Source organism: [Clostridium] innocuum (assembly GCA_012317185.1).
Lineage (GTDB): Bacteria > Bacillota_I > Bacilli_A > Erysipelotrichales > Erysipelotrichaceae > Clostridium_AQ > Clostridium_AQ innocuum.
Map to the genome: position 1 here is coordinate 3517963 of CP048838.1, position 57671 is coordinate 3575633.

Consider the following 57671-nt stretch of genomic DNA (forward strand, 5'->3'; position numbering starts at 1 on the left):
GATCCGGATTCCCATATAGCCTATATTGATGAGCATGCCGCATATGCACAGGCCTTTGTCAAACAGGGTCTGGAATACCTGAATCAGATGTGCACTGTATATATCAGTGATGCGCTGAAGCAGATGGAGGCACCGAAAAAGGTACATATGAATGTTGGTGTCCGTATGAAAAACCGTCTGCTGGAGCTGGATGTCACCAGTGTGGATATTCCAAGAGATGAATTATACAGTGTTTTGCGTTCTTATCGTAAAAAGAAAAAATATCACCGACTCAAAAACGGCGACCTCATTTATCTGCAATCCGAGGGTCTGCAGGAAACCGACGAGCTGCTGCAGCAGCTGCATCTGACACCGCAGGATTTAAAAAATCATACCCTGCAGGTGGATACGTTCCATGCCTTTCAGCTGGATGATTTCGCAGAGCACAGCGATCATGTCGAGGTCATGCGGGGAACTGCCTTCCATACGATGATGGAACAGCTGCGCAGTGTGGAAGCCGGAGCCTATCCATTGAACCCGCATTATGATGCCATCCTGCGCGATTACCAGAAAACAGGCTACCAGTGGCTGAAAACAATGAGCGCCTATGGATTCGGCGGTATCCTCGCTGATGATATGGGTCTGGGAAAAACACTTCAGGTCATTGCATGGCTGGAAAGCATGCATCAGGATCATGATCTTCCCTGCTCCATCGTCATCTGCCCTGCCTCTTTGATTTACAACTGGAAGGATGAGATTCAGAAATTTGCCGTTGATCTGCGTGCCCTTTGCATACAGGGAACCAATACGCAGCGCCAGCAGAAAATCAGAGAGCTGCACGGATATGATGTCATCTTCACCAGCTATGATTATCTGCGCAGAGATTATGAGCGCTATGACGGGCACACCTTTACCGCCATTCTGCTGGATGAAGCGCAGTATATCAAAAACCATACAACCAAAAATGCGATTGCAGTGAAGCAGCTGAAGGGCTCCTACCGGTTTGCATTAACCGGAACACCGATTGAAAATTCCCTTTCCGAGCTGTGGAGTATCTTTGATTTCCTAATGCCGGGTTATCTGTATAACTATCATCGCTTCCGTGAGCTGTTTGAACGTGAAATTATCAAAAACGGGAATGAGAAGGCACAGACACAGCTGAAGCGTATGGTGGATCCGTTTATTCTGCGAAGGATCAAGAAGGATGTGCTGCAGGATCTTCCGGATAAGATGGAACAGGTATATTTTCAGGAATTCAATGCAGAGGAAAAGAAAATCTATTATGCCAATCTGGTATCCATCAATCAGGATTTACAAAAGAAAATGCAGATGGAGGAGGTTGATAAATTTCAGGTACTGGCCATGATGACCAGACTCCGGGAAATCTGCTGTGATGCGCGTTTGCTGTATGAAAATGTCACGCTGCCCTCTACCAAGCTTCGCGGCTGTATGGATCTGCTGCTAAACGCCCGAAACAGCGGCCGCCGTGTATTACTGTTTTCCAGCTTCACCTCCATGCTGGAGCTGATTGAGGAACAGCTGCGTGTAGAAAATATACGGTATCTGAAGCTGACAGGGGAAACCAAAAAGGAGCTGCGGCATGCCTATGTGGAAAAATTTCAGAACGGGGAAGCTGACGTCTTCCTGATTTCATTAAAGGCAGGCGGCACCGGCTTGAATCTGACCAATGCAGAAATCGTCATTCATTATGACCCGTGGTGGAACCTTTCCGCCCAGAATCAGGCAACTGACCGTGCCTATCGCATCGGTCAGACGAAGGATGTACAGGTATATAAGCTGATTATGAAGGATACCATCGAGGAAAAGATCATGAAGCTGCAGGAGCGAAAGCATATCCTGAGCGACACCTTCATCAGCAGCAGTGAATCAAGCATTACCAGCATGAGCAAGGACGAAATCATGGATTTGTTTACGATGGAGCCCTTTGTACAGGAAGCGGATTTTGATGAAGCCTATGCCGATTAACATCCCTCCCTTCTTGCGGGTTCAGGAAAGCTTCCTTTATACAATAATACATATAGAAAATCAGACGGCTGTCAAAGCAGCCGTTTTTCTTTGCGGCATAAGCTCTGTTGAAGGCACGCCACCATAGATAATCTTATAGCGAATATAAAGCAAAGCGTATCTATCAGATGTTACAAACCGGTTATTCATGACCATGTCCCCTGATGCATCGTTAATACACACTGCAGGAACCACATCAGCCGTATTCATAGTATGCTCTGATTGGAACCACCGTTCCTTCATCCCCCGACAGGTAATTGCCGTATTCTTATCCGCTATTATGGAGTAACAAAAAGCTGTACAGATGAAGTATACAAGTGTATATCATCCATACAGCATTGACGGTATATATAGAAAGCTTATGCGTGCTTCAGGAATGCCTTATAGCCCTTAGTCGCTTCCCAGATATCAATTTTGCTGGCAATCTCCCATGGCGCGTGCATATTGTGCAGTGCGATACCGCTGTCAATGACCTCCATGTTATACTGTGCCAGAATATAGGCGATTGTTCCTCCGCCGCCCTGGTCAACCTTACCAAGCTCTGCAGTCTGGAAGGTTACATTTTCAGAATCCATGATGTTTCTCAGCTCTGCCATATATTCGGCATTGGCATCGTTGCAGCCACCCTTACCGCGGGAGCCTGTATATTTATTGAATACCAGACCATGTCCCATGAATGCAGAGTTTTTCTCTTCGTTTACTGCTGCATAATTCGGATCAAACGCAGCGGAAACATCACTGCTCAGCATCTTGGAATTTTTCAGTGCACGACGCACATTCAGCTCGCTGTACTCACCAAGACGATCCATAACCTCTGCCACGGTGTTTTCAAAGAAGCGGGAATGCTGACCGGTAGCACCGATGCTTCCGACCTCTTCCTTATCAACCAGCAGTGTCACAGCCGTGCGTTTAACGGATTCTGTTTCCAGCTGTGCCATCATAGAGGTATAGGCGCAGATGCGATCATCATGTCCGTATCCGGCCACCATACTGCGATCCAGGCCGTAATCTCTTGCCTTTCCGGCAGGTACGACCTCGATTTCCGCAGATACAAAATCATCCTCTTCAAAATCATATTTTTCCTTCAGCAGCTTCAGAATGTTTGCCTTGACAGCATCCTTTTCCTCACCATCCAGCGGCATGCTTCCGATGGTTACATTCAGGTCTTCACCCTCGATGACGTTGCTTGCCTTTTTGCTCATCTGATCCGCTGACAGGTGTACCAGCAGATCGCTGATTCCTACGATTGGATCGCTGTCATCCTCACCGATATTCAGCTCGATAACCGTTCCGTCCTTCTTCACGACTACACCATGCAGCGCCAGCGGCAGGGTTACCCACTGATACTTTTTGATACCGCCGTAATAATGCGTATCCAGCATTGCGAATTCCTTATCCTCATACAAAGGATTCTGTTTGATATCCAGACGCGGGGAATCCACATGTGCTCCCAGAATATTGCATCCGGCAGCCATCGGCTCCTCACCGATCAGAAACAGTGCAATTCCCTTGCCCATATTGTTGGCATACACCTTATCACCGCTTTTCAGCGTTTCTTTGTTTTTGATGACATCCTCCAGATTGCGATATCCGTAGGTTTCTGCAATCCGGATACTTTCACTTACACATTCACGTTCAGTCTTGCAGTCGGAAATATATTTTTTATATCCTTCACAATATTCGAATACTTCCTTCAATCCTGCTTCATCATACTTTTTCCAAGCATTTTCTCTCATAGTCTACCTCCGTTGTTCACTATCTTCTATTATAATTCGTATTCATGATAAAGACAACTCCAATACTGCCGATTTATCTTATCTTTCCAGAAGCTCGCGGGAAAGCTTCAGAATAGCCTCCTTGTTCAGGGAATTGTATATGCGTACCTCACCTACGGCAGAGGAAGGCTTTCTGCAAATGCCTCGTTCCTGCAGCAGCTCCTGCACATGACGTGCAGTACCTGCATTGCCATCCACAAGTGCGATATGATCACCAATGAGATTTCGAAGCTGGCTGCGGTAGAACACAAAATGTGTACAGCCTAGGACAATGCTGTCCATGCGTTCCATATCGTAGGGCTTTAGGTATTCACGAAGCGCACTGTTTACCGCTGCTTCATCCTCCAGTCTGCCCGCCTCAACAAGCTCCACCAGCTTTGGACACGGCTGCCGGTAAATGGTATTATCTTCATCAAAGCGGGACATCAGCTGTTCAAACTTTTTTTCCTTCAGTGTAAACTGTGTTGCGAGTACAAGAACATGCTGCTGATGTCTGCCATTTACAGCGGGCTTTAATGCCGGTTCCATTCCGACAATCGGAAGATCGGGATACAGGGTGCGAAGCTCCTTCACACAGGCACTGGTTGCCGTATTGCAGGCAATGACAACGGCCTTGACACCCTGGCTGATAAAAAACGCACAGATGCTGCGACAACGCTTCGTTATTTCCTCTTTTGTTTTTACACCATAGGGAGCAAAGCTGGAATCACCGTAATAGAGGTAATCCTCCTGCGGCATAAGAGAACGCAGTTCCTTCAACACGCTGATTCCTCCCAGACCTGAGTCAAAGACACCAATCGCCTTGTCTATGCTGGACATATGTATCAACCTCCAAAATCATATACAATAAACATTATACCCTTTTTTTGGAAAGCTTGCATCTGTTTTGAAGAAAATCAGACACGTTTGCAAAGGAGTAATGATAGTCAGGTAGAACACGCTTCTTTCGGCATAGAGCCAGTCGGCAAACAGTTCATTGTATCAGCGGTTGTATGGAAAGTAAAAAGCAGCTGTATGCGATACAGTTAGAAAGACAGCCGCAAGGTGCTCTTACAAATAGAAACATTCCCGCACATAGAAACAGAACATATGAAAAAAGAAACCGGATAGTATTTTCAAAACCATACGATCTTGGTTCCTTTATCCATAGAAATATTATGAAAGGAAAAACCAGACAGAGCGGCTGACATTTCCTTTTTACAGGAGCTTCATCAATGGAAGACAGCACCTATTCAATCTGACGATTCCTATCCTTACGCATACGCTGTACAGTGATGGGAAGGCCTCAGACGAAATGCATGACAGCAAGCTTAAATTCATGATACTTTTCTTCATAAATAAGCAGTGCTGAATATCCTCCAGCATCAGGGCACGGCAAACACCAAGTCAATACGCTTTTATATTTTTCTTCATAATTGTTTAATCTGCAGTATATCCGCTTTCTATGATTATAGGTAGAGACATGAACTAGCTATCTTTTTCACGTGTTCGCATCTCTTTCAACGTGAACTACCGCCTTCTCCACCCTCTTATCCCAGATAAGCGGAATATAGCTTGTGTAAAGATATATGAATCGGTATAATGGACATATGAGGTGAGCATAAATGCTACAAATGACAAAACGACAGAAAAAACTGGTTGCATGTCTGCACAATCATCCCAGTGAATTCCGCAGAGCGGACGATTTAGCAAAGGATCTGCAGCTATCGCAGCGTACCATTCGCAATGAAATTCGGCAGATCAATGATCTGTTCGACGAACCGTTCATACTCTCCTGGAAGGGAAAAGGCTATCAATTAAATCCAAATAATCAGCTTCCAGACGACGTGATGGATGTAGAGTCTGATAGTGGCAGCCGAAAGTTTCATATTCTGAAGCAACTGCTTTCCTGCGATCAGGTGAATTACTATGAACTGGCAGATGCATACTACATCAGCGAATCAACGCTAGATAAAACCCTGCAGGAATTGAATCACATCATACATACACGATACGAAAACATTAGCATTCAGCGAATCAACAGTCAGGTACAGATAGACTGTGATGAGAAACAGAGAAGACTTGTATATTCCTGCTTCCTCGTTCACGAGATTCAGGAATATGATTTTGATATCCGCAATTACACAGGCTTCTTCAGCTCCTGCAATATTTTAGAATTAAAAAGCTACATCGTAAGCTTTAATCGAAAGCACCATCTGGGCATGCGGGATTTTGAGATTTTTTCATTTATTCTTCATATCGCTGTTATGATGGAACGCATTGCAAAGGGCTGGGACATCAATAACCCCAAAGAACAAGCAGAAGAAAAATCACAAAAGCTGGCTGAAGAATTTTACAAAGGCTTATATGAACAGCAGCATATCATCCTGTCCTCCTCGGAATTAAATTATCTAGCCTTGCTGTTTTCAGGGAAAATATCTCGGATTACATCAGAAAAAATTCAGGATTACGAACAGTTTATTGAGGATATTATAAGGGATATCAAGCAGATTTATGATATCGACCTGTCACAGAACGAATCCTTCCGTGACAGCCTGCTTGTTCACCTACTGGGTCTTGATGCACGTATAAAAACCAATTCCTTTTTAAGCAATCCTCTCATTCAGGATACAAAACAGCATTTTCCATTTTTATATGATATGAGTGTTTATGTAGCATCCCGTATACAGCAAAAATTTCATTGTGCGCTGATTGAGGATGAAATAGGTTATCTGACACTGCACCTCATGAATGCGGTAGAAAAAATCCAGCAGAAACTGACCAGAAACATCATATTGATCACCTCTTTGGGCAGAGCACAAAATCAATATTTGATATCGAGGCTGACAAATGCTACCAGTCATTTTCTTATTGAGGTCATTCGATGTGTATCCATCTTTGAAACATCTCAGATTGACGAGCTTACAGCAGATCTAATCGTTTCAACCATGCCTATGAAGCTGCATACAGATATCCCGATATACACCTGCAGTAATTTCTTGCATGATGCGGAAATCGAACAGATTCTCATGCTGCTATCAAAGGAAGAACATCCCTCCAAGCGGTTGCAGCAGCTTGGACAGTTTTTTGATGAACAGCTCTTTTTTACAGAAATGGATTTTACCAGTGATCGGGATGTAATCCGTTTTTTATGCGACCGACTCATGGAAGCAGGCTGCTGTGATGAAGAATTCTATGACAAAGTCATAGAAAGAGAACGGATCGCCCCCACAGCATATGGGAACCTGTTCGCGATACCTCATCCCATTGAGAAATGTGCATTTCGCAATGCTATTGCCGTATGTACACTTAAGCATCCTATTGTATGGCAGAGTAAGAAGGTTCGTATCATTTTTCTATTCTCCTTATGTCCCGGGCATAATCGTGATTTCGAGGATATCTTTGAACAGCTGGTAAGTCTTCTCAATGATGTCAGCAACGTCAAGCTGCTGCTGCGTCAGACCACATTATCCGGCTTTCTGGATACCTTCAGCTCACTTTAGCTATTTGTTGTATAATAGTGAATCGTGTAACCTTCATCCAGATAACAGATGGAACTGCTGTGTAAATGTCTCATCAGCCATGGCACCATAGCCTTGCATCCCGCTATCTCACAGCCTGCGTGATTTACAACAATCATTGGAATATGCTGATCGATTGCATACTGTGCAGCATCATAATTGTTGATGCCGTCGTCACTAACGATGACCGCATCCGGATAAAATTCCAGAAGCTCATAAAGATTCGTTGCGGCGCCACATCCGATGGCAATTCGATGAATCTTTTTTTGTGGATCCCCAAACATATAAACTCCCTGTTCACCATCCTGACGTAAGACTTTAGCGACATGATGTGCCAGTGCCTCCGCAGTCATTTCAGGTATGGATGCCGCCTGATAGTAAGAGGATACAATACGCTCTTCAAATTTGAATCCAAGCCTGAAAGCCCATTGATCTGCAACGCCGTATTCCTTAATACAGTCCCACACATCATGACAGCGGTAAACGCTGATTCCATGCTCCTGCAATATCCTTTTCTTTTCTTCTGCCGCTTTGATTGCAGCTGTATGCATCTGTGTAGAGCATTGATAAAACGGATTTTCATGCGTTATGATGAAATTGACCTTTTGTTTCACTGCTGCCAGTATCGCGCCTTTGCTCGCTACCCAGCATATTCCGATTCGTCCCACTTCCTGCTGATCATCTCCAAACAGAAGATGATCTCTTGTTTTCATATTGCGGTGCACCCAGGTGCCCTCCTGTTCCAGCAGTGCTGTAACTTCACATATCTTCATAGCAATAGTCTCCTCTTCATAAATTTCAGATATCGAAAAAACACATCAGAGATGTGCTTTTCACATAGTTTTATTCTTCTGTTTCTTCCATGGCTTCCAAACGAACACACTGTTTTTCATGTGCCTTGAAGAACGGATAATACATGGCAATGTCAAGAATAATCAGAGCAATAATCAGGAACAGTGCACGAATATCCATCGTTGACAGAAATGCTCCCGGAAGGGATGGCATCTGCCACGAAAGCATGGCAAATGTTCTTCCTATGATGTTATACTTCATCAAGGTAAAAGCTATGACTGCATTCACTGTTGATGTCATAAGAAACGGTATGAGATAAAACGGATTCAGCATAATCGGCACACCGAAGATAATCGGTTCACCAATACCGAAGAAGGATGGGAGTATGCCAATACGCCCCACTGTTTTCAGCTGCTTTGATTTTGAGCGAACAAGCAGAATCGCTAATGCTAATAGAGAACCGCAGCCTCCGATAATGACGAAATATACCCAGAATGGTGTTGTAAATACATGTGGCAGAGCTTCTCCGGCAGCTTTCGCCGCTGCATTGATTGACAGATTTCCATCACGAATCGGTCCCAATACACCAGCTAAGGCAGCATCATGGATACCGAAAAACCAGAAGAAGTGTACCAGCAGGGTCATAATCACTGTAAACAGGAGACTGTCCGCTGCCTGGAAAGAAGGAGCCATCGCCCCGTATATAAACCCCGGAAAGGTTGTGTTAAACGCATGGAATACAGCATACACTGCCACATAGCATGAAATGATGATAAAGCCCGGTACCAGTGATGCAAATGTTTCAGATAATGATGCCGGTACGCTTGGCGGTAAGGTTATCCTTCCCCAATTATGGGAACGCATGAAATGGTATGCTTCTACTGTGAAAATCGCAATGATGATCGCCGGCAAGAGACCGCGCCCATCCATATAGGAAATCTCCGCAATCTTTCCATCCCAGCCTAATTGCTGCGGTGTTAGTACGAGCATTAGAAACCCACATACAGAAAGCATGGTAGGCATCAATACATCGTGCTTGAAATGCTTCGTCAGAAAATAGGTAATACCAATACATACATAAACCGCCATTCCCCCCAGTGTTAATGCGTTGATCCATGACAGCAGCGTAGCATTATCCTGTGCAAAGGATGCCCATGCCAGAAGAAAGCCGTTTGTTGTCTCCTCTGTAACCGGTGCTGCACCGATGACGGCAGCCACCCCACCCATCAGTGTAATCGGCATTAAGGAAATGAATGCATCACGTATTGCTTTTAAATGCCTTTGTGAACTTAACTTATTAGCCAGCGGCAGAATATGTTTTTCTATCTTCTCGTTAAATGTAGCGAAACTCATAACTGTTCTCCTCCTTCTATACATCAGTCTTTCAGTATTTTTTTGATTTCTTTATATACACCCTTGCCATCCATCATCCCGTAATGCTGTGGTGCAATGGCTTTAACCGGAACTGCTACCTGTGCTTCTATTGTCGGAATCTGATGACGAATCTGCGGACCCACCAGAATCAAATCCACTCCATCCATATAATTGATGAACTCTGCCTCCCCATAGGCATGAACCTCCATCGTACCTTCACTCGCCTCCTGAATACGTTTCGCCAGCATTCCTGTTGACATTCCCGCATTGCATACCAGCATAATCTTTTTCATAGTCTTTCCTCCCTGTCTCAGCTCTTTTGCTGCTCAATCATATTTTTAAACCAGTAATAGCTCTTCTTCGGTTTGCGCTGCAACCCGTTTTCAAAATCTACGGCAACCAGGCCATACCGCTTTTCACAACCATTCTTCCAGGAATACAAATCAAAGGAGCTCCATGCGAAATATCCGCGTACATCAGCACCGGCCTCCATCGCCTCATGCATTGCCTGCAAATGATCCTTCATAAAGGATATACGATAATCATCCTCCACTTGTTTCACTGTAACATCCTCATACATTCCGATTCCGTTTTCTGTAATATAGACAGGTAGATTGTATTTCTTCTTCACCTCAAGCAGACCATCCTTTAGTCCCTTTGGATAAATTTCAGTATCCCATTCCGTATAGGTACTGGCAGGATCATGCATAACCTGTTCAAACCAGCCTTTGACAATCACTTTGCTGCTTCCCTTTCCCTGCTTTCCGCTATTGTTCACAATAAAGGTGGTTTCTCCTTCTGTATACGGCTTGACCAGCGTACGCGAGTAATAATTCAATCCCAGGAAATCAACGGTGTAATCTTTGATAATCTGCAGTTGTGCGGGCTTTATCATTGAAAGATCATACGTTTTAGACAGCTCACTAAGCAAATCAACCGGAATTTCTCCTTTGGCGGCAGTATCCAGAATCCAGTTGTTGCAATAATTATCTGCATAGCGCATGGCGATCCTTGTATTTACCGTGTCATCGACCCCGTTCACCGGTGTAAAGCTGTGCACAATACCAATCGTTCCGGGATATTTTCCCTGACGGAATGCACGAACACCAAGTGCACTGGCATACATAACATGATAAGCCGCATGAATCATCGCCTGTGGATCCTGTCTGCATGGCGGATAATTACCAATTAAATAACCGCTTGCTATAAACCATTTCGGCTCATTGAACGTAACCCAATGATTTACCTTCTCATGAAAATTGTCAAAGCATACTCTGGCATAGGTTTCAAAGGCCTCACAAACTTCTTCATTCTGCCAGCCTCCGCAATCCTCCCAATACTGTGGAAGATCCCAATGATACAGTGTTACAAACGGTTCAATTCCATATGTATGACAGGCATCCAGCAGCCGGTGATAAAAAGCAATTCCCTTTTCATTTATCTCACCTGCTTTATTTTTGATGATTCTAGGCCATGATAACGAAAACCGGTATGCATTCTGCCCGCCCTCTTTCATCATACGGATATCCTCTTCAAACCGATGATAGTGATCACTTGCAATATCTCCGTTTTCCAGCCCTTCTTCATGCAGGTAATGATCCCACATAGATTCTGCTTTATCATCCAGATTCCATGCCCCCTCACATTGGTAGGAGGCACTCGCACCACCCCATAAAAATTTATCGCTCATAGTTTTCCATCCTCTCATATAACTCAATCAGCTCTCCACTCATCTCCACAGCGATGGAGGAGGAAGCAATGTGATCTTCTGCGTGAATCAGTAGAAGATTCATATCCAGCTCACCTTCCTGATTAGCCATGATGCGCAGCAGCTTCGCATGGAGCTTTTGTGCCTCCACCATTTCTTCTTTCGCTATGCTCAGCTTTTTTTCACCTTCCTTAAATGCATTGCTTTTTACAAGCTGTAATGCTTCATAGGCAGTGCTGCGCGCATTCCCGCTGTGTAATATCAGCTGAAAAGAATATTGCTCGGTATCAATCATCATAATCTCACTCCTTCTTTAACTGCCTTTATCTTACACCTTTATTTCATTCATTAAAAATTTACATTTGCCGCTGTGCAGCGGTAAATTCACAACCTATTTCAATAGCTGATTACAGATTACACGAAAGACATAAAAATACAGTTGACTTCCTTTCCAGAAAAAGGTAAAATTAAATTACAATTAAGAATCATTCTTAATTTAGTTATAGAGGAGATAAGCATATGAGTAAACATTTATCCATGGATGTACGGGTTCCAATCGAGGAAGGAAACCCGGCCATTCGCAGAATCGAAAGTCTTTGTATCAAATGCGGACAGTGCCGGGACGTATGTCAGAAACAGATTTCCGTCGGTCATCATTACGATCTTTTAAAAACCGGTGACACTGCTATCTGTATTCATTGCGGACAATGCGCCAATGTCTGCCCTACCGGTGCCATCACAGAAATTCAGGACTGGATGCAGGTACAGTCTGTCATTCAGGACAGCAGTAAAACCGTAATCGCCATCACGTCACCAAGTGTCCGCGTTTCTCTGGGAGAGGAATTCGGTATGCAGCCGGGAAGCTATGTAGAGGAGCAGATGGTAGGCAGTCTTCGTGCACTTGGATTCGATTATGTGTTTGATACCACCTTTGCCGCAGATTTAACAATCATGGAGGAGGCAAGTGAGTTAATTGAGCGTATACAGACGAAACAGCCGCTGCCGCAGTTTACCAGCTGCTGCCCTGCCTGGGTGAAATTTGCAGAAACCTATTACCCGGAGCTGCTGCCCAACATATCCACCAGCAAGTCCCCGATTTCCATGTTTGCGCCAACCATCAAAACATGGTTTGCGGAGAAGGAAAGTCTGGATGCAGATGATATTTACGTTGTAGCCATCACGCCATGTACAGCGAAAAAGTTTGAAATCATGAGAGAGGAATTGAGTGATGCCGCAAATTATCTGGACCGCAAGCCAGCGCAGGACTGCGACCGTGTCGTCACTACAAGGGAACTGGCGAGCTGGATGCGAGCGTGCAATCTGGATTTGGAAAGCGTAGAAGAAAGCGATTATGATTCTTTAATGCCAAGAGGAAGCGGTGCGGGCATTATCTTTGGAAACACCGGCGGTGTTATGGAAGCGGCGATTCGCAGTGCATATTATTTTCTGACAAAAAAGCAGCCGCAGGAAGATCTTCTCCAGCTGCAGGCTGTGCGTGGTTTAGAGGGTGTTAAAACGGCTGAACTGACGATTCAGGAGCTGCCTTTGAAGGTGGCGGTTGTTCATGGAACCGATAATGCCAGAAAATTTCTGCATCATATAAAAGAGAGCGGTGAGCATTTTGATTTTGTCGAGGTTATGACTTGTCCGGGCGGCTGTATTTCAGGCGGCGGACAGACAAAGCATATCGGCGAGGATATGGATACTGTTCGGAAGGCAAGAATTCAGTCCCTGTATGATAAGGACAGCACCATTACACTGCGCAACTCCCATGATAATCCGCATATACAACAGGTATATGAAGAGTTCTATGGAAAGCCGCTCAGTGACCTTGCTGAGGCTCTGCTGCATACAAATTATGAAGCAAGAAATGATTTACAGGAGGATCCATCCCGCTATGAAGCCATGTTTCAGGAGGATGTTCCGACACAAAATCCGGTTGAGGAGCCAACTGTGAACATACGCTACCGCTGTACCATCTGCGGTTATATGTATGAGGGCGATATCACAAAGGAAAGCGATGATTACAAATGTCCGATCTGTACAGTTCCTAAGGATATGTTTGTTAAGGTGGAGGACACACCTGTACAGGAGCCTGTTATTGAACAGAAAAGCATACGCTACCGCTGTACCATCTGCGGTTATATTTACGAGGGCGATATCTCAAAGGAAAGCGATGATTACAAATGTCCGATCTGTACGGTTCCTAAGGATATGTTTGTTAAGGTGGAGGACACACCTGTACAGGAGCCTGTTATCGAACAGGCAAGCATACGCTACCGCTGTACCATCTGCGGTTATATCTACGAGGGCGATATCACAAAGGAAAGCGATGATTATAAATGTCCGATCTGTACGGTTCCTAAGGATATGTTTGAAAAGCTTTAAACAATACTGTAATACCGGTGCAACAAGCAGACTATGCCAGTATCGCATGAAAGAAAAGAATAAAGCAGTCATTTTCTTGTAGGGCATTCCCCTGCTTACAGATACTGTGTAAATAACGAAAAGAAGAAATAATTTCTAAAAAGTCAGAACTTATTTCTTCTTTCAATTTTTTACAGCTTCAGCTATTCTTCATTATCTGGAAAGGTCTATTGGTAGTCTTTGCACTTTTGCTGTGCAGGTGAAACAAGGCTTGCTTATAACCCTCATATCATACAGCGATTCGCTTCCTTGCCTATCCACAGGCAGCATGTAACAGAGTCATTTCGAGCTGGCTCTGTTTTTTTATACGAGATCAGAATAACGCTTTCTCTGTTTTTTATCCGCATACATCGCCTGATCTGCCTGACGTATCAAAGCGTTTAATGTAAGAGGTGCCTGCCCCCATGCGGAACCGACTGCTGCTGTCACAGCTATATTTCTTTGCTTTGCAAGGACCTCCATTTGTTTGTTGCAGGCTTCAATCAAGGCAGCAAGCTCAAGCTCATCTCCATCGCAGACAACAACAAGGAATTCATCACCGCCATAGCGGTAACCGTGAATCCGTTCACTCGTAATGGAACGAATACCATTTGCCACAAGCTTCAGCAGAGTATCCCCCATATCATGTCCCTGCGCATCATTTACCTGCTTGAGATGATTCACATCAAAGAATAGGATACCGCAGGCGGTCAGCTTCTGATATTCTTTGTTTTTCATACGGGCAAGCTTGGTCCGGTTGAACAGATTCGTAAGCTCATCATGCTCCGCAAGCTCTCGTTCCTCCAGTGCAAGCTGTTCGGTGAGATCGGTATAATAGCCGTTGAGATAAAGAACATCCTCCCCATCATCGGTTACACGGTAAAACACCTGCATCGGTATATACGTTCCATCACTTCGGAAATGACGCACCTTCAGCGTACGCGTATCCCGTTTGGCTATCATTTCTCTCAGCTCGTTCCCCAGCCGGCTTCGATCCTCAGGATGTACACCGGCATAGGCATTGCTGCCGTAAAAGGTCATGCATTCATCATGATCCATACCGCTCATACGGCAAAACTCCTGATTTATAAATTCCGGTACAATTCTTCCATCCGCGCAGATTTTCATCTGAATGAATCCTCCGGGCATATCGTTCATTAAATCATGCAGTACCATATTATCTCTTAAAATGCGTGCCTCATTATTTCTACGCAAAATAATCATTGCCATATAATCGCCTAATGCGGCCAGATGATCCACATGCGTTGCATTCCGCCCCGGATTATCAACTCCCATAAAGCCGCTTAAGCTATCGGCAATCCATAAAGGAACAAGCAAGAGACTGTGAACACTTGGATTCATTAAAATTTTCTTTTCCGCCGCATGATCAACATGCAGCAGATCAAAATTTTCTATACATACATTTTCCTTCCTTCTCAGAAGCTGTAATGAGTATTCCTGATGGGCATACGGTACACATTGCCAGCTGTCTTTTCTTGACGCAACACCTTCGGCATACAGCTCATACGTATTTTTGGCTATCTGTTTTTCATCATCCAGTTCAAAGATATATACCCTGTCCCCGTTAAAATACTCCATTGTTTTCTCCAGAGTTTTGTTAATCGCCTCATCCGGATCGCCGCTAATCAAAAGAAACGTGCTGCATCGTTTAAGAAACGTAGCTGCTCATTGCTTTCCGAAGCAAGCTTTTCCGCTCTGTGCTAATCCGCAAGCGCTGTGCTGAGTAGTCGTGTTTCCTCACTGATCTGTGTATAGGTAGCATAGATAACGGTATTTTGATCCTTGCGGGAAACAATTCGCCCCACAAGATGAAATGCGATATAACCTCCTCCGCCTTTTTTTACGCGAATATCACATTCCAGCTCATGATCCCCTTGAATCGCCTCTGTGATACTGCGCATCATACCATCACGGTCATCTTCATGGACAGCCTGTATATAATCATAAATCTGCAATTTCATCCTCATGTCTGTTTACAAGCTCTGCATAACGCTTATTGATATGTGGAGAATTGATAATCCCATCTGCCGTCACTTCAAATATGATTGCCCCGCAAGGCAGATTATCCAGCAGCTCCTTCCTGCGCTCCTCCAATTCCACCTGCATTGTCATATCTGCATAGTAAGCATTTATAAACTTGACTCCATCCGGCTCCGTTGCCGTTCTGTAGAAAGCCTGAAAATGCATATATCCGTTTTTTGTATGAAATAAACGGATACGTGCGGAAAAGATGGAATCCTCCGCAATTGCCTTTTCGACCTTGTGCTGCAGTTCTTCAATATCATCAGGGTGTACCCCGGCATAGGCATTTCCCGCATAAATTTCCATAACCTGTTTATGACTCATTCCCATCATCTGACAGAAGCCGTCGTTAACAAAGATCGGTACCGGTCTTTCCCCTGATAAAATCTTCATTCGGACGAAGCCTCCCGGTGTGTCGTTCATCAAGCGCTGCATGCGTTCATTGTCGTTTTCCATCTTCCTTACATGATCACGGCGAATCAGCATAGTTGCCATATAATCTCCGATTGCCACAAGCTGATCAGTATGCTTCATATTTTTCTGCGGGTCATCAACTCCCGTATATCCAATCAGCCTGCCTTCGCTTTTGATTGGCACCAGGAACACCTTACGAATGCCCTGTCGGGTCAGCACATCCTGTTCCTCCTTGCAGAATACCGGCATATCTGCCACATTTTCAATACAGATGTTTTTTCCCTGGCGAAACTCGCTTAGCACATAGCGCTGTGAGGTATAAGGAAGTGCCTGCAGGTTTTCCTTTTCTGATTGAACGCCCTTTGCGCATATTTCATAGGTGTTGGTAGTTATCTGCCGCTTATCATCCAGCTCAAAGATATAAGACCTGCTTCCGTCAAAATGTTCGAGAACCTTTTGTAACGCTTTATGAATGGCTTTATCCGGATCCTTATCAATCAGAAGATACCTTGATATATCATTCAGGAATCGCAGCTGCTCGTTCGCCTCCTCGGCCAGTGTCTCCGCCTTTTGCTGATCGGCAAGTGCCCTGCTGATGGACAGCTGCTCTTCTGAAATCGGAGTAAATGTAACATAAAGCAGCATGCTGTTATCGTCCTGCCTCTGCGTCCTTCCAATAACATGCATCGGAAGATATTCCCCATTTCCCTGCAGGATACGGAAGTCATATTCCAATCCCTCCTTGTCCTTTGAATTTTTTATAAACTGCAGTACCTGCTCCTGATCATCCGGACATATCGCCGATATTGCATCATCCATATGAATCTGGTCTTCATTGCGTGATACCAGCTTTAAAAACTGCTTGTTGACATGCCGCACACACAGGATACCATCCTTCATTTCATATACTGCTGCACCGCATGGCAGATTATCCAACAGCTCCCGGCGCCGTTCCTCTTGCTCGTTTTCTTCCGTTATATCCGCATAATAGCCATTCATATACTGTGCACCATGAATATCCGTTGTCGTCCGGTAATACACCTGAAACTGCATATATCCCTTTTCTTTATGGTAAAAGCGTACACGTGCAGAAAAGATAATATCCGCATCCATGGCTTTTATGAGCGTTTCACGCAATCCGGCGCGATCCTCGGGATGTACACCGGCATACGCATCATTTGCATATAACTCCATTACCTCATCATGGCTCATCCCCATCATTCGACAGAATCCGTCATTGACAAACACGGGAACTGCGCCTCCCTCAGGAAGCATTTTCATTCGTACAAATCCACCAGGTGTGTCATTCATCAGGCGCTGCATATTAACATTGTCATTTTCAATTTTTGTCAGCAGATCACGGCGATTGATCAATACAGCCACATAATCACCGAGTACCGCAAGATGCTCGATGTGATTCATCGCACGCCGCACCTGTTCTACACAAAGCACGCCAATCAACAAATTGTTTCTTACCAGAGCAACAGCAATCAGTGAGCTGACACCGCGGTTCAGCAGCTGCTGCCGTTCGAAAGAGACGTTGTCCTTCAGCTTGTGAACATCCTCAACTACGATATGGCCTTCACACTTCAGTACTTCAGCCCAGTGTGACATTTCCGTAAATCGAATCTGCTGCCCTGTAACATCAGAAGAGCTTGCACCATCAGCGCAAACCATATAGGAGATGGTTCCCGCTTCCTGTTTCCTGTCCAGTTCAAACACCAGAGCCCGCTCAGCGTCGAAGTATGTAAGCTGCCGCTTCAGCAGATTCTTCATCGCTTCTTCTGTATTGGATTTGCTCAGCACGCTTTTAGATATCTCATTGAGAAACTGCAGCTGTTCGGTCATCTCTGCAGCCTTGCTCTGTATCTGTTTCTGTTCTGTGATATTTTCCAGCAGCAGATAAATAACATCACAGGTACTGCTTTGCGCGATCACCCTGCCGGAATAGCGAAGATATTCTTCATGGCTGTGCGAATCCTGCATCAAAACCCTCATTTCTCCACGCATTTCCGAGCTCTTCTGCTTGCTGTTGTACACTTCGTTTTGGAACCGGTAGATTTCCGCATCTGACATAAGAGAAAAAAGATCGATCTTAAGCAGCTCATGCACGGAGTGCTTCGTGTTTAGCTCTTTCTGAAATTTTTCATTCGCACGAATGATCTCACAGTGCTTTTCTGTGAGCTCTACGACACAGGCACCGCCTACATAGCTGTTGAAAATCAGACTTTCTATGGATTCAGCATTCCAAAAGGCGTTTCCATCCAATGCATTGATCATTTCAAAGGTATTCTTTTTATGTATTCCGCTGTTCTGTTCCAGCAGGCATTCATAATCCTGTACGGCATCGGTTTCGCATACAGATATCCCTGAATAAATGGACAGCCGATCGAGCAGAGAAAATCAGCCTGCTCCTGTGTTTCTACGCCCTCGGCAATGACCTGCATACCAATCCATTTGGACATCCGAACGATGAATTCAATGATATTGCCATCCCTGCCGGTACTGTCTTCTCCGGAAAGAAAACGCATATCCAGCTTCAATACATCCGCAGTAACATCCTTTAATACATTCAGGGAAGAATATGCGCTGCCGAAATCATCTATTTCGATTGTGAAGCCATATGTCCGCAGTCTTTCCACAACATCTATGATGCGTACAACATCGAAGGAAAACGCAGATTCCGTAATTTCAAGCTGCAACAGGTGAGCCGGTATTTCATGCTTTTCCACAAGTCCTGTGAGCACTTCATACACATCACTTTGTAAGATATCCATACGGGATACATTTATTGAAATCGGCAGAGTGCACGTTCCCTCATCCAGCCATTTCCGAAGCATTTTGCATACTTCATTCCATACATACTTATCCAATTCATAAATAAAGCCGTTGCGTTCAAAAACAGGTATGAATACATTCGGGGGAATCATCACATGATGCTCACTGCTGTTCCAGCGTACAAGCGCTTCTGCACCAATCATCGCCCCTGTTTCATGATTGTATTTCGGCTGCAGCCAAACTTCAAACTGATGGCTGCTGAGTACAAAATCCATTCTGCTGATAATATGCTGCTCCTCCTGAATCTGTTTCTGCATCTTCCCGTTGTAATAGGCAAGAGAAACATTATAACGTCCTTTCACCGTTCTTCTAGCCAGTAGTGCCTTATTCATTATATCGCTGAATGAAAGCTGCTTATCCTTTATGATGTAACGGCCGATGCTTAATTGAAGTCTGATATGGATCCCGCGATCTCTGAAATCATCTTCCAGAGACATCATATTTTTCTGCAGGTGCTCCGGTGTACCGCTTGGAAGAAGCATGGCAAAATTATCAGCGGATACATGACATGCGATACCGTGATACATAGATGTAAATTCCATAACGATTCCAGCTATTTTCTTAAGTACATAATCCCCGGTTTTCTGTCCGTATTGTGCATTGACCGCCTTATTGTGCATTGACCGCCTTAAAATTATCAATATCAAAGCAGGAAATAAGATAGGTGGAGGAGGGATGATTCGCTATCAGCTCTGTCGCTGCACGCTGAAACAGCTCACTTGTGTATCCTGTAAGAGAATCAATCTGGCGGCTACTGTTCAACAGGGCGGCTTTCACACGCACAAGTGCGATCTGAGGGCGTACAGGCTTTGTTATCACATCGGCTGCTCCACAATCCAGCGCATAAACATAGCCCTCCTCATCCCTGCTGTCTATAACAGCAATCACAGGAATTTCCGGCATCATTCCATCATGCATGGAGGTTATCAGCTCTGCGGTATTCTCTACAGAGGAATCACACAGTACGGCACTGATCACGATTTGCTTCATCAGATGAAGTGCCTGCTTCATATCCTTTGCTTCGACAACATTATATACCGGCTGAAATATCTCACATAATTCAGAACAATCTCCACCCTGCTCTGTCGCAAGTATCAGGACAGCTTTTTTCATATCATTCGATGAACTCATTCGGATGACACTCCCTTCTCGTATTCAAACACTTTCCAAGGCTGATACAGCAATAACATTTTCTTTAGATTCCCTAAGCCTCATACCATATAAATTAAAATATCATATGAAATATTTTATGAAATTTGCATATCAGAATCCTTTCGATATCATGTTATAGATTACAGAATATACCGGCTTTCTTTTTTAAATATATAGGATAATTTTAAATTATCCCATCTAAATGCATTATATTTGCTGTTACCAAGAATATCAAGACATATTCGAATGAATTACAAAAAGCGGATGCTTCACAGCCAGTTCCATGCACTCATATGATACATTATGACAAATATATTCCCTGAATTCAATATTTTGTTTCCTCTGTGCTGTTTCAACCGATGCTTCAAATATAGGATGCTTTATTTCCGGATATGATGCAGCAGAAGAAAACAGAGAATCCACTGTGTTCTCTGTTTGTTTAATTATTCAAAATTTTATGTACACTTTGCCAAGGTATGCGGATTATTTTTTTAAGCGTTTCTTTCTTTCATTTCACACAGAAGAAGATGTAGTTTATCCTCCATGGAAGCATCATCAAACTGACAGGTGCCGACAACACGGTGACCGCCACCGCCATATTTCAGCATCAATGCCCCGACATCAATCGTACAGGTTCTGTTCAGTATACTGTAGCCAACAGCTGCAGAACAGCCCTTCCCCCCTTTACCGTTCACAATCCACACAGAGATATTGGCATCCGGATACAGACTGTAAATCAGAAATCGATTTCCGGTATATATAGGATTTACACCGCGCAGATCTGAGATGATAATCCTGTTTTCGACGGTTGTATGTGCCTTCACCATGTCGATAAATTTATCGTTCTGGTCCCAATACAGTTCAATTCTCTCTCTGACATCTGCTTCTGCCATAATTTCATGGATATCCTTTGTCCTGCACCAGTCAATCATTTCTTCCATTAAAGCATAATTGCTGATTCTGAAATCATGAAACCGTCCCAAACCGGTGCGGGGATCCATGATAAAACCGAGCAGAATCCAGTCATTGGGATGCAGCACCTCCTCTATGCTTAGATTGGCGCTGTCCACCTTATCCACTGCTTCCAGTAAATCATCATATCCTGGAAACCGTTCTCTGCCGCCATAATAATCATATATGATATGCGCACAGCTTGGAGATGTTCGACTCTCTCCCCTGTATTTTCCTTTGTATGCATTTCGCTCCTCTTCACTGGAATGGTGATCAAACCACAGACCGCAGCCTTCCACAAACGGTACGTTCGCAAGACAGTCCTCCCTCGTAACCTCAACCAGACCATCCTGCAAGTCCTTTGGATGTACAAATTTCCAATGATCGATAACGCCTGCTTCCTTCAGAAACACGGCACACGCCAATCCATCGAAATCCGACCTTGTTAATAACCTCATGTGAGCTCCTCCTTTGATATATACCATCAGTTTACCATTTAAGATAGGCACAAACAAGAGAAACCCCTTTCAACAAGGTTTTCTTTTCTGGAAACAAATCTTTTTCAGGAGATATGCTATCCTGATAGCATCTACATCGATTTCTGAAAGCGGGAACGATAAAAAAGCAGCAGGAGCATATCCTATAAATCCATGGATAAGCGGTTATTCTATCCCCCACAGACTACCATGAGAATCTGCCTGTTAAGCTGTTTTCTTTTCCCCAGCATCAAAAGACAGCATCCGCACTGTACTGTCTTTTTGTGACATGAAATAATAAAGTTCTTATCTATATGAAGTCTTTATCAATCTCTTTCGTATATTCAATTTTTGTTTACCGGAAATGCTCCAGCAGCATCTTCTCTGCCTCTGCACTCCACAATCCCCTGTTTTTCTTGCATACAGCATCCAGCTCCTTAAAGAACGGATCCTGTTCTCCCAGCTTACTGAAATCATCGATAGCCGTCATTGGCATATTGATGTGTGTGTAAACAAGCTTTTTACCACCGGGAACATCCGGCAGATTCTTTGTTGTTTCCACTACGGAATCCAAGCCTCCGACATGAGTGATCATGACCGCAGATTTGATCAGCCCCTGTGCCTCTTTTTCAATCGCTTCCTTCATATCATCAATCGTTCCTCCGGTGGAGCCGATAATTTTACTTCTGGAGTAATGGCAGTCATACAGATTGATCATGGATGAGAATTTCATATCCGTCGGTCCGGCAAACAGATTCATACAGCCGTCATATGCCATGATACTGTTTCCCATTTCACAAACCGCACGGTTTGGGATATACACAAAGACATCATCATAGCCTTTTCCATCAGTCAGTGCCATGAGCTCCTTTACCTGATCCTGCATAGTGGCAGTATTTACATATATAAGCTCCACTCCATGCGCTGCCGCTTCTTCCTCGCTAATGACTTCTCTTGCACGATTGATACGCTCATCATTGATTTCTGTAACAACGATACGCTTTGGTTTATTCTCAAAGGTAAGTCCATAGCTGATTGCCCCCAGTCCCATCGGTCCGCAGCCGCCAAGGATAATGATATTACCGCCTTTTTTTGTTCCCATCACATGCTGATAGGTGCCTGGTACCGTATGGTAATTGGTATGGTAGCCACCGATTACACAGCTGACAGGCTCTGCCACACTGCTTGCGAAATAGCCGTCCCCTTCAAATGTCCAAAGACATCCTGCTTCAATGATATCATTCGGGAAGATACAGTACTGCGTATCGCCACCGCACCACGCATAGGAATATCCCGGACTTTCCATCTGTCCCGGAATAGCCGGCTGCTGTGCAAATTTCTGCCCGGGCTGAAATGTATCCTGCCATTTCTTTCCGACCTGCACGATATCCCCCGCAAACTCATGTCCGATGATGATCGGATGATCGGCTACATCGTTGGGAACACGCTTATGATTGGCTCCCTGCTTTACTGTTTTCCATGTAGACATACAGATGCTGTCACTGACAACCTTTACCAGAATCTCATCATCCTTTATTTCCGGTAATTCAAATTCATCCAGACGGATATCATCAACGCCATACAGGCGTACTGCTTTTGTTTTCATATCAATTTTCCTCCAGTTTCTTGATTGTGACCTGCTTCATCAGCTGTTCGACAACTGCCTTTTCCGCAGGCTGTGTTCCCTTCGTCATAACAGCTCCCGCACTGCAGGCAACTGCCAGAGCGATCAGCTGTTCCATTGGAGTATCCTGTTCCAGCGCATAGGCGATGGCAGCCACCATGGCATCCCCTGCACCGACACTGGAATGTGCCTGAATGTGCAAAGCCTCTGCCTGATAGATTCCCTCATGACTCAGAAAGATACTGCCTTGCTTTCCCATGGATACGACAACAAGACGGCATTCCTCATTCAGCAATGTTTTCGCGAGTGAAATCATTTCCTCATTCGAACAGTCCTGTGAAACACCAAAGTAGGTCGCAAGCTCGTATTTATTCGGTTTGATCACATACGGCTTTGCCTGTATCCCCTGGGCAAACAGCTCCCCATCCGCATCCAGTATCACACGGGCTCCCTGCTGCTTTACAAGTTCAATCAGCTCACGATAAATATCCTTACGAACCTGTGCAGATACATTTCCACTCAAAACCACGAAATCATTCGGATGCAGGAGCGACAGAATTTTATCCTTCAGCTGCTTGATTTCCGTTTCCGTGATAACAGGTCCTGCTTCATTTAATTCGGTAAGCTCCATTTCATGATCCAGTACCTTCAGATTGGTACGTGTCATACCTTCCACCCATACAAAATCATTATCAATAGCAAGCCCGTTTAAAACCTTCCGGATATATTCACCGGCTGAGCCTGCCAGAAATCCTGTCGCAACACTTTTTCCCTGCAAAGCATGTATGGTTTTGGATACATTGATGCCCTTTCCCCCCGCATCCTGCATAACATTGCGCAGTCGATTCAGTCCACCGGGAATCAGTTCATCCACCTCTGCTGTTTTATCAATTGCCGGATTAAAGGTTACCGTAAGTATCATGCCGCATCACCTGCCAGAATCTCATACACGGTATCAACATCGCCAGCGACAACCTTTTCGACCATTTCCATTTCTCCAAGCTTCTCTGCAATATTGGCAAGGATCGCCATATGATCATCATTTTTAGCGGCTATGCCAATCACAATCCGTGCTCTGCCATCCGCCCACTTGATGCCATCCGGATAAATCATCACAGCAATCCCTGTCTTTTTAACACAGTCCTTTACCTCATATTCCCCATGGGGAATCGCAATGTCGTTTCCGATATAGGTTGTCAGTGAGTGATCGCGGTTCAGCATGCCCTGAATATAGCCTTCATCGATATATCCCGCACCCTGTAACAGTTTTCCCATCGCCACGATGGCTTCATCACTGTTATCTGCACGGCAGTTAAGTAGAATGTTGCTCTTTTCCAGTATGTTGTTTTTCTTCTCTTCCTTTTTCTTTCTGAATATCATAATATCCTCCACTATGTTTTCGTATTCTTCATCGTTCATAAACCCCTGTACACTGTAGTAACGTACAGTAGGAAACTGCTTCTGTATCCGCTGTGCAAAGTTTTGATGGGATATCAGAATTTCTGCATCCGGTGCCACTTCATCAATCGCACAGTTTTTCACACGGCAGCTGATGCCATGTGCCTTCAGCTTTTTCTGCAGCTGACCTGCGGCCATTGCGCTGCTTCCCATGCCTGCATCACATACAAAACAGATATGCAGGTCCTCCAGAGCCGCGCGTTCTTTATGTTTATGAAATAAGCCCATCACAGTCTCCTTTCTACCATGCAACCGCTGTATCCATATACTCCATGATCAGCTGACTCAGTGCCTCTTCTATTCGTTCAATATCCTGTGTACAGACGGCTTCCAGCAGCGTTTCAGATTCCACAAGACCTCTGGAGAACAGGGACAACAGCTCCTTCCGAACCCTGCCGGCCTGTGTATTCACAAGCATAACTACGGCAAATTTCAGATTCTTCGCCTCTGCGCTCCATGCATGCCTGGGATATTGAAGAAGAATTTCCATCGTATCCACTGCACTGGTTGCGGTATGCAGCAGGGCAAATTGCAAATCCTGCATAATCACCGGCCCCATGCTCTCACGCTTTTGTAGATCGGCACGTATCTGCTCAACTGCGGCTGCATCCTTTCCGATATATTCTGCACTTTCAATCAGGAGCTGGGACAGTGTGTCACTGTCGCTAATATGCAGCCGGATGTGGTCCAACAGTAGCAGACTTTCCTCACTGATGGTATGCAGCAGGCGCAGCTGTTCGCGAAATTCACTGACAGGCTGCACTGCTTTTTGAATCGGCTCACTCAGCTCCTGACGGCAGGTAAGTGCCGTTCGTATATTGTGAATATCCTGCTGATTCAGCAGCGGTGTTACGACAATCACTTCCCGGTCCGCAACATCCAGCGAGAAGGTGGAAACCAGCAGCTCTGCATCGTCATATGCATGGCGCTGGACATCCTCCATGGAAAATATCTGCAGCCTTACATCCGGATGAAAGCTTTTCTGAATACGCGCGGACAGCATGGCGCTGACACCGATTCCACTCGCACACACAACACCGATGGGAATCACACGGCGATGAATTGCGGTATGCTGCATACGCTCCAGTGATGCCCCGATATGCATGGTGATAAAGCCTGTTTCATCCGCACTGATTGACACGCCGCAGTAATTTTCAAGAACACGGCATGCCTGCTTCGTCTGTTCATATAATTCCCGGTATTCCGTTTGTATCTGCGAAAGCAGTGGATTATAGATGGGCAGATCATGCTGCAGACGGGTGATCGTCGGTGACAGATGTGTCAACAGCCCCTGAAAGAGCTCCTCATCCTCCATAAGAAGATAGCGTTTTTCCTCATCATAGGTCTGCAGCATGGCATACAGAACATCGCGGAGCTGCCGCGCCGGTTCATCCTGCAGACTGTCGTATTCGACCCTGCTGATTTTAGCTCCCCGGATATGCAGTGCGATAAATGCAATTTCCACATCGGGTATATCAATATCAAATTCCAGCTCCAGAACATGTGCCATCTGCTGTGCCTGCTGATAGCTGGCATCCTCCTGCACCATGGCTACAACATCACCGCCATCCTTCAGCTCCTCGTTTTTCAGGATGCGTTCGATAGCAATCACCAGATGCATAATCAGACCGATATAGGATGCCTGTGCATAGCGGTCCAGATTCAGCTCATGCTGATTTGTTTGAAACACGTCCAGAATCCGCTTCAGAATATCCTGATTCAGCATATTCAGAATACCTGCGTCCTGATGGAGAAATATCTCGGTAAGCAGTGTCTGGGAATCCAGAAAATTCACACTTTCATAGCTTTCCTTGCTCTGTAAATCCTCCTGCAGAAGCTGTGTCATCGCTTTTCGCAGCACAGCCTCCTCCCCCTGAACACCCACACCGACGCCCGGCTTGCGAATCAGAGACAGATCATGCTGTCGAAACCACGGCTCTATACTGTCCAGATCATTGGATATGGTAGCTTCACTCACCTGAAACAATGCGCCGTAATGCAAAAGCTTTTGAACCTCATCACTTCGCAGCAGCTCGAATATCAAAAGGTGCTGGCGTTCCTCCTTATTCAGATACTGAATCTGCTCGGTATTCAGCTCCTGACGAAGCGCCTCCTTATCCTCATACGAGCCCTCCATATGAATCCCCATACCGGCCTTCGATACCAGACGGACATGATATTCCTTTAATTCATCATCGATATGCCGAAGCTCCCGAAAGATGGTTCTTGAGCTTGTTTTCAGCCGTTTGGCAAGCTCCTCCACCTTGACATACCCGTCTGTTTCTATGATTATTTGTAATATTTTCTTTAACCGTGACGAATAGATCATGCCCTTCGGATAGCTCATAGCAATCAATTCCTTTCTTATAACGGATATACTTGTCAGTGATATACCGGTGTTATATTATTTTGTAAGCTGTGCTACGATTTCATCATACTCCTTCCCGCCCATGAAATTGGTGATTGGGAAGATCAAAGCGTTGGGACAACGGGTTTCAGCCCGCTCCACCAGGGATTTATGCGTAACAATAACCTGGGTATCCTTTGGAACATCATCCAGCGCGAAATGCTCAACCGTTACCTTCATTCCCGCCGCATTGAGCTTCTTTGTCAGGGTTGTTGCCCCCATGGCACTGCTTCCCATTCCGGCATCACATGCAAATACGATTTTGCTTACAGTCCCCGCAGGCTTTGCACCCTTGGCTTCACTTTTCATGGAGCTGACGGCGGCACTTGCTTCTTCCAGGGCATTGTCGTCTGTGTTTTTATTGCTGAATTTCAGGATGAAGGCTGCAATTACAAAGGATACGGCAGCTGCAACGATTACACTCAGAATCACACCGATATAGCTGTCCTTCGCACACATTCCCAAAATTGCGATGATGCTTCCCGGAGATGCGGCAGATACCAGACCGGAGTTGAAGATACTGTTGATAAAGACACCGGACATACCGCCTGCCATCACCGCCAGAACAGTCAGCGGATTCATCAGTACATAGGGGAAGTAAATTTCATGTATACCGCCAAGGAAATGAATGATGACTGCACTTGGCGCACTGCTTCTGGCAGCTCCCTTTCCAAAGAAGCTATAAGCAAGCAGTAGTCCCAAACCAGGACCCGGGTTAGCTTCAATCAGGAAGAAAATCGATTTTCCTGCTTCCGCAACCTGGTCCATTCCCAGTGGTGTGAAGACACCGTGATTGATCGCATTGTTGAGTAATAAAATCTTCGCAGGCTCCACAAACAGAGACGTCAGCGGCAGAAGACTGCGTTTCACCAGGAAGTCAACACAGATTACCAGAACATCCTTGATACCGACACAAAGCGGTTCGATTGCAAGGCATCCGAAGACAGCAAGCAGTGCACCAAGAATTCCTGCCGAGAAGTTATTGACCAGCATTTCAAAGCCTGCCGGTATTTTCCCCGCGAACAGACCATCCACCTTCTTCATGAGCCAGCCGCCCAATGGACCGGCAATCATGGCACCGATAAACATCGGATCCTCTGTTCCCGCCAGAATACCGATGGCAGCGGCAGCTCCTACCACACCGCCCCGCACATCATAAACCATTTTACCTCCGGTATAGGCAATCAGTGTCGGCAGCAGGAAGCGCTGCATTGGCGCAACCATCTGTGCCAGTGTTTCATTCGGCATCCAGCCGGTTGGAATAAACAAAGCAGTGATAAATCCCCAGGCGATGAATACTGCGATGTTCGGCATGACCATTCCACTCAGGAAGCGGCCAAACCTCTGTACGTTTTCTTTCATAAATAGTTCCCTTCTTTCTGTAAACCTTTCCTCTTTACACTTACAGTATAAAAGGGGGAGAGGGGAAAAACAACGAAATGAAATTCATGTTTGGCACACCCTTGTATGACAATTTTTAACATTTTAAAATAAGCCTGTATTTACCGTGTTTTCATGAATTTTATTATAGTTATTATACTATGAAAACGCTATCCTGAATAGTATTGACAAGATAAACATGTTCCAACTTTATCACTTATTTAGTACTGTCTGCAGTTCTTATATATACTAAAAAAATGCATTACATGTAAAAAAGGAAGTCTCTTCATCGAAACTTCCATGTAGTATTGAAAAACATTCACTGCACCTTTGTGAACTACCGCCAGCTAAAGAGCAAGCGGCTTCTAATGAATGTCTGCGCATTCATCAAAACTTTTTGTTCGTGTTCAGATACACGTAACTGGTACGTTCACGGTACCTCTACTCCATCGCTCTCGCTCTGGCATACATGGATATACTTTCCGTATGATATTGCTTGCTCCATTGATATTGGCATTCATGAGAATGCCATTTTTGCTTCTGTACAATCCTCGCTTAATTCTTTTACCTGAGAAAGCGTGTGTTACATCATTTCCATAGACTGGTATTTGATCCTCGTCTATGGAACTAGCCTTCGATTGTATTGCTTCTTCACAGACCACGACTCTGATTCCTGCCGCTTCTCCTTTGTATTTGATCATTTCGATCAGCGTACGAAACGGTATCTGAACAAATGTCTGATTGTTCTTCTTCCCCATATGGATACGCTTCTTCCAACCCGCATGATTTCCTACACGATAACTTCGATTCCTTCCTCCACACATAGATCTATTATTTTTCTTGATGCTTTGTGCAGGATATCCTTTACACGTCGATTACGCTTTTCGCTGATACGTTTCATTCGTTTTGTTTGATGGATGCCTTTGCTATCCTTCTTTCCAGTTCTTAGCAATGAGCGGTAATGTGCGATCTGTTTGTTATAGTATTGATTGACTGCCTTTATTTCATTTCCTTTTATCAGCACAGGGCGGTGTCCACTCGTAAACGCAATCGCTGTCAGATTATCGACACCAATATCAATGCCGGCTACTCTGGTTGCCTCATGGATTGTAATCGTCGGTTCCTTGATTTCTATCTCGCATACGATTTCAAGCTTGATAGTATCTCCATTGGGAATCAGACGTACTTCCTTCAGTTTCTGTTCATGCAGGTCCATCTTACCTAGATCATATCGATCACGTACACACCCTGCCTGCAGCACTGCCTTGGGAAACTTTACATACCAACCATGTTTGTCTTTTCTCAGTTTGCATATCTGATTGGTAAAGATCAAGGGTTTATAACCGTTTTTATCTGCATATCGAGGGATATAGGGAATTGCTTCATATTTGTCAGGATGTGCTTTGTAATCAGCTAAAGCAGCAAAAAAGCTTTTCCAGTCACGATACAGCATATGCAAAACATTCTGATTTGCCTGCGCAGGAAGAGCACGGTAATCGATCTAGTCACGCAATTTAAAAAAACCATCCAGATGCTGCATGGAAACAAGGCGATGTTCATGATCAATGATGTGGAATGGTGTGCTATGATGCTTTTGACGTATGACATTCCATTCATCAACGACACCTTTGAGTTCTTCCAGGACCTGTATCTCATGTGGAAAGCGATCCTCATTTGATTTGATGGAAGCACTGTACGCATTTCTTATATAGAACGAAGCAATGTTGTACAGATTTTTAGCACGATGTGTAAGAGCAGAAAAGCCGGGGGTTTTGCGGGTGATTAGCAGATAGGATACTAGAATATGTACGATATGATTTCATGTTGTAAAACCTCCTTTTGTTGATATCATTATGCCATGAACGCGAGAGAAACTTAAGGAAAGATTCGTGAAAAACAGAAAGAAAACAAGGATGAAAAAAAATGGCTGCATTCATCCCCCACCTGTTCATCGACCACTGAGGTGGGGGAATTCTGCCTGCTTTTTAGATAAAAAATAACTAGATTTCTCCTAGATTGTTAAAAAAGACGCATTCCGCGTCTTTTCCAGATATGTAAGTTATCTTATATCATGCAATCGGTTCACTGTATACCCCAAGCTCTTCTCCGCTCTCCTGTGCTATCTGCACATCCAGCTTCTTCATTTCATGATGAATAAAGAAGAAAATGATGACAGCACTCGTGATATCCGCAATCGGTCCGGCATACAGGATACCGTCCAGCCCGAAATGCAGCGGCAGAAGGAGAATCAGCGGTATCAGCAGTACGAGCTGTCGCAGAGAAGACAGTATGCTTGCCTTCATCGGCTGTCCGGTCGCCTGGAAATAGGAGGTGGAGGTTACCTGAAAGCCTGCGCAGAAAACTCCCAGATCAAAGATACGCATCGCCTTGATTGCGAATTCTGTAAAATTGGCATCTGCACTACCAAACAGCATCAGAATGATATGCGGAATCAGCATAAACATCGCCCAGCCTACCGTTGTGACAGCTGTTGCGATATTGCTTGCGAGCCGATAGCATCGCTTGATACGCTTCGGCTGATTCGCTCCTCTGTTAAAGCCCAAAATCGGCTGTGCACCGATACCGATACCGATACAGATGGATACGATGATCATGGATATCTTCATGACGATGCCCATTGCGGAAAGTGCAACATCCCCAGTGACGCTTGTCTGATTTCCATAATATACCAGCGAATTATTCATGGCAATCTGCAGAATTGTCGAGGACAGCTGTGTGATACAGCTGGAGATTCCCAGAGAAAACGCCATTTTACAAATGGTCGGGTTCAACCGCGTATGTGTCAGACGCAGGCGCATATTTCCCTTTCGCGTAAAATAATACAGCAGGATTACCGTTGCGATAATCTGTGAGGTGATGGTCGCAATCGCAGCTCCCTGCACGCCCCAGTGAAATACAAATATATAAATCGGGTCCAGAACACAGTTTAACAATGCCCCTGCGACCATGCTGTACATGGCAACATTCGGGCTGCCATCACAACGCGCCATATTGCTGAGACCGATACCGAGCAGATTAAAAACCGTACCAAGCAGTATGATGCTCGCATAATCCTTCGCATACCCCATATTCTTCGGCGTTGCACCGAAAATTGTCAGAATCGGATCCAGAAAAACCAAACCGATCACGGTCAGTACAATCCCGATTCCCACCAGCAGAATAAATACATTTCCCAGTGTATTCTCCGCTTCCTCTTCCTTCTTTTCCCCCAGCTTGATTGCCGCATAGGCACTTCCGCCTGCACCCAGCATGGTTCCTACCGCCAGTATAATCGTAACAATAGGAAATGCAACCGTTGTAGCCGCATTCCCCAGATAGCCTACACCCTGTCCGATGAATATCTGATCCACGATATTATATACTGCATTCACCAGCATGGAAATCACAGACGGGATGGCAAATTTCATCAGCAGTCTGCCAATCGGCTGATATCCCAGCGGATTCTTTGTTCTTATTTCCTTCATGGTCTGTTCCATAATTCTGCACTCCCTTTCATCGTTTTATGTACGCTGCTGCATTTCCTGCAATTTCATCCAGCAGCCTTTCTGCCTGTTCCTTTTCATCCGCCTGCAGGGTACGGCAAAGGATTGCATTCCATTCCAGAAGCATACCCTGTATCACTGGTACCAGCTGCTCTCCCTGCCCTGTCAGGTACAGCTGCACGCTTCTTCGGTCACTGCTTCTTGTTTCCCGCCGAAGATAGCCGAGCTCCTCCAGCTTCTTTACGGCTCTGGCACAGGTTCCCTTATCGAAGCTTCCGGTTTCCGCCAGCTCAAACTGACTGATTCCCGGTTGTTCATAAATTCGCATCAGAAAAAACTGCTGGCCGCAGCCAATGTGATACGGCGCCAGCGTTTCATCGAAAAAGGCCTGTGAGCTGCGATATACGATGGAAGCATTTTTACTGATATGTGCCATTGTCCTACCTCTCATAAAAAACAACTACCTTAGTATAGCAGACAATAGTTGCACATGCAACTATTTATATAAAATATTACCAATCCGATAAGCAGGGCTTTTCCACAAGCTGACACATGCCGAAAAAGAAAAAACCGCATGGCTTCATGCGGCTGATGCTGTCTGCTGTTCTCTTGCGATGACCTTGCGAATAAGCTTCAGAATATATCGCCCAGTCGCTACATCCTCATGGTATGGTGTAAGATTGGGACGTATGATGTCCCTGGAAACATACCCGTATACCCTGGTATCATCCTTCAGCTTCACTTCAATGCAAACCCGAAGCTCCTGATTTTCACTTGCCAGGATTCCATTGATTGTAAACAGATTGGCAAGCTGAGATACCGAGCTTTTCTTGTAATACTGATTTTTCAATGAACAGCTGCTGATTTCGCGGTAGGGTATGATCTTCTCCTCATCCATCAGAAAACGTAACTGCTTATGCTCCTTATCAAATTGAATAACATCGCGAACAGTTTTACTGGGAGTAAATTTCGGATTCATCGCCTTCTCCTTTCCGGGTTTCCCCTTCCTACACCCTCATTATATTACTATTCTTATTTTTCTTCAATATCTTATTCAATGTTTTGAAATTCTATTCAGCGCTTAGGTATCGCCTTAACCTGTTCATGTATAAGCAAAAAAAGAACAGACAAGCGCATAGACACTGAAGCACGATAAAATCACAGCCTGCCGGGTATGTCCGTGGCTGTGACTTCTTATCATAGATACTGTTTCATCCTCCCCTGCCGATCATTCACCGACAAACGGTAAAGGTCATTCTCCTATCCTCAGCTTTCGCTGTCCACACGGTCGAGTTCCTTATGTAAAAGCTGCAAAATATACGGATGACTTTCCTCATTTAAGGTAAGAAGGAACGCCATGTAGCGGCATTTCTGATACTGCTCACCCTCCATTACAAAGGTGTAGCCCATCCTGCACCTTGGATTGCAGTCATTTGGATCCAGCAGCCGTTTACATACTGAGGCCTTACGGATTTCCGTTTTCATTCTTCTTGGAAATGCATTTAAAAGCTCCTGAAACTCAGCGATATGATCTGCGAAAACTCGAAGCTTTATACCTGATTTACGTTGAACAAAGGTAGCCAGTGTTCTTTTCGTATCCTTACGTATATAGGAAACAACAAAACCGCTTTTGGCTGTCTTCATCTCAAGCCTGCATCCCCGCTTCATCAATTCTGAATGAATTTCCGAAACATGGCTCTGATAGCGGGGATCCACACGATCCACAAATAGATCAAATTCTCCACACATATATAGTTCCTCCATTCGCCGCGTGCGGGCATGTTATCATGGATGCTATTTTAAATCGTCTTACCAATTTTGAAATACGCACCTCTGTTTCTCCATCCCACACAGCTTCATGCCTGCATACATCGTATCAGAAGCATGCTTTTCTGTCCTCTCTTTCTACGTTCATGAACTGCGAGCTGCTGATAACCATACCGATATCCGGATGCTGCCGATAGGGCAAAGTATCACCATAAGCAAAACATCAGGGAAGGAGAAAGCGATAGGAAACCGTTCTCCCTTTGCAGGTAACTGCACCGACAGCACACTGTATATTATGAAGTACTCTCTGCACGCTCCAAGGCAGAATGAATCATCCGTTTTCGCAATATTCCAAAAGCTGAAAGGCAACGTGCACGATCCGGATTCTTTCTTACGTTAGCGGGTTTACGAAAAGGAGAATTCAATTCCGATTGATACATACAATCGTATGGAATCCTCCATGTTTTGAATATACCCGCATTTGAGCAAGAATCACTGCCTTTCGGTTACCGGCCTGTTTATGCTTTCTATGCTACGCCTTTGCACGGCACTTCTTCAGTAAACTTACAATTTCCCGAGCTGTACGCATGTCCTCATGATACTGCAAGGTACCTTTATCCACGATGTCCTCAGATACATGTACGAAAACAGACTGTCCCATCCGCACCTTCATACGAATGCCAACGCGCACAAATTGCCTCCCTTCCGCATAAGTGGGAAACACCAGATTATGCGCAAGGGCTTTTTTCAGATTATGATGATACTCGCAGGATATACCGATCGTCTCCAAGTCCTTGTAATAGTATACCTGATCTCCCTCATCCAGCAGGAATCTCAGCTTTTTGTTGGTTTTATCAAACTCAACCACATCTTTAATCCGCTTACTGACAATAAATTCAGACATATGACCACATCCCTATCTTATCTTCATTATATAGTATTCAAGGGGCCTGTCAATGCTTTTCCTGTTACTTCTTGTTATCCTGTAATGTTTATGCTGTTCCTGTTACTTCTGTGTATTTTATATCTTGCGTATGATAGCTTCCCCTGTATATCGGTAAAGCTATTGTATGTTACAGTAAGTTTTCTAAACCGCTTTCTTTCATTACCTTTCGACCTTTGTTCCTGCTTTTCCTTCGCCGCTTATTCATGATTTTTTACACTGACATAATTTCACGAACATGCGTACAAGATATCAACCTGCCGGAAAGCCGCAGCAGCTCCTGCGTAAAACTGCTAATCCTCTTCCATGATATCAACGATTTCACCGCGCAGAAGCTTGTTCATATTGCGAATAGCACACATTTTCCCGCACATGGTGCAGGTATCCTCACGCTCCGGTGCAGACTGGGCACGGTATGCTCTGGCCTTATCCGGATCCATTGCTAAAGCGAACATACGTTCCCAATCCAGATTACCGCGTGCTACAGCCATTTGATGGTCCCAATCCATAGCTCCCTTTACTCCCTTGGCGATATCCGCCGCGTGTGCAGCAATTTTACTTGCAATGATTCCTTCCTTAACATCATCGACATCAGGAAGAGACAAATGCTCTGCCGGTGTCACATAGCATAAAAAGCTGGCTCCGTAGGCTGCCGCCATTGCACCGCCGATCGCCGCAGTGATATGATCATAGCCCGGTGCGACATCGGTAACGATTGGACCCAGCACATAAAACGGTGCCCCCTTGCAGATTGTTTTCTGCAGCTCCATATTCGCCTGAATCTGATGAAGCGGCATATGTCCCGGTCCCTCGATAATGACCTGTACATCCTGTGCCCATGCGCGCTGTGTCAGTTCTCCCAGCGTAACAAGCTCCTCCATCTGTGCAATATCCCCGGCATCCTCCAAGCAGCCAGGGCGGCAGGCATCTCCGAGCGAAAGCGTGACATCGTGCTCTCTGCATATCCTTAAAACTTCATCAAAATACTCATAAAACGGATTTTCATTCCCGGTGATTTCCATCCAGGCAAACATGATGGAGCCACCGCGGGATACGATGTTCGTAATTCGCTTCTGTTGTTTGAAGCGCTGTGCAGTCTGCCTGTTGATTCCACAGTGAATCGTCATAAAATCAACACCGTCCTCTGCATGCATACGAAAGACATCCAGCCATTCCTGTGCAGTGATATCCTTCAATGCCTTATGGTAATATACCAGGGCATCATATATCGGCACGGTACCAAGAATTGCCGGGCATTCCGCAACCAGCTTTCTACGGAATGTCTGCGTATCGCCAAAGGAGCTTAAATCCATAATGGCCTCAGCTCCCATTTGCACGGCATGCCGTACCTTTTCCATCTCCATGTCCAAATCAAGACAATCTCTGCTCGTCCCCAGATTCACATTGATTTTTGTCTTCAGCATGCTTCCGATTCCATAGGATTTCCGGCATGTATGATGTCTGTTTGCCGGGATCACCAGCTGTCCGGCAGCGATCAACCGGCAAACCTCTGCCTCCTCCATCTGTTCATAGGCAGCGACAGCCTTCATTTCCTCAGTGATGATATGCTGTCTGGCGGCATCCATTTGTGTAGTGTACATTGTGTTATCCTCCTATATGTAAAAAAAGCTGTACGCCCGCTACGGTGTCAGCTTCCATGATTTTTTCCGGATGATAACAGCATAAGCTTCCGTCCTGCTGTGCTTCCCTATAAAATCCCTACGCCGGCATTACCCGTATCAGGTTCCTTGGGTCCCGGATGATCTCCGATCTCAGCCATACGTAGGCACCCCATTTTTTTGTACGAAAATATTACACCACAAAATGACGGGGCTGTCAATGCTAATTCTGCAATGGCTTTGCTTTGTGTATGCGATCATTTTCCATAAAACAACAGATCGACACAGCGGGAGGCATTCCCCGTTTGCATTGCCATACCATGAACAGCCTGTATAATCCGTGTTAGCCCAGTGCTTCCATAAATTGTTCGGTTTCCAGCTCCTGCAGCTCACCCTGTGCAATATACAAAACAGAATCAAACACCTCCTGTATAAACAGCCGGTCATGGGATACAGCCAGAATACAGCCTGGAAAGTCCTTCAGAATACGGCGTATGACAGGACTTGTCAGCGGCGACAGATTCCGTGTCGGCTCATCCAGCAGAAGGACATTGCAGCCCTGCTTAATGAACCGCAGCAGATACAGCTTCGCCTTTTGCCCTTCACTCAGCTGATATACGGAATGCTCCATCTCCTCTCTGGTGAACTTCATCCGTCCGAGCAACTCCCGCGCTCTTGTTATATCGTCCCTGTCACAGGCTTCCAGCAAAAATGTCACAGGTGTGTCCTTTACTGAAAATGCTTCTGCATAATTCTGCGGCATATAGCCGAGACGAATATCCGTATGAGATTTCAATACTTTATGAATTTCCTTCATCAACAGACTTTTTCCACATCCGTTTTCACCGGCTATCACTGTCTTCTGTCTACCATAAAGTGTTATGTGAATATCCTGCAGAAGCGTACTTACATCTGTTTTCAATTCCTCCAAATGAAAATCAAGGATACGTCGGCTTTTCGGAAAGCCTTCACACTGGAAAAAAACATCGATCGCCTCCTCCACGCTGTCCACATGCGCATAGCCCTCTTTCTCCAGCCTGCGATCCTGTGCCTTCAGATTTCTCATTTTTGTCTTTAGGGCAGCCGCATAAAACGGACTGCGCACCGTATCGTTCTGCGCATCATGCACCGCATTCATAAAGTCATTCAGCTTCTCTTTTTTCCTGCGGTATTCCCGCTTCTGTGCGAAAGCCTCCTGTGCCTCCTTTTTTAGCCGGCTGCACCTCTGCTTTACATATTCCTCATAATTTCCGTGAAAAATTGTATGACGGCATTGGGTTTTCTTATTCAGCTGCTCCAGATGCAGGATTACAGTTGCACATCTGCTCAGCAAAATTTCATCATGCGATATGAACAGTACAGGAATGCGCAGATTTTTCAAAAAATCCTCCAGCCACTGCAAAGTTTGAATATCAAGATCATTGGTTGGCTCATCCAGCAGAAGCAGCTTTGGCTTACGCAGCATCAGCTTCAACAGCTGCAGCTTCACCTTCTCTCCACCGCTTAATGTTCCTATCCTTTGTTCTCCATACAAAAATTCATTTTTTAAACCCAGCTGTGCGCACAGTGTTTCACAGCCCTGCAGATCATTGTATCGCTCCGGCTGGATTTCATCTTCACTTTTTTCCTTCAATAAATAATCAAAAAGAAAAGCATCCTCCCATTGCCTGGAAAGCTGCTGTTCAAAATATCCTATTTCTTTATAATCTGTGTCAATTTCACCACTCACAGCTGCATAGTCTTCAATTAGATTTCGGTTATAAACCGCCTTTAGCAGTGTGGATTTTCCATTCCCTTCCTCGCCGATAATTCCTACCTTATCGTCATTTCCCAGGGAATAATTCAAATCGTTAATCAGTGTGTGATGTTTACTATCACGGATAGTAAGGTGCTTTAGAATAAGCATGAGCATCGCCTCCTTTTAAGCAGGCTGTAAGCAGATAATTGACACATACGAAAAAAGTTTATTTTAAACAGTTCGTTTGCTGGGTCTCTTATCTATTTGCTCATCTTCTCACTCTCCATTCCTCTCTATTCTAGTATCGTATGCATTTACTGTCAAGCCCAAAAGTGATTTTCTCAGGACTAAATGAAAAAGTGTTTTGATTCTGTAAACCATATGATAGAAATGCCTTAGACTCTATATAGATCATATGGCATGAACTCATTAAGGGATAAGGCCTTATGACACGTAAAAGAAAAAGAGATTTCTTCAGCTGATTTCTCGGCTGTTCAAAATCCCGTTATTCTTCTTCAAAAAGATATCTGGTTTCAGGTATGCTATATCATTAAGCTATGCGCTTTTTTCCATTCTGCTATTGTAATATAAAGGATATGCTCTGTAAGTGTCTGTTGAATAAGTGGCCATTCCCTTACCTCACTGCGTAAATAATGGAAGCCGCATTTCTCCTGTACACGTTTGGATTTTTCATTACCGTCGAAATATCCGCACCATAATGTTTTTAACTGACAGTCCTCAAATCCAAAGCGCATAAGCTCCTTCACCGCTTCCGGTATCAGTCCCTGACCCCAGTACGGTTCTCCAATCCAATAGCCGATTTCTCCTTCATCATCCGCAATCGCCAGATTACTCTGCTTACCAATCATCAGTCCGATGCTTCCCACAGGCTCCATGGTTTCCTTCAATACAACAGCAAAGGTATTCGGCGCAGACAGCACAGTCCGTATGATTTCCCGGCTGTTTTCCACACTTTCATGCACCGGCCATCCCGCTTTTGGACCGATGTTTGGATTTTTCGCATACCGATAGCAGCTTTCCGCATCCTCAACCTGCCATGGACGAAGAATGAGTCGTTTTGTTTCCAGCATAATCTCCCTCTTTTCTGTAATTCTCTATATTATATCAAATATCCTTTTATTAGCAAGAAAAATAAGGCAATACTACAGCCCTTACGCATCCATCTGTATTATGTTTTCATGCAAAAGATAACTTCCTATATTTTCAGATGACTTATAGGAAGATATGAGCGGAAATAAGAATTCAAGGAATATATTCAGATGTGGGATTCTTTTTCTATATTCAGCTTCATTTTTGCTATAAATTTTCCACTTCCTGCTTTGTTTAATCAGTACGTTTGTTTTAGGTAATTCTGAAGCCTATTAGCAGGACTTGTTATCGCTCAGCGCTAATGTATTCAAAACAAGGATGCCCCTGCAGCTTCCATAAAATCGAGGAATTCAAAAGCCGTGATTACTATCCGATATTGCCTGCATACGCTGAATATAGTTACAGCATATCCTGATGCCTGCTATTCTCTGAGAATTTCACAGGTATTTAAATCATTCAGACTGTGAAAACGAAGGCTCTCTTTTTGAAGAAGATAAAGAAAACCTATTTCGGTCTGTTTCTACTAGCAATATGAATCCTGCAGCCTGCCATAAATATAAAGACATTTTCCATCCGGCTGCTAAACAGCCCTTTGAAAAATGTCAAATATTCTCTTTAAACAATATATAAAGCATGCTTACTTAGTTTCCGTGCCGGTAGAATGTTTCCATTCCTCTATGGTAAGACTCATGATATGCCCGGTAAGTGTTTTATGAAGCAACGGCCATTCTCTTACCTCAGACCCTGCATAATGAAAGCCGCATTTCTCCTGTACACGTCTGGAATTATGATTTCCTTCAAAGGAACCGCACCACAGTTTTTTCAAACAGCAGTCTTCAAAGGCATATCGTATCAGACATTGAACTGCCTCCGGAATAAATCCCTGTCCCCAGTACGGTTCCCCCAGCCAGTAGCCGATTTCACCCTCATCAGCTGCATTTGTCAGATTACACTGCTTCCCGATCATTAAACTGATATTGCCAATGGGCTCCATATTCTGCTTCAGCACAACGGCAAAGGTATTCGGTGCGGACAGCACAGTCTGAATGATCTTACGGCTGTTTTCCACACTTTCATGCACCGGCCATCCCGCTTTGGGACCGATGTTTGGATTTTTCGCATACCGATAGCAGCTTTCCGCATCCTCAACCTGCCATGGCCGAAGGATAAGTCGTTTTGTTTCCAGCATAATCTCCCTCTTTTCTGTGATTTTCTATATTATACCAGATTCCTTTTTAATGACAAGCAATCGGCAGAAGGAACAGACACAGAAAGAGCTGTTATGAGAATTCATACCAAATAAAAAAGCACTCTTAACTTGGACATCATAATATTTATTAGTAGCCTTTGTTTAATTGCATATTTCGAAAAACAGAGATAGCAGAAGATAAGAAGATTCTTACTTAATTGTGGTAAATTCAAACTATAGAGAATTCAACATACTTATATTTATCAATAGAATCCATAGCCTCCTTTTGTAAATGCCTGAAAGTAAGAAAAATACGATAAGGATACCTGTTTAATCAGATAAAAGAAGCTGCTACTTCAGCCGAAATTGCTCAATCCGTTCGATTGCAGAAATCAGGGCATTGCGAAAACCCAGACGCTCCAGCTCCGCAACTCCCTGAATCGTCGTTCCCTTCGGAGAGCTTACGCGATCCTTTAGCTGTCCCGGATGCTGTGGATGAACTAGTAGCTGCTTTGCAGTGCCAGTCATCATCTGCGCACAAAGCCGATAAGCAGCCTCACGCCCAAGCCCATATGCCACTGCGCCATCCCCCAGCGCTTCTATAAACATTGCCGCAAAGGCAGGACCGCAGCCTGCCACGGTTGCACCAATTGTCATTTGATCACTTTCCAGCTTTTCTATGAAGGCAATCGCGGAGAAAAGCTGTTCAACGGCCGCAGCCTCCTCTGCTTGAAGAGAATTCCTTTGTTCCCATAAAATGACACCTTCACAAACGGATACCGGCATATTGGGGATAATGCTCAAATGATGTGTATGTGGTGGAAGCAGTTGTTCATACGTTTCAAAGAACATACCGGCCGCAATAGAAACTACAGCTTTTCCCTGCAGGTGCTCTTTCACTGTGGAAATCGCCTCACTCATCTGCGCTGGCTTCACTGCGAGCAGGATGATGTCACATTGTCGTACCATATCAATTGCATGTTTGCATGCATGCATCCCACGTATTTCTGTATTTCTGCACAGCTTATCCCATTGCCTGGCACAGGCATACAGCTGCTCTCCTTTTACAATTCCACTCGCAAGCATTCCATCTGCCATGGCCTGTGCCATATTTCCAAATCCGATAAATCCTATGTTTTGTTTCAAATTCATCACCTCTGTATATCGTATGCAGAAAACGACAGCTGTGCACTGTCGTTTGGTAAATTCTGAATTTTATATCAGTTATTTCATCCACCGCTTCAGTGTTGGAAAATACTGCGTCATCATTTCCCGCGCTTTATCTTCACTCATCCCCGGATTTTCCTTAACCATGACAGGAACACAGAATTCAATCATTGCCTCCATTGTACAATCTGATGTAAATGCACCATGTTCATAACAGTATTTACAATAGTCCACAGACCTTGATCCGTCCTTTTCCGTTCCATATAACTCCTTTGTATCTCCCATTGGCATTCCACAGCACTGACAATATCTCTCTTCCATGATATGTCCTCCTTTATATGCCCACATGATATCACGAGAAATATGACAGCAGCCTGTCCTATTCCAAAAGAAATGACTCTATTTTTCTTTTTTCATATAGAAATTTGTCAACAGCTGTCCCTGACGCTCCACCTGCTGTGCATAAATCAGCCGATAGCCACGCTGCAGGAAAAAATTCCTTGCCGTTATCGATGCATGCACTGAAAGAGTAGGTGATGAGGTTTCCGTTTCCAGCAAATCGCAAAGCATCGTGGCGATTCCCTGCTTCTGATGCTGATGGTGAACATAGAGGTGATCCAGATAACCGGTTTCATCCATATCCGCAAATCCTACAATTTTCTGACTGCTTGTGGCAACAAGAGTGGTATGCGCCATCAGCGCACTTTTCATTCGCTTCTCCTTGACACCCAGCACCCATGCCGAAATCTGTTCAGTCGTATAATTCATGCTGTTAATATTTCTCACGGTATCATAAAACAGCCGCAGCACCTCTGCAAAATCTTTTTCTTGAAATGTGCGCAGCTTTACATGATTTCTGCTTTCCATACACCGACTCCTTTCTTATACCGGGCTGTATTGCACAGCTTCAGCCTCATTTCAAATCTGTTATCTAATATGCATCCTTTTTAATGATATCTATCGCATACATTCAAAAGCTTAGCAGATTCTAATAGAAAAGTACAGGAGCCGATGCAAGGAAAAAGCATTCAAATATATAAAGTGTCATGGAAAACATACCAATCAATAATTCTTATTTGAATGCATTATTTCCTGGACTGCCTTACATACTGCAATAGGAAAAACAGCAGTCCCATTCCTGCGATGATCAGGATATGATCCAGTGTATTGGTCGTATGTCCGCCATAGCTGTAGACAAGGCCAAACTGCTTTTTGAATGCAGTCAGATGCTCAGCCGGTATTGACTGAAAGGTTCTCGTTAAGACATCATCCATCATGATATTGCGAAACAACGCGGCACAATGACTCGGTGGAAACAGCGATATCACGGTTTGAAGCAGCTTGGGAAGTGCTCCTACCGGCACATAGATACCCATAAGAAATCCGGATAGTGTGCCGATAATGGTCGTGACATTGCTGAAGGATGTTGCACTTTTAAAAAATGACATGAAGAAAAAAAGCATTGACGTACAGGACAGGATAGACAGCATCATGCATGCAAGCACCTTTAACAGTGCGGACAGTGTCAGTAAGGAGCCTCCATAAGCAACGATATAAAGCTCTCCGATTATCAATGTTACAACGGATACCAGAAATGTTATACATATGGTAGAGAGGAGATAGGCGCCGGTGACCTTTCTTTGCGAAATGGGCGCAATATAAAAGTCATTGAGTATGGACCTGCTTTTATCCTCGATAATGATTCCAAGTACACTTAAAGAGGTTGTCAGCGAAACAATTCCCAGAGTTCCTGCCATGATCCAGGTATCACTCAGTTCTCTTGCCGTATCCGGGAAATCCTGCTTTAACGGCTGGATCATCATATCACCTAGAAAGCATACATACAGTCCCAGTACAACAAATACTGCCATAAAGGAAAAAAATACTGAGGTCTTATCCTTGAAAAACAGCAGCATATTCCGTTTTATTAAAGAAATCATATCTGTTCCTCCTGAAGCATTTGCAGATAAATTTCTTCAATATTACCGGGATGGTTTTCAAAGCGCTGAATATAGCGTTCGCAGAGGCGCAGGACAGACATCGTTTTCAGCATACCTCCCGTGTGTATGCAGAAAGCCTCGTTTTGCTCATGAAATGGTACATGGTGTCGGTTTAGTACTGCAATCAGCTGTGCTTTACTGTCCGGATAAAGCAGCAGCTGCTCTGCGGCATACTGTTTATGTACCTCCTTCATAGGCTTATCAAAGATGATGTTTCCCTGCTTGATAATACACAAATGATCAGCAATTTCAGCCTCTTCCATATAATGTGTGGTCATAAATACGGTCATATGACGTTCCTTATGCAATACGCTGATTGTGTCCCAGAGCTGCTTTCTCGCCTTAGGGTCAAGACCGGTGCTCGGTTCATCCAATATGAGTATTTCCGGTGCCGGAATCAGTGCTCTGGCTATATCGCAGCGTCTTCGCTGACCGCCGGAAAGGGTTCCTACCGGCTGATGCATAATATCGTGCAGATCACATATGTCACATAGCTTCTGTACACGCCGGCACGCCTGTTTATACGGCAGATGATAGAGGGCACTGCGCAGGATCAGATTCTGTTTGACTGACAGCAAATCATCAAGGACACTGTTCTGAAAGACGATGCCGATACCTGATCGGATACGTTCATCCTCCTGCCCCAAACGGAAGCCATTGATTATAACCGTCCCGCTGTCCTTTTTCAGCAAGGTGCTGAGAATGGAGATCGTTGTGGATTTTCCTGCGCCGTTTGGACCCAGAAAGGCAAAGATTTCCCCTTTATTCACCTGAAAGCTGATGTTTTTGACAACCGTTGTTCCCTGATAGGATTTACAGAGCTGCTCAACGCGGATACTTGTCTCCATGATATTCCCCCTTTACAAAATGCATGCTTCAGTGCAGTATATGCAAATCAAGAGGGAGATATTTCACAGAATACATGCTGTAACAGTGGTGTATTAAATTTCATTTATGATATAGGCTAGTAGGAAACTGGTTGTTTTCAAGTCATCTTATCCATCATATGAACAGACGTAAGGTTTTGCAGGAGAAGAAAAAACGGCCTAAGTCCTTTATGTAAGTAACATAAGCCATGTTTTCTCATAACGATTTTTTAAAGACAGTCTAGGGGTACATAAATATATGGTCTTCTGCCTTTTACCACATGGATTTGCAATTACATGCAGTTCTCCACATATTCAATGCCATGCTCTTGGCACCATGCAATCGCCAGATTTCTGTAATAATCTGCCTGAAAATCATACCATTGCTTAGTAATTCCCCTTCTGTTTACCATATCCTTGAATCTTCGAAACGCTCCACGTCCCTGTATGACTTGTTCCAGTTTATCAGCATCTTCACCTTTTAATGTCTGAATAAACTCTTCCATAATATTATACTCATGGATTTCAAATTTTGTTGGAAGCCTAAAAAAACGCTCAGGGTTATCTTCAATTTCATTTTCCAACCCCTCATTATCCATACCGGTACTTAATTCATCAGCAAGCAGCACACTTTTTCCAGTTTCTAAATCTAAAAAAAATGTAAAATTATCATCTGCCATTTCAATCGCCTCTATAATGGTACTTATATTAATCTTCATCTTGACATTTTCCTATTCCATTTTAAATGTGTTTTCTATTCCATATCGAGCATAACATAATTTTTTATTAAAATACAAATAAAAACAGTATTTTTGAATAGACAGAAATAGATTAAACTTCACAAATATCATAGGTATATTATTTCTATCTGCTAATAATTCCGCTAAAAGTTGAAGATTTACCCATTATCGAGTAAAACTTTTTTTAATATACAACTTCGTCTTCTATGATAATCGAATGATATTTTTCACAAATTTCATCAAAACAATCCTTACAAAGATCACCAGATAATACTCCATCTTCTTTATTGCTAAAAATATCATAATACTCTCTACACTCATTCAATACATCATAAAGACCATATAACTCATTTGTTTTCTTTAAACATCTAGCACATCTACATCCATCAAAACATGCAATCGCTTCATATCTATTTCCATCACAATAATTTACAGCATTTCTTGTGGTGTATAATAAATCTTTCGCAACACTAAATTCAATTTTCCCTTCATCATACAACTCTAATACCTTTTTAGACACTGAATTTAATCCATGCCCAATACAATGACAACTCATATTTTTAGCTCCTTATTTTTTTTATTATCATTAATCTAAATATATCATATTTTTTTATTTTACTGCAATGCTTTATTATAAAATTCTGTGATTCGGACAAAATAGTATTTAGTAAAAACGAAGATAGAGGTATAGTATAAGTGAAGGGGTGGTGATGTATATGCTAGTGAAAAAAGATAAAGAGAAAGCACTCCAGCTTCTGAAAGATGGAAAAATCATTGATCTTCTTCCATATGTTCCCCAGTTGGCCGATGAAATCGCTGTAAACGCTGAAAAGCAGCATAAATTTATATCTGCTTTTGATGATTCCTTTCCTAATCATAATGCTCATCATGATGCTATGCCTCCTAGTGTTTTTCTCACTCTTGGCACGATTGCCAGACTCAAAAATTTTCAATCCATGGCTTCTTTTCCTCTTGCCACTACAAATCCCTTTCTGCTGGAATGTCTTAATTTTGCTGTCCGTACCGGTAAAGAAGGGCTTTTCAACGAAAAAAACGTCAGAATGTTTTCTAAAAAATATAGTAAAGATTCCTTCGTTGAACATACAAATGATTTTCTCATCCGCCTTTTCAATAATACTACATTCAGAAATATGCATAATTTCAGTTATGACTGCTCTGAGATCCCTGTCTGCCTCAAGAATGACAGATATGAAAATTCAACTGTCATAACTGGCAAGAAAGGTGAGAAAATCAGAGGATATAAACTTGGCATTCTGCGTGGGCAGCTTCCACATGACTGTGGTTATCCATGTCTTATCACCTTTGGCTCACTAAAAACACATGACCTTATTCTCTCAAAAGAGGCGCTGATCAGCAACGCATGGCTGAAACCAGGAGATAATCTGAATGTGGACAGAGGTTTCCTTGACCATTTCCTGCTCAGAGCAATGAACGAAAAGGGAGTATCTGTTACTGTGCCAGCAAAAAAGAATATGGAAATCTATAAGGAGGCTGTAGCTATAGCTGTAAAAGAAAATAACTGGAATGTACATCCGAATCCCAAAAGGAAGCATCAGAAGATCCAACTTGTCAAAGATCTAGCACTATTTTATCAGGGAGAAGCAGCCAGGGAACATGGATTCAGCAAAGAAATGAAGATCAATGCAGCAGTTATACGGATTGATGTGAAAAAAGATAAGAAAACTGAAATCGATGATATGATGGTATCAAAAGACAAACATTACGCTTATGCCGTCATACTGTGTACAGACAGCAGACTTACTGCAAGAGAAATCATTCAAAATTACCAGACGAGATGGGGATGCGAGGAGGATTATCGCCAGTTGAAAGAATTCTGGAAACTGAATGCTTTCACAACGACAAGATATGAGGGAATCCTGTTAGAAATGATCTGCTGTATCATAGCATATGCATTGTGTGAACTGTTCAAAGAGACACCCAAAGGTGCAAAATACAGAAATCACTGCCTGATGAGATACATAGAGCCAGAGAAGCAGTGTTTCAAAATGTCAGAAATTGGCTGTACTTTGGTAGTACCTCAATATTATGCAGTATTACAGATGAAAGAAGTGATGAAGTTGTACAGGGAGTGTGATGAGCGTACATGTAGATTGTTAGACAAAAAGATGGATGGCTAAAAAAAAACGACACAAAAAAAAACAGGGGTCTTTCTGCGCTTTCATGAATAAAAAATCAGTCTTCACGTCTGGATTTATAAGAAATTCTGATATGTTGACTGATTTTTATTTTATAACCTTCTATTTCCCCTCTTTATCATAGCCTACTTTTACTTTAGTCCGAATTACAGTTATAAAATTGTATGATCTTCCCCTGGTAAAGCATTTAGTTTTTTTCAAGTATACAAATTCTTTACTAATCTGAAATAAGGATAAACATCATTTTTTATTTATTACTTTCATTGATACTAAAAATTAGTTTATTTTCTAAAACCTCTACTCTTCCAATATGTTCAAAGTCTTCATCAAAATTTCTACTATTTTTTTCTTGTCATCTTCGTCCTCCTTTCAGGCTGTCAGCACCTGGAAATTCATGAAAATATGGAATGACAGCCGTGTTTTTACGATTTTTTAATCATCTCTTTTTGAAGCAAATAAAGTGAAATACCCTTTATTTATCGGATTATTTCACTCTTGGCAGTCGTACTACTGTCTCAACGTGCAGAACAATAACATGATTCCCATAGCTACATTATTCAAAGAACATTGTTGTGCATTCATGAAATTACTAATCTTGTTTCCATTGATATATTGAAGATGCTGATTATCCTTAACAATCGAGCCATTTATGGAGCATTCATTTTCCAGAACAATGTTTCTTTTTATACCTTTTATTCCATTTTTCTTCTGAAATCCATGTTCCTTCTGGTAATTGCTGTAAGCATTGACCTGCCAACTGATACTCTTCAATCAGATTCGCTTCCGCAAAAGACAAGCGCTGCATATCACGATAATAGTTATCGCCCACAAATTCAACTACCTCCAAAATTTTAATATTGATATGATACCCATTCATCATACTTTCATTGATCATCTTTGGCACAAGCTTTTTATAACAACCAGAATTAAACATACATATATGTCCACCACTTGCAAACAGTCTATCCGCAATACTATATGATCTACCAATATAAAGACAGATACTATCATCATCTTTTTCGGAAAAAATACCATATATTCCTCTGATGACATCATGGTCATTCAGTTCATCTGGCACTGTGATCTTATTAGTCCTTGCTCTCTGAATTTCATCTGTGATTCTGCTCATTATTTTACCTCCATAAAGTGAGTTCTCTTGATCGTAAATGCACTTATTCAAATAACTTTGAAAGCAAACATATGCAACCTTAATTATACATTAAATGCTTTAATTAGTCATGAAAAAAAGCAACAAACGATTTTGTTCATTGCTTTATATGGTGATTATAATAGAATATCTAGGATTTTATAAAATTCATTAAATCAGGATCATCTTTATATTTCAACTCAAATTCTGATATCGGCATCGGTCTGTCAAACACATATCCTTGTATCCTATCACATCTCATTTTTTGAAGCATTTCCACTTGAGGTATTGTTTCCTTATATATCAGGCTCGTCAATCAAAAAAGCCTTACACTTTTAGCACTCCCGAAATCCTCGATAGGGAACAAGTCCACTCCCATCGTCTCGACACCCGAATTTCACCGTCTCAACTTAAACTATCCGGGATTCCCGGATAGTTCACATGCAACTATAAAGGATTCCTTTAAGGTTGATATCTCTTCTAATAACGAACTATTCGGAATCTCCGAATAGTTCATGACTTGTTTCTTTTGCCTTTCTGTTCCAGTTGCTTAATGCTGTTCAAATAATCCTGCTCCACGCTGCTTATGGTTTTCGCTTTGTATTTTTTATACTCCGTCTGCGCTTTATCCATTGCCTGATTATGGCTGATAGTACCATTTCCAATCAGCAGATTTTCTCCTGTGGAAGTCAAAATACCATCGAGATGCTTGGCCCAGTCCTCCATAGTCATTGGAATCTCACGCTCTGCCTGTCTCTCAGCAAAATCAAGATATCCGGAAACCAGCTGACCCATCGCACGAAGTTCTTTTTCATCCAAATAATTCTTTGCGATCTTTGCTTCCCGCAAAGTCGGCTGTTCTCCGGAAAATGACATCAGTCCCATGAAGTCTTTTTCGGCATCCGCACGATGGTAAATTACTTCTGCTGCTGTTTCTCCTGATACGGCATAATGAATTTTGTTCTGCACTTTCTTGAAAAATTGTATAGAGACTGCTGCGTTGGGATTGTAATTAACACTGGTCGCATAGATTTCCAACACCTGACGATAGAACACTTTTTCAGAAGCTCGGATGTCACGGATTCTTTCAAGTAACTCCTTAAAGTATCCGCCATTGCCCAGCTCTTTCAGACGGTCATCGTCCATTGCAAAGCCCTTTTTGATGTATTCCTTTAAGATGTTTGTTGCCCATATGCGGAATTGAACACCACGCTGGGATTTCACTCGATAGCCAACGGAGATAATAACATCAAGGTTGTAGTAATCCACTTGATATGTTTTCCCATCCGCAGCAGTTGTTGCAAATTTTGCAACAACTGAATTTCTGACTAATTCTCCATCGTCAAAGATGTTTTTTATATGCTTGGATATGGTAGACTTATCTCTTTGAAACAAATCAGCCATCTGTTCCAGTGACAGCCACACCGTTTCGTCCTGCATGCTGACATCTATCTTCGTCAGACCATCTTCAGTCTGGTAGATTATTATTTCTCCACGGTCATCCATACTGTCGTCCTCCCGTTCTAATTCTTTTCACAACATTTTCTTTGCCGAACTATAACTGGGAAACGTCGGCTTCGTTCATCAATTTACTTCCCCACTCGATGTTATGTTCATTGAGTAATTCTCCATATCTGGTCGGTAGTGTCAAATAATACAGCTCTAGCAGGCTTATCTACCACCTGCCCACGGATTCAAACCATTGTTTATTCTGCCTGATCTCTCCGGCATCACCAATATGCCTAACAAGTGGGACATCCTTCTGCAGAAGACCCTGAGTGATCTACAACAGCGTACTTAAAGGTTTCTCATAGTTTTTCATACTCAATTGACACTACTTCTGAATCATCATAATGGTAGTCTCCCTCGGAGATTTCCATTTCTCCGGAACGGTGTACCCTTCGGAGTTCGCAGCACAGAGAGTCCTTGTTGTCGTTTTCGATACTTCCCGGCAACCGTCAAAAAATTGTCATCAAATCTCTCTGCTACATATTCTGTAAATGAACAATTACTTGCCATAAACAGCCCCTCCCGACAACTATTTTTCTACAGCATTAGTTATTCTGCCGCAGTATTTATTGCATCAACTTTTTCCATATATTCCTGCCTAAGTTCACTTAGTGTTTTTCCACTTTTTTTATCGACCGAAAAAGCATATGTTTCTACAGAAGACCAACCAAAAACCCTTTTTAGCCACTGCTGAATTGACATTATGCCTTCCTTTGCTTTTACTTGTCCATTTTCCTGAAGAACTGCTTCATCTATTCTTCCTTTCGCTGTAATGATATCTCCTGGTTCGACCAATTTCCACTCGATCAGCGAATCAATTTTCGGAAGTGACCTTCTTGAAATGTCTTTCTTACGATCCTTTTGTAAGCTGCCTTTCTTCGTAACATTCACATAAAAGTCCTCACAGTCAACAACAGGAAGAATTTTTTTTATATCAAGAAGAACATCGTCATTCAATTTGTATGCGCAGATCTGATAACAACTAATGTCCACCTGATTACTATTAAGCCATGCCACTGCGGATAGTGTCTGGTCATCAAACTCTGATGCCACCAAAATAATCCTTTGACGAGTATTAAATGCAGTAATATTATTTAACTCCACAAAATCAGATAGAAGTCTCTTTGCTATTTCAGAAGAATTAAGAGCCGTTTGCTGCCTGAATTCCTCTATATGTTTCTCCACATATGGCGCAAAAATATTCTGTATGAGTTCATCCGTAGATCTTATTGTGGCGTAGCCTGCAGCATACCGAATCGCTTGGAATTCAAAAGCCTCCTTACGTCCGACAATATCCGCTTTATCACGCTTGATTTCAATAAGAACAATATCACCTTCATTGTCAATCGCTGTAAGGTCACTTCGACCATTACTTTCATTTTTGACTTGCTGCCCAATAATCAACATAGATTCTTCGTCATCGCAAAGCATATCTACATTTTGACGGAGAATTTCCTCTATGTCGCTTTCTTTCATATGAAGGTCAGCAAATGTGGTAGTTTCTATTTTAGATGGTTGTTTGTTTTTTATTATATACACATCATCTACCTCCATTGGTTTAATCGCAATGCGCGTTTTTCTGAATTCTTCTTGGATCATCTAGCTTATTTGTACCTTGCGGTATCAACCAAGTTTTGCCTTTAAGTATAGCACCATTCACTCTTCCTTCGTTACAAAGTGCAGATACGCGCCTTCTTGAAACTTTCCATATTTTTGATATTTCTGCAGTAGTTAAAAAATTCATGAACTCCCTCCATTTTTAACCATAACCCTTTTATTATTATATTCCCATATAGGAATAGTTTCAACAGGTTATACACAATAATGCTATCCACTCACCTCACTTTCATAACAATTCTATCTCCACAACCCTACCCGTTTTCATCCTGTCAACTCAACCCTACGGATAAAATCCGTAGATATGTTCCCTAAAAGAAAAATCCGTGATTTGATTCCCGGTATGCACCCGAACTCAAATCACGGAAATCCCTTTATTTCAAGCCTTTTCTACACTCTATTTTTCAACCCTTGACATCAATACGACACACTCAACGTGGCTCGACAGGATAGGAAGAATGTCAAGTCGCAACGTCCGTTTTGGGGAATTGGTCAATCGAATTTTACGTTAAGGGGAATTGGTCGAGAGTCATTTTCGGGTATTTTTATGTACTCTGCGTTCAAGAGAACATATCCACTTCTTCAAATCACTTTTTTATAATCTTACCATAACTCATGGGATTCTACAATCAGAGCCACAGGTCAAAAACAGCACCCAAGACTTTTTATGTCATGAGTGCTGTTTGCTTATAACTTTAAGGAATCAATCCATTCCTGTATCTCGTCCGTATCGCTACTACCTGAAAGGCGCTTTCCTTCAAGCCAGTTGGCGTTCGGTGATAATGCCTTCAGATTTTCTGTGCTTGTGGCGATTCCGCTGCCTCCGGAGGTGCAGAAATTTGCCAGCACCTTGCCCGAAAAATCATAGCTCTCCATAAATGTATTCATAATTCGTGGTTCCATTCCCCACCAGATAGGATGCCCGATCAGCACAACTTCATACTGATCCATATTCTCAATGCTGCCGGAAATAGACGGTCTTGCATTTTTGTCCTGCTGTTCACGATTGGCACGGCAGTTATCATCATTATAATTAAGGTCGTCCTCACTATAGGGTTCTGCAGGAATGATTTCAAAGTAATCTGCTCCCGTAACTTCAACTATTTTCTCTGCCACAGCTTTTGTATTCCCGGTTGCAGAGAAACATACGACAAGAATTTTTGTATCATTTTTCGTCTGCTCGGAAGCTGTATTTGATTCTTCTGCTTCATTGAAACTCGATGCAGAAGGTTGATTCGTATCGTTATCGGCTGTTGACGAGCTTTCCGTACCATTTGCTGCACAAGCAGCAAGTGACAAAATAAGAATCACAGTTATAAACAGTCCCATTATCTTTTTCATAAAATCTTTTCCTCCTATTACACAGACTTGCCAAACTGATATGCTTTTTGCATATGTACGGACTCCTTTGTCGTTTCCGGTGTACCACAACCCGTACCGAGTACTATTCCGCAATTTTCAAAATTCATATAGCGGCATAGCTTTTCATAATAGCTTGCGCAATATGGCATAACATCCTCATTGTCATCCCAGGCGGCAGTAATGAGAACCGCTTTCAGATGTTTCCCTGACAATTTCATTGTGTAGCTGTAAAATCGGTCAATCACCATTTTAAGCTGTGAACTGACACCAAAGTAATAGATCGGTGTTGCAAAGACCACCATATCCGATGAAAGCAGGGTATCTCTAATCGTTTGATTGTCGTCCTTATGAACACACTCTCCGTTCATACCACAATGCCCACATCCCAAGCACGGATGCATATCCATATGTGCAGCGTCCAAAACTGTGACGTTGTGTCCTGCTTCCTTTGCACCTCGCATAAATTCCTTTGCCAGCGTATTGGAAGAACCACTTTTATGCGGGCTTCCCTGTAAAACTGCTATCTTCATTTTCAAAACCTCCTGCTTATTCATCTTTCAAAATAAGGGTTGCCATTATATTTCCCTTACCGAGTACCTTTTTCAGTTCCTTCTCCGTAAGATTCACCACTTTTCCAAGCCTGGTGAACTTCCAAGTGTTAGGCGCATAATAAATCACCAGCAGATTTCCCTCGGAGAGAATAACATCTCCCGCCTTTGTGGTAATCTGCTTATCGTTGCGCGGCAGCCTTGTACCAAGATTACCAAACTTCTCCATATGGGCGTAATCCTTCATGGGAATTGTAATGGACCCCTGACGAAGTAATTCTTTCATTGCATCGACGGAACTGTTCTGTTCCAGTTTGATTTGGATGGCTGTTCCATTCACTTCCATAATCATCATTGCTCATATCCTCCGTTTACAGGCTGGTCAGCACCGGGTTATTCAGATAGTCATACAGTCTGTCGATTTCACTTGGCTTTGAGCAGTCCAGCATAGACGGCATATTTTGATTCAGTTCTTCAATTTGCTTCATATCATCACTATCCAGTTCAAAATCCCAGACCGCCATGTTTTCTTCCATACGGTTTTTGTGAACCGATTTTGGAATGATAACGACACCCTGCTGAATATCCCAGCGCAGAATAATCTGCGGTACGGTTTTCCCGTGTTTTTCTGCGATTCTTTGCAGCACAGGTTCTGTAAACATTCCTTTTAAGCCTTCCGCAAATGGCGCCCACCCTTCAGGCTGTATCTCAAACTTCTTCATAATCGCAAGTTCTTCCGTTCTTTGATAATGCGGATGCCGTTCAATCTGATTTACCATAGGTCTGATTCTTGCGTTATAGCAAAGATCCATCAGCCTTGCCCCGTCAAAGTTACAGACACCGATGGCACGGATTTTTCCCGCTTCATACAAATCCTCCATTGCCCGCCAGGCGCCATAGTAATCGCCAAGAGGCATATGGATCAGATACAAATCCAGATAATCCAGTCCCAGCTTATTCAATGATTCATAGAAAGCCTGTATGGTCTTGCCATATCCCATCTGCTGAATATAGGCTTTTGTGGTGATAAACAGTTCTTCACGCTTTACCATGCCTGCGGCGATGGCTTTCTTTACTGCACTTCCTAACGCTTCTTCATTTTTGTAAGAGCTTGCTGTATCCAGCAGGCGATAGCCCGCTTCAATGGCATCCAGGATAACCTGTTCGCACTGCGTATCCGGCACCTGAAATACACCAAACCCTTCCATCGGCATTTCAATCCCATTGCTTAATTTTACATTTTCCATTCTAAGTTCTTACCTCCTTCATTCGCTGTGATTATTGATTTTTCCATTCCCATTTTCAAAAGTATTGCAACAAAACCGACTGCAACAAATATGAATGTTCCCATCAGTGCATAGCGTGTATCCATCGCCGTAATAAATAACCCACAAATAAATGTTCCAAATGTGGTACCGAGATTCGCTGAGGTCAGATACAGCCCGTTGGAAAACTCCGGTGCTTCCGGTCCTGCTTGGGTAATCAGATACTGGTTCACATTGGAATTGATTCCTGCCAATGCTCCGATAACTACGATGCAAATTGCTGTGGCAGCCGTCAGTCTTCCCGTCAGAAACAACCCGATATATGCCGCTGCCAAAACAAAGGGCAGGACAAATGTTGACAGCTTTGCATTCACTGTGAGAATCTTTCCTGCAATCATATTACCAACAATATTCGCTATTCCATAGAACATCAAAAACAGACTGATGGTAGATGCATTGATTTTTGTAATCGTGCCAAAAAAGTCGGAAATATAACTGTAAAAGCCGAATATCGCACCGTTTAAAAACACGACAATAACAATGGACAAAAGCATGGCCGGCTTTTTCAGCACACCAAGCTGCTTCCCATAGGGTACCGTTCCCATTGTAGGCAGAGAAGGGATAAAAAAGATGGTCAAGACAAATGCAGTCACGTTCACTGCCGCAAAAAACAGCATGGCAACTGTAAAAGAGGAGTTCGCCGCAATCAGATTGGTAACGGGTACACCAAGCACCATTCCCGCTGATACGCCGATAAATACCTTTGCTACGGCCTTTGCCGATTCTTCCGGCTTCACTGCTTTTCCTGCTTCCGTTAATGCCATTGACACATACGCCGGATGAAATGCAGCCGGTACGATACGCGCAAGCATCAGTACCGTAAAATTCGGCGCAACTGCCGAAATAATATTTGTAATGATGAAAATTCCGCCTGAAACCAGCATCAGCGTTTTCCGGTTCATTTTAGAGCAAATTAGCGGCATAGTCGGTCCTGCTACGGCTACCACAAGTGCAAAAGCACTGACCAGCCAGCCTGCTGTGGCTATGTTTACCTGAAATTGCTCTGCAATCATCGGCAGGATTCCTACGATCCCCATTTCCGTATTAAGAATTCCAAAAACGCCGAATGTAAGTATTAAAATCATTCTACTGCTTTTCTTATCCATTTCCGCTTATTCTCCCGTATATATTGAAACCGTAATCGTACCGCTGAGCTTTTCAATATTCTCCTTACCGGAAACAACCTCTCCAAGTCCATACAGACTGCCGTTTGGATTGCAGTAATCATAAAACATTACCACGTCTCCCCAAGGAGAATAGTAGGACAATGTTCCTGCCTCACCGCTGCTTAAAGGCGTATCTGAGGTATCAAGCTTCTGCGGCGGATAAAAGGTCATTTCATTGTTACTGAAAGGTTCCACCTCCATCGTTAAGGGCAACTGCTCATAAAGAGTCTTTGCCGCATTGCTGTTATTCAGTTCATATATGATTTCATTGTCTGCTGATTTTACTGAGATTTTCATCGTTTCTTCCTCCTCGATATTATTGGATTCACTTTCTGTCAGATTTTCTACTTCCTGACTTTGTGTTTCGTCCTCTTTATTTCGCGCTTGTTCTGCTGTGCTGCTTTCATCGGCTATGCTTTGTGTGGATGCAGGGCTTTGACACCCTGTTACACACCACATCAAAACAGCAAAAATCAGCAATATGGTCATTTTTCTCATACGCATATCCTCACGCTTATTTCAGGTTTTTACGCAGAAAACTTTCAATTTTATCAAACGGGATTCTGTCCGTTCTGTCATACAGGTCGATATGCTCCGCATCCTCTACAATATAGAGTTCTTTCGGCTCGGCAGCTCTCTCATACACCTGTTCGCTAAAGAAGCGTGACGCTGCTCTGTCGCCTACGATCATCAGGATCGGACGAGGAGAGATTTCGTCTACATGGTCAAGCAATGAATAATTCATAAACGACAAATCGCTTGTTGTGGTGAACCCCGCCTGTGCATTTGGATGATGTCCTCTCTTGACACCATAAAAACGATAAAATTCATCGGATACAGGATCAAGACCTTCGGGGACCTTATCCACAGGCTCTTCGGGAAATGACGGAATCCACTCCGGACAGCCGTTCTTTGCATCAATCCAGCGCTGAGCAGACAGTCTTTCTTTGTTTTTCTGAAGCGTTTCTTTGTCTGTACCCAGTCTGGAAGCCGCACTCATATCATACATACTTGCTGTGATAACCGCTCTGATTCTGGTATCCACCTGTGCCGCTGACAAAGAGAATCCACCGCTGCCGCAGATTCCGATTGCAGCAATCTTATCTCTGTCTACAAAAGGAAAAAGTCCAAGATAATCTACGCCTGCGCTGATGTTCTCGCTGAACAAATCGGGTGAGGACACATGGCGGGGTTCTCCGGCACTTTCTCCCATATAACAGGGATCAAAGGTCAGCACAACAAAGCCTCTCTGTGCCAGCTCGTTTGCGTATACACAGGGACCCTGTTCTTTCACGCCGCCGTAAGGCGCGCCCACAACAACAGCCGTATACTTTTTGCTTTTATCCATATCCTTCGGAGTATACAAATCTCCTGCAAGGGTAATTCCGTAGCGGTTGTTGTAACGAATGTGTTTTCTTTCAACCTCATCACTCAATCTGCAAATGTAATGACTCATTTTTTATCATCCTTTCATTTTACTGTTATATTTTTTATGCAGTCAGACTGCGTCCAAACTGATATAATTCGTCCAGTTTTTCTGCTGATTTGTTCTGCTCGCCATAAGCTGTGAACACACCGAGATCTTGAAGCTTCATATACTCAATAAACCCATAGTGGTATGAATAAACCGCTCCATCGTAAACATCATCTGCGCCTGAGCTTAAAATAAGCGCCGCCTTTTTCAGATTTTTAGGAATCCCGATGTTATAGGTTCTGGTAATGGCACATTGAAGCTGACCGGAGATATGCAGATAATAAACCGGAGATGCCAGTACAATCATATCCGCCTGCTCAAAGTGCGGATAAATCTTCTGCATATCATCCTCCTGTATACAGTTTCCGTTTCCTTTGGTGTGGCAGTATTCGCAGCCCAAAC

The 57671-nt window shown here is 43.4% G+C and carries 54 protein-coding genes and 1 riboswitch (2 of these 55 only partly in view); of the genes, 5 read left to right on the top strand and 49 right to left on the bottom strand.

Annotated elements, in window-relative coordinates; translation table 11 throughout:
• A protein-coding gene (locus G4D54_17200; GenBank protein QJA04052.1) for a DEAD/DEAH box helicase family protein crosses the window boundary here: on the top strand, positions 1–1965 show its 3' portion. The gene continues 1290 nt to the left of window position 1, outside the view; only the last 1965 of its 3255 coding nucleotides appear in the window; its start codon lies beyond the left edge, outside the window; it ends in the stop codon at positions 1963–1965.
• A 60-nt stretch (positions 1966–2025) separates the two neighbouring features.
• Here the strand turns inward: G4D54_17200 and G4D54_17205 are convergent, their stop codons facing one another.
• The 3 genes from G4D54_17205 to murI all read right to left on the bottom strand — a co-directional run bounded on the left by G4D54_17205 (position 2026) and on the right by murI (position 4598).
• The gene (locus tag G4D54_17205; GenBank protein QJA04053.1) at positions 2026–2214 is read right to left on the bottom strand and encodes a hypothetical protein; all 189 of its coding nucleotides are present in this window, start codon (positions 2212–2214) and stop codon (positions 2026–2028) included.
• Positions 2215–2363: 149 nt separating this feature from the next.
• Entirely contained in the window at positions 2364–3740 is a 1377-nt protein-coding gene (locus G4D54_17210; protein QJA04054.1) for an aminopeptidase, read from the bottom strand.
• A gap of 78 nt (positions 3741–3818) precedes the next feature.
• Positions 3819–4598 (bottom strand): glutamate racemase, encoded by a 780-nt coding sequence (murI, locus tag G4D54_17215; GenBank protein QJA04055.1) that lies wholly within the window; start codon positions 4596–4598, stop codon positions 3819–3821.
• Between the two features lie 785 nt (positions 4599–5383).
• On the opposite strand from murI, the gene G4D54_17220 reads away from it, so the two are divergent.
• On the top strand, positions 5384–7261 hold the full coding sequence (locus G4D54_17220; GenBank protein ID QJA04056.1) for a transcription antiterminator: 1878 nt from the start codon (positions 5384–5386) through the stop codon (positions 7259–7261).
• Here the strand turns inward: G4D54_17220 and G4D54_17225 are convergent.
• The 5 genes from G4D54_17225 to G4D54_17245 form a co-directional block, all read right to left on the bottom strand.
• Positions 7258–8052: an NGG1p interacting factor NIF3 gene (locus G4D54_17225; GenBank protein ID QJA04057.1), complete on the bottom strand. Its 795-nt coding sequence runs from the start codon at positions 8050–8052 to the stop codon at positions 7258–7260. The two genes, G4D54_17220 and G4D54_17225, sit on opposite strands and share 4 nt — an antisense overlap.
• A gap of 70 nt (positions 8053–8122) precedes the next feature.
• Positions 8123–9424, bottom strand: a complete 1302-nt coding sequence (locus G4D54_17230; GenBank protein QJA04058.1) for a PTS sugar transporter subunit IIC — start codon at positions 9422–9424, stop codon at positions 8123–8125.
• A gap of 23 nt (positions 9425–9447) precedes the next feature.
• Positions 9448–9738 (bottom strand): PTS sugar transporter subunit IIB, encoded by a 291-nt coding sequence (locus G4D54_17235; protein QJA04059.1) that lies wholly within the window; start codon positions 9736–9738, stop codon positions 9448–9450.
• A 17-nt stretch (positions 9739–9755) separates the two neighbouring features.
• Positions 9756–11135 (bottom strand): glycoside hydrolase family 1 protein, encoded by a 1380-nt coding sequence (locus G4D54_17240; GenBank protein QJA04060.1) that lies wholly within the window; start codon positions 11133–11135, stop codon positions 9756–9758.
• A complete protein-coding gene (locus G4D54_17245; protein ID QJA04061.1) occupies positions 11125–11451 on the bottom strand; it encodes a PTS lactose/cellobiose transporter subunit IIA in 327 nt (108 codons plus the stop codon). The genes G4D54_17240 and G4D54_17245 overlap by 11 nt, the downstream gene beginning before the upstream one ends.
• 221 nt (positions 11452–11672) lie before the next feature.
• Here G4D54_17245 and G4D54_17250 point away from each other — a divergent pair, with 221 nt between their 5' ends.
• A complete protein-coding gene (locus tag G4D54_17250) occupies positions 11673–13541 on the top strand; it encodes a 4Fe-4S binding protein (protein QJA04062.1) in 1869 nt (622 codons plus the stop codon).
• Positions 13542–13883: 342 nt separating this feature from the next.
• On the opposite strand, the gene G4D54_17255 is transcribed toward G4D54_17250, so the two are convergent.
• The 13 genes from G4D54_17255 to G4D54_17315 form a co-directional block, all read right to left on the bottom strand.
• The gene (locus tag G4D54_17255) at positions 13884–15158 is read right to left on the bottom strand and encodes a GGDEF domain-containing protein (protein QJA05229.1); all 1275 of its coding nucleotides are present in this window, start codon (positions 15156–15158) and stop codon (positions 13884–13886) included.
• Between the two features lie 122 nt (positions 15159–15280).
• Positions 15281–15535: a PAS domain-containing protein gene (locus G4D54_17260; protein QJA05230.1), complete on the bottom strand. Its 255-nt coding sequence runs from the start codon at positions 15533–15535 to the stop codon at positions 15281–15283.
• Positions 15522–18296, bottom strand: coding sequence for a PAS domain-containing protein (locus G4D54_17265; protein ID QJA04063.1), 2775 nt, complete (start codon positions 18294–18296; stop codon positions 15522–15524). The genes G4D54_17260 and G4D54_17265 overlap by 14 nt, the downstream gene beginning before the upstream one ends.
• The gene (locus G4D54_17270; protein QJA04064.1) at positions 18293–19474 is read right to left on the bottom strand and encodes an EAL domain-containing protein; all 1182 of its coding nucleotides are present in this window, start codon (positions 19472–19474) and stop codon (positions 18293–18295) included. The genes G4D54_17265 and G4D54_17270 overlap by 4 nt, the downstream gene beginning before the upstream one ends.
• Positions 19464–19985: a response regulator gene (locus tag G4D54_17275; protein QJA04065.1), complete on the bottom strand. Its 522-nt coding sequence runs from the start codon at positions 19983–19985 to the stop codon at positions 19464–19466. Before G4D54_17275 ends, G4D54_17270 begins: the two co-directional genes overlap by 11 nt.
• Before the next feature lie 512 nt (positions 19986–20497).
• A complete protein-coding gene (locus tag G4D54_17280) occupies positions 20498–21415 on the bottom strand; it encodes an exopolyphosphatase (GenBank protein ID QJA04066.1) in 918 nt (305 codons plus the stop codon).
• 373 nt (positions 21416–21788) lie between these two features.
• The gene (locus tag G4D54_17285) at positions 21789–23039 is read right to left on the bottom strand and encodes a zinc-binding dehydrogenase (protein ID QJA04067.1); all 1251 of its coding nucleotides are present in this window, start codon (positions 23037–23039) and stop codon (positions 21789–21791) included.
• Between the two features lies 1 nt (position 23040).
• Positions 23041–23979: a 1-phosphofructokinase gene (pfkB, locus tag G4D54_17290; protein QJA04068.1), complete on the bottom strand. Its 939-nt coding sequence runs from the start codon at positions 23977–23979 to the stop codon at positions 23041–23043.
• Positions 23976–24743, bottom strand: coding sequence for a PTS transporter subunit EIIA (locus tag G4D54_17295; GenBank protein QJA04069.1), 768 nt, complete (start codon positions 24741–24743; stop codon positions 23976–23978). Before G4D54_17295 ends, pfkB begins: the two co-directional genes overlap by 4 nt.
• 13 nt (positions 24744–24756) lie before the next feature.
• Entirely contained in the window at positions 24757–26862 is a 2106-nt protein-coding gene (locus G4D54_17300) for a transcription antiterminator (protein ID QJA04070.1), read from the bottom strand.
• 57 nt (positions 26863–26919) lie between these two features.
• Positions 26920–28284 carry a PTS mannitol transporter subunit IICBA gene (locus G4D54_17305; protein ID QJA04071.1) on the bottom strand — a complete coding sequence of 455 codons (1365 nt, stop codon included), beginning with the start codon at positions 28282–28284 and terminating at the stop codon, positions 26920–26922.
• A 425-nt stretch (positions 28285–28709) separates the two neighbouring features.
• Positions 28710–29060, bottom strand: a complete 351-nt coding sequence (locus tag G4D54_17310; protein ID QJA04072.1) for an IS200/IS605 family element transposase accessory protein TnpB — start codon at positions 29058–29060, stop codon at positions 28710–28712.
• Positions 29061–29092: 32 nt separating this feature from the next.
• Positions 29093–29755, bottom strand: a complete 663-nt coding sequence (locus G4D54_17315; protein ID QJA04073.1) for a transposase — start codon at positions 29753–29755, stop codon at positions 29093–29095.
• Between G4D54_17315 and G4D54_17320 the strand changes: the two genes are divergently transcribed.
• Positions 29756–29980 (top strand): hypothetical protein, encoded by a 225-nt coding sequence (locus G4D54_17320; protein ID QJA04074.1) that lies wholly within the window; start codon positions 29756–29758, stop codon positions 29978–29980.
• A gap of 391 nt (positions 29981–30371) precedes the next feature.
• Here the strand turns inward: G4D54_17320 and G4D54_17325 are convergent, their stop codons facing one another.
• The 16 genes from G4D54_17325 to G4D54_17400 all read right to left on the bottom strand — a co-directional run bounded on the left by G4D54_17325 (position 30372) and on the right by G4D54_17400 (position 45500).
• Positions 30372–31799: an MATE family efflux transporter gene (locus tag G4D54_17325; GenBank protein QJA04075.1), complete on the bottom strand. Its 1428-nt coding sequence runs from the start codon at positions 31797–31799 to the stop codon at positions 30372–30374.
• 16 nt (positions 31800–31815) lie between these two features.
• Positions 31816–32241, bottom strand: a complete 426-nt coding sequence (locus G4D54_17330; GenBank protein QJA04076.1) for a MarR family transcriptional regulator — start codon at positions 32239–32241, stop codon at positions 31816–31818.
• 144 nt (positions 32242–32385) lie between these two features.
• Positions 32386–32784: a hypothetical protein gene (locus G4D54_17335; protein ID QJA04077.1), complete on the bottom strand. Its 399-nt coding sequence runs from the start codon at positions 32782–32784 to the stop codon at positions 32386–32388.
• A 287-nt stretch (positions 32785–33071) separates the two neighbouring features.
• Entirely contained in the window at positions 33072–33554 is a 483-nt protein-coding gene (locus G4D54_17340; protein QJA04078.1) for a hypothetical protein, read from the bottom strand.
• Positions 33555–34104: 550 nt separating this feature from the next.
• On the bottom strand, positions 34105–34476 hold the full coding sequence (locus tag G4D54_17345) for a hypothetical protein (protein ID QJA04079.1): 372 nt from the start codon (positions 34474–34476) through the stop codon (positions 34105–34107).
• A gap of 332 nt (positions 34477–34808) precedes the next feature.
• A complete protein-coding gene (gene thiC / locus G4D54_17350) occupies positions 34809–36116 on the bottom strand; it encodes a phosphomethylpyrimidine synthase ThiC (protein QJA04080.1) in 1308 nt (435 codons plus the stop codon).
• Between the two features lie 98 nt (positions 36117–36214).
• Positions 36215–36319, bottom strand: a riboswitch (TPP riboswitch).
• 158 nt (positions 36320–36477) lie between these two features.
• Positions 36478–38040, bottom strand: a complete 1563-nt coding sequence (locus tag G4D54_17355; protein ID QJA04081.1) for an ABC-F family ATP-binding cassette domain-containing protein — start codon at positions 38038–38040, stop codon at positions 36478–36480.
• Positions 38041–38414: 374 nt separating this feature from the next.
• Positions 38415–38963: a GNAT family N-acetyltransferase gene (locus G4D54_17360; protein QJA04082.1), complete on the bottom strand. Its 549-nt coding sequence runs from the start codon at positions 38961–38963 to the stop codon at positions 38415–38417.
• Between the two features lie 656 nt (positions 38964–39619).
• Positions 39620–40171 (bottom strand): GNAT family N-acetyltransferase, encoded by a 552-nt coding sequence (locus G4D54_17365; GenBank protein ID QJA04083.1) that lies wholly within the window; start codon positions 40169–40171, stop codon positions 39620–39622.
• 351 nt (positions 40172–40522) lie between these two features.
• Positions 40523–41323 (bottom strand): pyrroline-5-carboxylate reductase, encoded by an 801-nt coding sequence (gene proC / locus G4D54_17370; protein ID QJA04084.1) that lies wholly within the window; start codon positions 41321–41323, stop codon positions 40523–40525.
• Between the two features lie 72 nt (positions 41324–41395).
• Positions 41396–41659, bottom strand: coding sequence for a transcriptional regulator (locus tag G4D54_17375; GenBank protein ID QJA04085.1), 264 nt, complete (start codon positions 41657–41659; stop codon positions 41396–41398).
• Between the two features lie 78 nt (positions 41660–41737).
• Entirely contained in the window at positions 41738–42205 is a 468-nt protein-coding gene (locus tag G4D54_17380) for a GNAT family N-acetyltransferase (protein QJA04086.1), read from the bottom strand.
• Between the two features lie 218 nt (positions 42206–42423).
• Positions 42424–43278 (bottom strand): ABC transporter permease, encoded by an 855-nt coding sequence (locus tag G4D54_17385; protein ID QJA04087.1) that lies wholly within the window; start codon positions 43276–43278, stop codon positions 42424–42426.
• Positions 43275–44186: an ABC transporter ATP-binding protein gene (locus G4D54_17390; GenBank protein QJA04088.1), complete on the bottom strand. Its 912-nt coding sequence runs from the start codon at positions 44184–44186 to the stop codon at positions 43275–43277. The genes G4D54_17385 and G4D54_17390 overlap by 4 nt, the downstream gene beginning before the upstream one ends.
• Before the next feature lie 311 nt (positions 44187–44497).
• A complete protein-coding gene (locus G4D54_17395; protein QJA04089.1) occupies positions 44498–44923 on the bottom strand; it encodes a hypothetical protein in 426 nt (141 codons plus the stop codon).
• A gap of 205 nt (positions 44924–45128) precedes the next feature.
• A complete protein-coding gene (locus G4D54_17400; protein QJA04090.1) occupies positions 45129–45500 on the bottom strand; it encodes a hypothetical protein in 372 nt (123 codons plus the stop codon).
• 154 nt (positions 45501–45654) lie between these two features.
• Here G4D54_17400 and G4D54_17405 point away from each other — a divergent pair, with 154 nt between their 5' ends.
• Entirely contained in the window at positions 45655–47103 is a 1449-nt protein-coding gene (locus G4D54_17405) for a transposase (GenBank protein QJA05231.1), read from the top strand.
• Between the two features lie 676 nt (positions 47104–47779).
• Here G4D54_17405 and G4D54_17410 read toward each other — a convergent pair.
• From G4D54_17410 to G4D54_17465, 12 genes are all read right to left on the bottom strand, one after another.
• Positions 47780–48250 carry a hypothetical protein gene (locus G4D54_17410; GenBank protein ID QJA04091.1) on the bottom strand — a complete coding sequence of 157 codons (471 nt, stop codon included), beginning with the start codon at positions 48248–48250 and terminating at the stop codon, positions 47780–47782.
• 531 nt (positions 48251–48781) lie between these two features.
• Entirely contained in the window at positions 48782–49774 is a 993-nt protein-coding gene (locus tag G4D54_17415; GenBank protein ID QJA04092.1) for a virulence RhuM family protein, read from the bottom strand.
• Between the two features lie 552 nt (positions 49775–50326).
• Positions 50327–51316, bottom strand: coding sequence for a hypothetical protein (locus tag G4D54_17420; GenBank protein QJA04093.1), 990 nt, complete (start codon positions 51314–51316; stop codon positions 50327–50329).
• Positions 51317–51335: 19 nt separating this feature from the next.
• Positions 51336–51521, bottom strand: a complete 186-nt coding sequence (locus G4D54_17425; protein ID QJA04094.1) for a helix-turn-helix domain-containing protein — start codon at positions 51519–51521, stop codon at positions 51336–51338.
• 560 nt (positions 51522–52081) lie between these two features.
• Positions 52082–52735 carry a flavodoxin gene (locus G4D54_17430; GenBank protein QJA04095.1) on the bottom strand — a complete coding sequence of 218 codons (654 nt, stop codon included), beginning with the start codon at positions 52733–52735 and terminating at the stop codon, positions 52082–52084.
• Between the two features lie 17 nt (positions 52736–52752).
• Positions 52753–53286, bottom strand: coding sequence for a flavodoxin family protein (locus tag G4D54_17435; GenBank protein QJA04096.1), 534 nt, complete (start codon positions 53284–53286; stop codon positions 52753–52755).
• A 16-nt stretch (positions 53287–53302) separates the two neighbouring features.
• Positions 53303–53659, bottom strand: coding sequence for a hypothetical protein (locus tag G4D54_17440; protein QJA04097.1), 357 nt, complete (start codon positions 53657–53659; stop codon positions 53303–53305).
• A 16-nt stretch (positions 53660–53675) separates the two neighbouring features.
• Entirely contained in the window at positions 53676–54551 is an 876-nt protein-coding gene (locus tag G4D54_17445; protein ID QJA04098.1) for an aldo/keto reductase, read from the bottom strand.
• Entirely contained in the window at positions 54539–55735 is a 1197-nt protein-coding gene (locus tag G4D54_17450; GenBank protein QJA04099.1) for an MFS transporter, read from the bottom strand. The genes G4D54_17445 and G4D54_17450 overlap by 13 nt, the downstream gene beginning before the upstream one ends.
• A 6-nt stretch (positions 55736–55741) precedes the next feature.
• The gene (locus tag G4D54_17455) at positions 55742–56293 is read right to left on the bottom strand and encodes a hypothetical protein (GenBank protein QJA04100.1); all 552 of its coding nucleotides are present in this window, start codon (positions 56291–56293) and stop codon (positions 55742–55744) included.
• A 16-nt stretch (positions 56294–56309) separates the two neighbouring features.
• Positions 56310–57251 (bottom strand): alpha/beta hydrolase, encoded by a 942-nt coding sequence (locus G4D54_17460; protein QJA04101.1) that lies wholly within the window; start codon positions 57249–57251, stop codon positions 56310–56312.
• A gap of 34 nt (positions 57252–57285) precedes the next feature.
• Positions 57286–57671: the 3' portion of a flavodoxin family protein gene (locus G4D54_17465; protein ID QJA04102.1), read on the bottom strand. It continues 139 nt past the right edge of the window; 386 of the gene's 525 nt are visible here — the last part of the coding sequence; its start codon lies beyond the right edge, outside the window; it ends in the stop codon at positions 57286–57288.

Excerpts from the sequence above, each read along its gene's own strand:
- G4D54_17205 (QJA04053.1), bottom strand. The coding sequence starts at position 2,214 with ATGAATACGGCTGATGTGGTTCCTGCAGTGTGTATTAACGATGCATCA.
- G4D54_17210 (QJA04054.1), bottom strand. The coding sequence starts at position 3,740 with ATGAGAGAAAATGCTTGGAAAAAGTATGATGAAGCAGGATTGAAGGAA.
- murI (QJA04055.1), bottom strand. The coding sequence starts at position 4,598 with ATGTCCAGCATAGACAAGGCGATTGGTGTCTTTGACTCAGGTCTGGGA.
- G4D54_17220 (QJA04056.1), top strand. The coding sequence starts at position 5,384 with ATGCTACAAATGACAAAACGACAGAAAAAACTGGTTGCATGTCTGCAC.
- G4D54_17225 (QJA04057.1), bottom strand. The coding sequence starts at position 8,052 with ATGAAGATATGTGAAGTTACAGCACTGCTGGAACAGGAGGGCACCTGG.
- G4D54_17230 (QJA04058.1), bottom strand. The coding sequence starts at position 9,424 with ATGAGTTTCGCTACATTTAACGAGAAGATAGAAAAACATATTCTGCCG.
- G4D54_17235 (QJA04059.1), bottom strand. The coding sequence starts at position 9,738 with ATGAAAAAGATTATGCTGGTATGCAATGCGGGAATGTCAACAGGAATG.
- G4D54_17240 (QJA04060.1), bottom strand. The coding sequence starts at position 11,135 with ATGAGCGATAAATTTTTATGGGGTGGTGCGAGTGCCTCCTACCAATGT.
- G4D54_17245 (QJA04061.1), bottom strand. The coding sequence starts at position 11,451 with ATGATGATTGATACCGAGCAATATTCTTTTCAGCTGATATTACACAGC.
- G4D54_17250 (QJA04062.1), top strand. The coding sequence starts at position 11,673 with ATGAGTAAACATTTATCCATGGATGTACGGGTTCCAATCGAGGAAGGA.
- G4D54_17255 (QJA05229.1), bottom strand. The coding sequence starts at position 15,158 with ATGGAGTATTTTAACGGGGACAGGGTATATATCTTTGAACTGGATGAT.
- G4D54_17265 (QJA04063.1), bottom strand. The coding sequence starts at position 18,296 with ATGATCAATGCATTGGATGGAAACGCCTTTTGGAATGCTGAATCCATA.
- G4D54_17270 (QJA04064.1), bottom strand. The coding sequence starts at position 19,474 with ATGCACAATAAGGCGGTCAATGCACAATACGGACAGAAAACCGGGGAT.
- G4D54_17275 (QJA04065.1), bottom strand. The coding sequence starts at position 19,985 with ATGAGTTCATCGAATGATATGAAAAAAGCTGTCCTGATACTTGCGACA.
- G4D54_17280 (QJA04066.1), bottom strand. The coding sequence starts at position 21,415 with ATGAGGTTATTAACAAGGTCGGATTTCGATGGATTGGCGTGTGCCGTG.
- G4D54_17285 (QJA04067.1), bottom strand. The coding sequence starts at position 23,039 with ATGAAAACAAAAGCAGTACGCCTGTATGGCGTTGATGATATCCGTCTG.
- pfkB (QJA04068.1), bottom strand. The coding sequence starts at position 23,979 with ATGATACTTACGGTAACCTTTAATCCGGCAATTGATAAAACAGCAGAG.
- G4D54_17295 (QJA04069.1), bottom strand. The coding sequence starts at position 24,743 with ATGGGCTTATTTCATAAACATAAAGAACGCGCGGCTCTGGAGGACCTG.
- G4D54_17300 (QJA04070.1), bottom strand. The coding sequence starts at position 26,862 with ATGAGCTATCCGAAGGGCATGATCTATTCGTCACGGTTAAAGAAAATA.
- G4D54_17305 (QJA04071.1), bottom strand. The coding sequence starts at position 28,284 with ATGAAAGAAAACGTACAGAGGTTTGGCCGCTTCCTGAGTGGAATGGTC.
- G4D54_17310 (QJA04072.1), bottom strand. The coding sequence starts at position 29,060 with ATGGGGAAGAAGAACAATCAGACATTTGTTCAGATACCGTTTCGTACG.
- G4D54_17315 (QJA04073.1), bottom strand. The coding sequence starts at position 29,755 with ATGCTGTATCGTGACTGGAAAAGCTTTTTTGCTGCTTTAGCTGATTAC.
- G4D54_17320 (QJA04074.1), top strand. The coding sequence starts at position 29,756 with ATGCAAAACATTCTGATTTGCCTGCGCAGGAAGAGCACGGTAATCGAT.
- G4D54_17325 (QJA04075.1), bottom strand. The coding sequence starts at position 31,799 with ATGGAACAGACCATGAAGGAAATAAGAACAAAGAATCCGCTGGGATAT.
- G4D54_17330 (QJA04076.1), bottom strand. The coding sequence starts at position 32,241 with ATGGCACATATCAGTAAAAATGCTTCCATCGTATATCGCAGCTCACAG.
- G4D54_17335 (QJA04077.1), bottom strand. The coding sequence starts at position 32,784 with ATGAATCCGAAATTTACTCCCAGTAAAACTGTTCGCGATGTTATTCAA.
- G4D54_17340 (QJA04078.1), bottom strand. The coding sequence starts at position 33,554 with ATGTGTGGAGAATTTGATCTATTTGTGGATCGTGTGGATCCCCGCTAT.
- G4D54_17345 (QJA04079.1), bottom strand. The coding sequence starts at position 34,476 with ATGTCTGAATTTATTGTCAGTAAGCGGATTAAAGATGTGGTTGAGTTT.
- thiC (QJA04080.1), bottom strand. The coding sequence starts at position 36,116 with ATGTACACTACACAAATGGATGCCGCCAGACAGCATATCATCACTGAG.
- G4D54_17355 (QJA04081.1), bottom strand. The coding sequence starts at position 38,040 with ATGCTTATTCTAAAGCACCTTACTATCCGTGATAGTAAACATCACACA.
- G4D54_17360 (QJA04082.1), bottom strand. The coding sequence starts at position 38,963 with ATGCTGGAAACAAAACGACTCATTCTTCGTCCATGGCAGGTTGAGGAT.
- G4D54_17365 (QJA04083.1), bottom strand. The coding sequence starts at position 40,171 with ATGCTGGAAACAAAACGACTTATCCTTCGGCCATGGCAGGTTGAGGAT.
- proC (QJA04084.1), bottom strand. The coding sequence starts at position 41,323 with ATGAATTTGAAACAAAACATAGGATTTATCGGATTTGGAAATATGGCA.
- G4D54_17375 (QJA04085.1), bottom strand. The coding sequence starts at position 41,659 with ATGGAAGAGAGATATTGTCAGTGCTGTGGAATGCCAATGGGAGATACA.
- G4D54_17380 (QJA04086.1), bottom strand. The coding sequence starts at position 42,205 with ATGGAAAGCAGAAATCATGTAAAGCTGCGCACATTTCAAGAAAAAGAT.
- G4D54_17385 (QJA04087.1), bottom strand. The coding sequence starts at position 43,278 with ATGATTTCTTTAATAAAACGGAATATGCTGCTGTTTTTCAAGGATAAG.
- G4D54_17390 (QJA04088.1), bottom strand. The coding sequence starts at position 44,186 with ATGGAGACAAGTATCCGCGTTGAGCAGCTCTGTAAATCCTATCAGGGA.
- G4D54_17395 (QJA04089.1), bottom strand. The coding sequence starts at position 44,923 with ATGAAGATTAATATAAGTACCATTATAGAGGCGATTGAAATGGCAGAT.
- G4D54_17400 (QJA04090.1), bottom strand. The coding sequence starts at position 45,500 with ATGAGTTGTCATTGTATTGGGCATGGATTAAATTCAGTGTCTAAAAAG.
- G4D54_17405 (QJA05231.1), top strand. The coding sequence starts at position 45,655 with ATGTATATGCTAGTGAAAAAAGATAAAGAGAAAGCACTCCAGCTTCTG.
- G4D54_17410 (QJA04091.1), bottom strand. The coding sequence starts at position 48,250 with ATGAGCAGAATCACAGATGAAATTCAGAGAGCAAGGACTAATAAGATC.
- G4D54_17415 (QJA04092.1), bottom strand. The coding sequence starts at position 49,774 with ATGGATGACCGTGGAGAAATAATAATCTACCAGACTGAAGATGGTCTG.
- G4D54_17425 (QJA04094.1), bottom strand. The coding sequence starts at position 51,521 with ATGAATTTTTTAACTACTGCAGAAATATCAAAAATATGGAAAGTTTCA.
- G4D54_17430 (QJA04095.1), bottom strand. The coding sequence starts at position 52,735 with ATGAAAAAGATAATGGGACTGTTTATAACTGTGATTCTTATTTTGTCA.
- G4D54_17435 (QJA04096.1), bottom strand. The coding sequence starts at position 53,286 with ATGAAGATAGCAGTTTTACAGGGAAGCCCGCATAAAAGTGGTTCTTCC.
- G4D54_17440 (QJA04097.1), bottom strand. The coding sequence starts at position 53,659 with ATGATGATTATGGAAGTGAATGGAACAGCCATCCAAATCAAACTGGAA.
- G4D54_17445 (QJA04098.1), bottom strand. The coding sequence starts at position 54,551 with ATGGAAAATGTAAAATTAAGCAATGGGATTGAAATGCCGATGGAAGGG.
- G4D54_17450 (QJA04099.1), bottom strand. The coding sequence starts at position 55,735 with ATGGATAAGAAAAGCAGTAGAATGATTTTAATACTTACATTCGGCGTT.
- G4D54_17455 (QJA04100.1), bottom strand. The coding sequence starts at position 56,293 with ATGAGAAAAATGACCATATTGCTGATTTTTGCTGTTTTGATGTGGTGT.
- G4D54_17460 (QJA04101.1), bottom strand. The coding sequence starts at position 57,251 with ATGAGTCATTACATTTGCAGATTGAGTGATGAGGTTGAAAGAAAACAC.